The sequence below is a fragment of the Pantoea sp. ME81 genome (genome assembly GCF_903970985.1).
GTDB classification, from domain to species: domain Bacteria; phylum Pseudomonadota; class Gammaproteobacteria; order Enterobacterales; family Enterobacteriaceae; genus Pantoea; species Pantoea communis.
The window spans coordinates 1-45,313 of record NZ_CAJCKS010000024.1; the positions used below are offsets into that span (position 1 = coordinate 1).

Consider the following 45,313-nt stretch of genomic DNA (forward strand, 5'->3'; position numbering starts at 1 on the left):
ATCCGGAGTGGCACTCCGATCACGACCCGGTTTCGCAACGCTTGTTTGCGGCTTTTATCCACGCGGCTCTCTGTTATCACAAGGAAAAACAGCCATGAATGATGCCACTCTGGCGCCTGGGCGACGTTTATCGCAAATCCGGCAGGAGATGGGATTGTCTCAGCGTCGCGTCGCCGAGTTGTCAGGACTCACACACAGTGCTATCAGCACCATTGAGCAGGACAAAGTCAGTCCAGCGCTGAGTACCTTGCAGAAATTGCTGAAGGTGTACGGCTTGTCGTTGTCAGAGTTTTTCTCGGAGCCAAAGGTAAACAGCACGCCGCGCGTGATCGTACGTCCGGAAGAGTGCGTGGAGATCGGCAGCCTCGGCGTGTCGTTGCGTTTGGTGGAGAACGGCGCTGAAAAACGTGCGCTGGCGATGTTGATTGAACGCTACGAACCGGGTTCCAGCACCGGAGAGAAACTGCGTCATCCTGGTGAAGAGACCGGAACGGTGCTGGAAGGAGAAATCACGCTGGTGGTCAATGGTCAGAGTTATCACCTTTATTGTGGCGAGAGTTACGTGATCGATACCGGCTTGCCGCACAGTTTTACCAATACGTCTGAGCTGCCGTGTCGCATCGTCAGTGCGCACACCCCAGCGAATTTCTGAGTTCACGCGCTAAAGGAGGATGTGATGCAACATGTGGGAAGTTATTACGCAGCAACCGCGAATGCGCATGAGCCGTGGCCCGAACTGCAGGAATCGGTGCAGTGTGATGTCTGTATTATTGGCGGCGGATTTACCGGCCTCTCCTCGGCGCTGTTTTTGACCGAAGCCGGTTATGACGTGGTGCTACTCGAAGCGGCGAAGATTGGTTTCGGAGCCAGCGGTCGTAACGGCGGCCAGGTGGTGAATTCTTACAGCCGCGATGTGGATGTAATTGAACAACGCTACGGCAAAGACGTGGCGAAGATGCTGGGCAATATGATGTTTGAGGGCGCGGAGATTATTCGCGATCGCATCGACCGTTATGCTATCGCCTGTGATTACCGTCCTGGCGGCATTTTTGCCGCGTTGAATCAGCGTCAGATGGGCCACTTGCGCAGCCAAAAAGCCAACTGGGAGCGCTATGGTAACCATAATCTGGAGCTGCTGGATGAGCGCGCGATTCGTCGCGAAGTGGCGACCGATCGCTATGTCGGCGGCTTGCTGGATAAGCGCGGCGGGCATCTGCATCCGCTTAATCTGGCGCTGGGTGAAGCAGAGGCGATTCGTCGTCACGGCGGACGCATCTATGAACAATCCGCGGCGCTGAAAGTGAAGTACGGCGAACCGCATCGGGTGAAAACCGCCAAAGGTGAAGTCACTGCCACCTTTGTGATATTTGCCGGTAATGCTTATCTCCCCTCACAACTGGAGCCGCGCCTGAGCCGTAAAAGCATGCCGTGTGGCTCGCAAATCCTCACCACCGAGCCATTAAGCCGCGACCAGGCGTTGGGTTTATTGCCGAACAATCACTGCGTCGAAGATTGTAATTATCTGCTGGATTACTTCCGCCTCACCGCCGATAACCGCCTGCTGTACGGCGGCGGTGTGGTGTATGGCGCACGTGAGCCGGATGATATAGAAGCACTGATCCGCCCTAAGTTGTTACGCACTTTCCCGCAGCTTAAGGAGGTGAAATTTAGCCACCGCTGGAGCGGTAACTTCCTGCTGACGCTGTCACGTATGCCGCAGTTTGGGCAAATCGAGAAGAATGCGTTCTTTATGCAAGGGGATAGCGGACATGGCGTGACCTGTACCCACTTGTCGGGAAGGCTGATTGCCGAGGTGCTGCGCGGACAGGCAGAAAGGTTTGATGCGTTTGCCAAATTGCCGCATTTACCGTTTCCTGGCGGCAGGCGGTTTAAAGTGCCACTGACGGCAATGGGCGCGGTGTGGTATGCGTTGCGGGATCGGTTGGGGGTTTAGCCGCAACGCATTGTTGCGGCGCAATTTATTGCGAGTGTTATTTAAAACCCGCGATAAATCGCGCCGCTAGCGAAATAGTGCAGAAGTCTGCACTCGCACGTCAATCTCACTCCAGTGGCATCTTCATCGGGTCATCGTAGCTGTACTCAAATCCCAGCTCGTTGCAGATCTTCGAGCCATCGACCACCTTCCCCGCCGAACGCACGGGCTCGGCAGCAAAGGTCGGTGCCACCAACCCCAACTGCTTCGAAACAAACGGATAAAAATCATCGCGCGCGGGATGTTTCGACGCGCACAGGTTGTAGACACGTCCACCTTTTGGCGTTTGCAGCAACAGTACAATCGCATCCACCACATCATCGAGATGCACCAGATTCACCGCGTGACCACCATTCTCCAGTCCAGTTTTACCCGCCAGGAATCGACCCGGATGACGATTGGGCCCGACCAGTCCCGCCAAACGCACAATATCCACGCTGGTGCCCGGCAGATCGTGCAGCCAGTTTTCCAGCTCCACCAGTGTCTTACCCGCCACACTCTCTGGCTGCAGTGCACTGCTCTCCTTCATTACGCCCGAACCGGTGCCATAGACTGATGACGAGCTAGTGAAGATAATGCGCGGAACCTTGTGCGCCAATGCGGTATCCACCACATTTTGCACTGCTTGCATATAGTCTTCGCCACCCTGCACGGTGCGGCTGGCAGGCAAAGTCACCACCAGCGCTTCCACCGCCATCAGCGTGGCTAATTCATCGGCTTCACACTCAATTTCCGGGGTGAGCACCAGTTGAAACGCCTCAATACCGCAACGGCGCGCGGCATCGACACCATCGGGAGAGGTTTTGCTGCCGGTCACTTGCCAGCCGCGTGCCGTCAGCGCCATCGCCAGCGGCATACCCAGCCATCCCAGACCTACAATCGCGACTTTTTTCATACCGACTCCTGCTTTCCAGCGCTAAGACACTTCATCTTAATCCCAGCGATTATGGCAAACCAGCGCAAACTGTTGCGGAAGGTTCCGAGAACTGACGTTAAAAAAGGGTTGCCAAGCGCCGCCATCTTCGTTAGGTTAATCAGCACGCAAATGAATACTCATTCAGCAACGGAATTTACTATGACACGCGTTCAGTTCAACCACCATCATCACCATCATCCTGACTAGTCTTTCAGGCGATGTGTGCTGGGAGACGATTAGGATCTTCCAGTGGTGCGAACGCAAAGAGAGCCCCCGGAAGATCATCTTCCGGGGGTTTTTTTATGGGCGAACGCAACCCCACTGAGTTCAGACAGGATTGAATAAGAGGACAGGAACCATGTTAGATAACACCCGTATTCGCATAGCTATGCAGAAATCTGGCCGTTTAAGTGATGAATCACGCGAACTGTTGGCCCGCTGCGGTATCAAAATCAACCTTCAGCAGCAGCGTCTGATTGCGTTTGCGGAGAACATGCCTATCGATATCCTGCGTGTACGTGATGACGATATCCCTGGCCTGGTGATGGATGGCGTGGTGGATCTCGGCATCGTCGGTGAAAACGTGCTGGAAGAAGAGCTGCTGGACCGCCGCGCACAAGGCGAAGACCCGCGCTACTTCACCCTGCGTCGTCTCGATTTCGGCGGTTGCCGCCTGTCGCTGGCGATGCCAGTGGATGCGGAATATACCGGCCCGCAGTGCCTGCAGAACTCACGTATTGCCACCTCTTATCCGCACCTGCTGAAGAAATATCTCGATAAGCAAGGCGTCTCCTTTAAGTCTTGCCTGCTGAACGGTTCGGTGGAAGTCGCGCCACGCGCGGGTTTGGCCGATGCCATTTGCGACCTGGTATCGACCGGTGCCACCCTTGAAGCCAACGGCCTGCGTGAAGTGGAAGTCATCTACCGCTCTAAAGCGGTACTGATTCAACGCGACGGCGAGCTGCCAGCAGCCAAGCAAGAACTGATCGACAAAATGATGACGCGCATTCAGGGCGTGATCAAAGCGCGTGAATCCAAATACATCATGCTGCACGCGCCAAGCGAGCGCCTGGAAGAAGTGATCGCCCTGCTGCCAGGTGCCGAGCGCCCAACCGTATTGCCACTGGCAGGCGAAGTGAGCCGCGTGGCGATGCACATGGTGAGCAGTGAAACCCTGTTCTGGGAAACCATGGAAAAACTGAAAGCGCTGGGTGCCAGCTCGATCCTCGTACTGCCAATCGAAAAAATGTTGGAGTAACAGCATGAGCACAATCATGACCCCGATTGACTGGCAACAGTGTGATGAACAACAGCAGCAAGCGCTGCTGATGCGCCCGGCAATTTCTGCTTCGGCGAGCATCAGCGAAATCGTGCGCGATGTGCTGACGCAAGTAAAAGAACAAGGCGATGATGCGCTGCGCGAGTTCAGCGCACGCTTCGACAAAGCGCAGGTGGAAAACCTGCGCGTCACGCCTGAAGAGATGCAAGCCGCCAGCGATCGTCTGAGCGACAAGTTGAAGCAGGCGATGGCAGTGGCCGTCGGCAATATCGAAACTTTCCATAACGCGCAGATTCTGCCCGCGGTGGATATTGAGACCCAGCCGGGTGTGCGCTGCCAGCAGATCACCCGTCCGGTACAATCGGTTGGGTTGTATATTCCTGGCGGATCTGCTCCGCTGTTCTCCACGGTATTAATGCTGGCAACCCCAGCACGTATTGCCGGTTGTGGTCGTGTGGTGCTCTGTTCGCCCCCGCCGATTGCCGATGAAATTCTTTATGCAGCGCAACTGTGCGGCGTAAAAGAGGTGTTTCAGGTAGGCGGTGCGCAAGCGATTGCTGCGCTAGCCTTCGGCACCGAAACTGTACCAAAAGTGGACAAGATCTTTGGCCCAGGCAACGCCTACGTCACCGAGGCCAAACGTCAGGTGAGCCAGCGTTTAGATGGCGCTGCTATTGATATGCCTGCTGGCCCATCAGAGGTTTTGGTGATTGCTGATGAAGGTGCCACACCGGCATTTGTCGCTTCTGATCTGCTATCACAAGCAGAGCACGGCCCGGATTCACAGGTTATCTTGCTGACCCCTTCGCTGAAACTGGCAGAAGGCGTGGCTCAGGCGGTGGAAGAACAGCTCGCGCAGTTGCCACGTGCGGCCACCGCACGTCAGGCGCTGGAGAGTAGCCGTCTGATAGTGCTGCGCGATCTGGCGCAGTGTGTGGAGATCTCCAACCTGTACGGTCCTGAGCACCTGATTATTCAGACGCGCCAGCCACGTGATCTGGTGGATGCGATCACCAGCGCCGGTTCGGTATTCCTTGGCGACTGGTCACCGGAATCAGCGGGTGATTACGCCTCCGGGACGAACCATGTATTACCGACTTACGGTTATACCGCCACCTGTTCAAGTCTGGGATTAGCCGATTTCCAGAAGCGTATGACGGTGCAAGAGCTGACGCCACAAGGCTTCCTCAATCTGGCTTCAACCATTGAAACCTTAGCCGCCGCTGAGCAGCTGGAAGCCCATAAAAACGCCGTTACCCTGCGTGTTGCCGCGCTGAAGGAGCAAGCATGAGCATTGAAGATTTAGCCCGCGCCAATGTGCGCGCGTTGACGCCGTATCAATCTGCGCGTCGTTTGGGGGGTAACGGTGATGTGTGGCTGAATGCCAACGAATTCCCGCTGCCGGTGCCCTTTGAGCTGTCTCAGCAAACGCTGAACCGCTATCCGGAATGCCAGCCGAAGTTGGTGATTGAGCGCTATGCGGCTTTTGCCGGTTTATCGCCGGAGCAAGTGATTGTCAGTCGTGGTGCTGATGAAGGCATTGAGCTGTTAATGCGCGCCTTCTGTGAGCCGGGCAAAGATGCGATTCTGTTCTGCCCGCCGACATACGGCATGTACAGCGTGAGCGCGGAAACCATCGGCATCGAGTATCGCACCGTGGCAGCATTGGATGACTGGCAGCTGAATCTGCCCGCCATTGCCGAACAGTTAGACGGCGTGAAAGTGGTCTACATGTGCAGCCCGAACAATCCGACCGGCAACCTGATCAATCAAGACGATATCCGTAAACTGCTGGAGATGACCGCCGGTAAAGCACTGCTGGTCGCCGATGAAGCCTATATCGAGTTTTGCCCAGAGGCGACTCTCGCAGGTTGGTTGAAAGAATATCCACATCTGGTGATCCTGCGCACGCTATCAAAAGCCTTTGCGCTGGCTGGCCTGCGCTGTGGCTTTACGCTGGCCAACAAGCCCGTGATCGACCTGTTGATGAAAGTGATCGCGCCTTACCCGCTGGCGACCCCGGTTGCTGATGTCGCGGGACAGGCGCTGAGCGAAGAAGGCATTGCGCTGATGCGTAAGCATGTCGCCGAACTCAACGCCAATCGTGCATGGCTGTTTGAACAACTGCCACAGCTGAACGTGGTGCAGCAGGTGTTCCCGAGCGAAACCAACTACATTCTGGCGCGCTTCACTGATTCGCCAAAAGTGTTTAAAACGCTGTGGGATCAAGGCATTATTCTGCGCGACCAAAACAAAAACCCCGGCCTTGCGGGATGCCTGCGCATCTCCATCGGCACCCGTGAAGAGTGCGAGCGCCTGATCGCCGCGCTGCAAGCCTTATCAGTGGAGCAAGCATGAGTCAGAAGACCCTTTTTATCGACCGCGACGGTACCATCATCTCTGAGCCGCCAACGGATTTTCAGGTTGATCGCATGGAGAAACTGGCGTTTGAAAAGAACGCCATCCCTGCGCTGCTGGCCCTGCAAAATGCCGGCTATCAGCTGGTGATGATCACCAATCAGGATGGCCTGGGCACCGACAGCTTCCCACAGGCTGATTTTGATGGCCCACACAACCTGATGATGCAGATTCTGACTTCACAGGGTGTGAAGTTCAGCGACATCCTGATCTGCCCGCATAAACCGGAAGATAACTGCGATTGCCGTAAGCCGAAAACCAAAATGGTGGAAGCCTGGCTGGCACAAGGCGCACTGGATACCGCAAACAGCTACGTCATTGGCGATCGCCTGACTGATATCCAGCTGGCTGAGAACATGGGCATTCAGGGCCTGCGTTACGGTGCAGAAGGTATTGACTGGGACGCGATCCAGGCACGCCTGACCAAGCGTGACCGCCATGCGCTGGTGCAACGCAACACCAAAGAGACGCAGATCAAGGTGGAAGTGTGGCTGGACCGCGAAGGCGGTAGCAAAATCAATACTGGCGTCGGCTTCTTTGACCACATGTTGGATCAGATTGCCGTACACGGCGGCTTCCGCATGAACATCGACGTGAAAGGCGATCTCTATATTGACGATCACCACACCGTGGAAGATACCGGTCTGGCGCTGGGTGAAGCGCTGCTGAAAGCGCTGGGCGACAAGCGAGGCATCGGCCGTTTCGGCTTCGTGCTGCCGATGGATGAGTGCCTGGCGCGCTGTGCACTGGATATCTCTGGTCGTCCGCATATCGAGTTTAAAGCCGAGTTCAGCTATCAGCGTGTCGGCGATCTCAGCACCGAGATGGTTGAGCACTTCTTCAGCTCCCTCTCCTACGCCATGATGAGCACTCTGCACCTGAAAACCAAAGGCAAGAACGATCATCATCGTGTGGAAAGCCTGTTTAAAGCCTTTGGCCGCACCCTGCGCCAGGCAATTCGCGTGGATGGCAACACCCTGCCGAGTTCGAAAGGAGTGCTGTGATGAACGTGGTGATTCTCGATACCGGGTGCGCCAACCTTTCCTCCGTGAAGTGGGCGATTGAGCGCCTCGGCTACACGCCAGAGGTGAGCCGCGATCCGGATGTGGTGCTGCGTGCCGACAAGCTGTTGTTGCCAGGCGTGGGCACCGCGCAAGCCGCCATGAACCAGTTGCAGGAGCGTGACCTGATCGATCTGATCAAAGCCTGTACCCAACCGGTACTCGGCATTTGTCTTGGCATGCAGTTGCTGGGCCGCGGCAGCGATGAGAATGGCAGCGTGACCACGCTGGGTTTGGTGGATGAACCCGTCTCGCTGATGGATACCCAGGGTTTGCCCTTGCCACATATGGGCTGGAACCAGATCACTTCGCAAGCTGGCAACCACCTGTTCCGTAATATCCCGGACGGCAGCTACTTCTATTTTGTGCACAGCTACGCCATGCCAGTGAATGCCGCCACCATCGCCCAGTGCGATTACGGCCATCCGTTCACCGCTGCTCTGCAGAAAGATAACTTCTTCGGCGTGCAGTTCCACCCGGAGCGTTCTGGCAAAGCAGGCGCGCAGTTGCTGAAAAATTTCCTGGAGATGTGATGATTATCCCCGCATTAGATTTAATCGACGGCAAAGTGGTGCGTCTGCATCAGGGCGACTACGGTCAGCAGCGCGACTACGGTAGCGATCCGCTGCCGCGTCTGCAGGATTACGAACGTCAGGGCGCGGAAGTGCTGCACCTGGTGGATCTCACTGGCGCCAAAGATCCGGCTAAACGCCAAATCCCTCTGCTCACTACCTTGCTGCGCGGCGTGAATGTACCGGTGCAGGTCGGTGGCGGCATCCGCAATCGTGAAGACGTTGCAGCCTTGCTGGCAGCCGGCGCGACTCGCGTGGTGGTGGGCTCCACGGCAGTGAAACAGCCAGAGGAAGTGAAAAGCTGGTTCAACGAGTTCGGCGCGGATGCCATTGTACTGGCGCTGGATGTGCGCATTGACGCCAACAATCGCAAAGAAGTGGCAATCAGTGGCTGGCAGGAAGCGGCTGGCGTAACGCTGGAAGAAGTGATTGGCTGGTATCAACCAGTTGGCCTGAAGCACGTGCTGTGCACCGATATCTCCCGCGATGGCACGTTAAGTGGTTCCAACGTGGCGCTGTATAAAGAAGTGTCTGATGCCTTCCCGGACATCGCATTTCAGAGTTCAGGCGGCATTGGATCGCTGGATGACATCGCGGCTTTACGTGGCAGTGGCGCACAGGGCGTGATTGTCGGTCGTGCTTTACTGGAAGATAAATTCACCGTAGCGGAGGCGATTGCATGCTGGCAAAACGGATAATTCCTTGTCTCGATGTCCGTGACGGACAAGTGGTGAAAGGCGTGCAGTTCCGCAACCACGAAATTATTGGCGATATCGTGCCACTGGCGCAGCGCTATGCGCAGGAAGGCGCTGACGAGCTGGTGTTCTATGATATCACCGCCTCTTCTGATGGCCGTGTGGTGGATAAAAGCTGGGTGTCACGTGTCGCAGAAGTGATTGATATTCCATTCTGCGTGGCGGGCGGTATCAAGAGTGAGGAGGATGCCGCGCGCATTCTGCAGTTCGGTGCGGATAAGATCTCCATCAACTCTCCGGCGCTGGCTGACCCGACGCTGATCACGCGTCTGGCGGATCGCTTTGGTGTGCAGTGCATCGTGGTGGGGATTGATACCTGGTTTGATGAAGCCACTGGCAAGTATCACGTCAATCAATATACCGGCGATGAATCACGTACCCGTGTCACCACCTGGGAAACCCTGGATTGGGTACAGGAAGTGCAGAAGCTAGGCGCGGGCGAAATCGTGCTGAACATGATGAACCAGGATGGCGTACGTAATGGTTACGATCTGGTGCAGCTGAAGAAAGTGCGTGAGGTATGTAAAGTGCCCCTTATCGCTTCTGGCGGAGCAGGCACCATGCCGCACTTCCTCGAAGCCTTTGAACAGGCAAACGTCGATGGTGCGCTGGCCGCTTCAGTGTTTCACAAACAAATTATCAATATCGGCGAGTTGAAAAACTTCCTGATCGACAACGGTGTGGAGATTCGCGCGTGTTAACTGCAGAACAACTGGCCAAACTGGATTGGGCCAAAACCGCGGGCATGATGCCCGTCATCGTCCAGCATAACGTTTCTGGCGAAGTGCTGATGCACGGTTATATGAATGAGGAAGCGCTGCAAAAGACGCTGGCGGAAGGCAACGTCACCTTCTTCTCTCGCACCAAAAACCGCTTGTGGACCAAGGGGGAAACCTCCGGTCACTTTCTGCAGGTGGCGAGCATCACCCCGGATTGTGATAACGACACCCTGCTAGTGCTGGCAAACCCGATTGGGCCAACCTGCCACCTCGGCACCTCAAGCTGCTTCTCACCGGCTGCGCCAGATTGGGCGTTCCTCTATCAGCTGGAGCAGCTGCTGGCTTCGCGTAAGAGCGCCGATCCTGAGAGTTCTTACACCGCGAAACTGTATGCCAGCGGCACCAAGCGTATCGCGCAGAAAGTCGGTGAAGAAGGCGTGGAAACCGCACTGGCAGCCACAGTGAACGATCGCCACGAACTGACCAACGAAGCGTCTGATCTGCTGTATCATCTGATGGTGCTGCTGCAGGATCAGGAGCTGGATTTGAGCACGATTATTAATAATCTGCGGGCGCGTCATAAGTAACAGATTGTGCAATAAGCTGCTCAAAATTGACATTTCAAAACTATTTTGAGCAGCATACTTCTCAAAAAAAGCAAAGCTAGTTAAAATTGAGCAATATACTGCTCATTGGAGGTTAGCATGCTTATCCTACAGCTCTACCTTGATGGAAACTGGCACGACGTTGCCGAGCTTGATGTTAAAGAGCCTTCTAAAGGTCGTGAAAGCGCAGCACTTCTTGCTTATGACTTCAATTATGCAGCTGAACATCTCGACCGAAACGATATCGCTAGCTGTAGTTTGAATTATCCCGTAATGCTGATAGGCAGCCATTTTGCGCAGCCTTGGTTTGGTTTCCTCGACGATATTGTCCCAGCGGGAGCAAGCCGACGTTATTGGATTCAGCATCTTGGTTTACAGGGTAAATCTTCAGCTGAGCAAGATTATGCGCTATTGAAAGCCGGCACCATTGCGCCTGTTGGAAATTTACGTATCAAAGATTCCCTACCCCAACTCCCTGAAAATAGCCAACTCAAGACTCGCCGTTTTCCTGCCGAATGGGCGATTGAGAGAGACAGTGATTTTCTTGAATATGCGCAACAAATGGGAGCCGCCAGCGGCGGCGCAACAGGTGCGGGAGGGGAAGCGCCAAAACTGCTGCTACGACGAAATACAAACAGCGAAGTGTGGATTGATACCTGGCAAGATGATCAACAGAACCGGGATATCCCTTATCTGGTCAAATATCCGCGTGGATCACGAAGCCCAATCGACTGCGACATCCTGCGCGCAGAATATCATTTCTATCATGAGTTACAGGCCATGGGTGTAGAGACGATTGACACGCAGGAGATGTTGCTATGCGAAGGTGAACGATACCCCTCGCTTTGGCTACCACGCTTTGATATTGCGTTTGTTGAAAACAGAAAAGTCATGTACGGGCTTGAATCCATCTATTCGTTAATGAAAAAACCACCGGGTAGTTATCTCAATCATTTTGAGGTCATTCGCTGCCTGGTTGAGCGATTAGCTTTAACAGGTGAAGATCGCGAAAAGTTGGTCAGTGAATGGGTTAAACGTGACATGCTCAATGTAGCATTTGGTAATTCAGATAATCATGGGCGCAATAGTGCCATTCTAAAAAAACCATCAGGGATGTGGCTTGCACCGGTATATGACTTCGCACCGATGAAAGCCGATCCAGAAGGCGTGGTGCGAACAACCCAATGGGGTTCACCTTACGAAGAGGGTGGCCATTACAATTGGCAGTTGATTGCTCAACAGCTCAACGAGTTTATCCCTGAAGCGTCATTACTCAATTCGTTGCGTGAGTTAACCCGCAAGCTCGCTGGATTAAAATCCCGACTTGCCGCTCGGGGTGTACCGCATTCAATTCTGGAGATGCCAGGCATTGGTTTTAACTATCTCGAAGAACGCATCGCTGGGTGGCAAATATGAAGAATACGATGACGCCTTTTGAGCGAGAAGCGATGCTGCTAGGCCTTCTTCAACAATTTATTGAGGAGAAGTTAACTCATGGCCAACTCTTAATGCAGCTTCGTAAAAAGGTGCTGGGGTTTTCACAGGAACGCTATGCCAGCTTAGCGGGCATCAGTCGTCGCACGTTATCTGACGTTGAGCTGGACAAAGAAAGTATCACGCTGACTACGTTGAATCGCGTATTTAAACCTCTTGGATTGAAACTGGGCTTGCTGCCACGCCAAAAACATATGATGCAGGAATTACTCAGCAATCTTACTCAACAGGGAGCCCCTGATGACCACTCATGAGAAACTGATCGCCCTTCTCAACCAGCACAACGCGCGCTATCGCGTGGTCGAGCATCCCGCGACTGGCAAATGTGAAGCTGTTGCTGAGATTCGCGGGACTGAAGTGGGACAAGGCGCCAAAGCATTGGTGTGCCATGTCAAAGGTAACGGTATCAAACAGCATGTGTTGGCGGTTCTGCCGGCTGATCAACAGGCGGATTTGAGCAAAGTGGCTGAATCGGTGGGTGGGCGTCGCGCTTCTTTGGCTTCTCCAGCAGAGGTGGACGCATTAACGGGCTGTGTGTTCGGTGCGATTCCGCCCTTCAGTTTTCATCCCGACCTGCGGTTGGTGGTAGACCCGCTGCTGTTTGAACGTTACGACGAAATTGCCTTTAACGCGGGTCTGCTCGAGAAATCAGTGGTGATGAGTGTGGCGGATTATCGCACGATGCATAATGGTAACGTCATGAAAATAATCTGCTAATTGCCATGGCGGACAGTGATCGGTACTCTGCGTTATTCCACATCACGAAAAAAGAAGACCGAAATTATGGCAAGTTCTCGTTTTACTGCCCGCCTGCGTCAGACGCTGGCGCTGGCTGTGCTGGCAGGTTGCGCATTTGGCGCACAGGCAAAGATTGAACAAGTACGCTTCGCGGTTGATCCAACCTACCCTCCTTTCGAATCCAAAACCCCGCAGGGCAAACTGGTGGGTTTTGATATCGACCTGGGCAACGCGCTGTGCGAGCAGATGCAAGCCAAATGCGTGTGGGTTGAGAGCCAGTTCGACGGCATGATTCCAGCGCTGAAAGCCCGCAAGTTTGATGCCATCCTGTCGGATATGGGTATCACTGAAGAGCGTCTGAAACAGATCGACTTCACTGTGCCGCTCTATGATACGCACACCCAATTGATTGCACGCAAAGGCTCTGGCCTGCTGCCAACGGCTGAATCGCTGAAAGGCAAAACGGTTGGTGTTGAGCAGGGAACCGTGCAGGAGCGCTATGCACTGGCAAAATGGCAGCCACACGGCGTGAACGTGGTGCCTTACGGCGATCAGGCGCAGGTTGAAAGTGATTTGATCTCTGGTCGTCTGGATGTGGTGTTCACCGATGCGGCGCAGGCGGCAAACGGCTTCCTGAAACACCCACAGGGCAAAGATTTTGAACTGGCTGGCCCGATTGTGGAAGACCCGATTATCGGTCCTGGCACGGCGATTGGTCTGCGTAAAGGCGACGAAGAGCTGAAAACGGCTCTCGATAACGCTTTCGCTGAGATTAAGAAAAACGGCACTTTTGACAAGATCCAGAAGAAGTACTTCGCCACCGATATCTCGATCCAGCATTAATCAATGCAGGGGCGGTCTTCAGGCCGCCCTGTTCGCGCGGCTAACATGAGCAAGCGCAAATTTAGCGGCTTCATACCCGCTCATTTTCACAGCAGCACTATAATTCCAGTCAATAAAATTAATCAGGCACGACGTTCAGCGTGCCGTAGATACAGGACATCGACCGCGCCATGCAACAACAACATCATCCCTTGTTAAGTGCTTCCCTCGGTACACAGCGCGAAATCGTCAGCTTTCATTTCGGTACCGATTCCCAGCAGCGCGTCTACATTCAGGCGGCACTGCACGGTGATGAACTGCCGGGTATGGCGGTGGCGTGGTATCTGAAACACAAGCTTCTGGCGCTGGAATCGGCCGGGCAGCTCAAATCCAAAATTACGCTGGTGCCGGTGGCAAATCCGCTGGCGATGGGGCAACACTGGCACGGCAGCCATTTGGGCCGATTCCATACGCTTTCAGGTCAGGATTTCAATCGCCGTTTCCCGGCGTTAGGCGATACCCTGGCTGAAGAGTTGGCCGGTTCGTTGACGCAAAGCGAGTATGAAAACAAGCGGCTGATCCGTGATGCCATTGATCGCCATTATCGCGATCGCATTGCTAAAACCGAACTGGATGCGCAGCGCTTCACGTTGATGCGTATGGCCAGTCAGGCTGATTTGATGATTGACCTGCACTGCGACTGGGACGCATTGCCGCATCTCTACACGACCCCGCATGCGTGGCAGGATATCGAGCCTTTAGCGCGTTGGTTAGGTAGCGAAGTACAGCTTCTGGCCCAAATCTCTGGTGGCGAGCCGTTTGATGAAGCCTGCTGCGAGCCATGGTTAACGCTGGCCGAACGGTTTGGTAGTGAGTATCCGATGCCACGGGGTTTGTTGCCAGTGACGTTAGAATTACGTGGGGTTGCTGATGTTTCGCCAGAACAGGCGGAGAAGGATGCGGATGCGATTATTAATGCCTTGATTGAGGGTGGCTACATTGCGGGTGACGTGGTTGAGTCCCCTGCTCTGATCAACCCTGCAACGCCGCTGGCAGGTTGTGAGTATATCCATGCGCCGCATTCAGGGCTGTTGTTGAATCGCCGTGAGTTGGGCGAATGGATCAAGCCGGGTGAAGTGGTGGCCGAGATTGTGGACCCAATTACCGACCAGGTGACGCCGCTGGTGGCGGAGTTTGGTGGGGTGCTGTACGCGAGGAACCTGATGAAGTTTGCTACGGCGGGAATGCTGGTGGTGCGTTTGGCTGGGGAAAATGCGGGACGTGAGGGCGAATTATTGGTGGTTTAACAAAACAACAAAAAATCACTATAAAAATGATTTTTTTTTCGTAAAATAAACTCCTGTTTTATGGAGTTCATAACTGGTAATTACATGCTTAAAGATATACAAGCGTTAAGGTTTTTCGCAATATCATTTGTTGTATTCCTTCACCTGCCAATTATTCTTCCTAACAATCACACCTATAACGAATTGCGCAATTTCACTAATACAGATAGTGGTGTTGAACTTTTTTTTGTAATAGCAGGTTATTTTTTATCACTTACACTGGATAAATCTTCTAACCACATTAATTCAACGCCTGATAAAATAGTGTATTTGATAAAGATTTACATAAAAAAGATAAAAAGATTATCTCCTCCGGTATATTTCTGGATTGCTATTCCAATGTTATTCTCGTTAATCACTAAGAACTCAGAATTGTGGTTACCTTATAACTTGATGATGGAGAAATTCTTTGCCTCTTTTGTATGGCTTAGAAATTTTGAAGAGATTGGTACCGAAGGTGATTTTGGTTACATGTGGGCACTTTCTTTAGAAATGCAATTCTTCATAATTTACCCTCTTGTATACTTAACTTTTGGTCGCAAGAAAACCATCATTACTTCCGTCGTAATCTGTGTATTTATGATGTTTTATCGGCCTGGCGGTGGTCCTGCCTGGATGTTTAGATTTGATCCTCTTTTGTACGGCACACTACTTTATTACATCGTTAGTTCAATTGATTTAACTAAACTTTCATTGCAAGAGATTAATCTTAGTCCATTAAAAAAATCTGCTATTGGGCTTATGATGATCATTTCTTTAGCTGTTGTTCCACAGGCACTAATTCACTTATGGACATTTAGATTTAGCGCAGCCGCTATGATTTCAACGGTGTGTGTTTTCTTAGCTGTCATGAATACAGGTTTTTTTACCAGTTTCCCATCAATCTTAAACAAAATTGTATCTTATATTGGAGGCCGGTCATTTTCATTATTTTGTTGCCACATTCCAGTATGGTTTATAATTTTCCAACTAACTCATGGTCACAATATTTCAGATTCAGGCAGGATAGCATTGCAAATATTATCTATGTTCATTGCAACAGAATTAACGTATCAGATTTTAGAAAAACCATTTATTAAAAAAAATAATTAACGCCCAACTTTTGACATAAGAAACCCCAACAATATGATAAGTTGGGGTTTTTTTTAAGAATAAAAAATTTTCAAACTAAAATCGTGTTACAAAATGAAAACACGATGTGTTAACTTTCGAGCCACTCCGTATGGAATACACCTTCTTTATCGATACGCTTATAAGTGTGCGCACCGAAGTAGTCACGCTGAGCCTGAATCAGGTTAGCAGGCAGTACTTCTGAACGGTAGCTGTCGTAATAGGCAATTGCAGCAGAGAAGGTCGGAGTTGGGATACCATTCTGAATTGCATAAGACACAACATCACGAAGTGCCTGCTGATATTCATCGGCAATGTTTTTGAAATATGGATCCAGCAGCAGGTTAGCAATATCAGCATTGCTCGCATAAGCATCAGTGATTTTCTGCAAGAACTGAGCACGGATGATGCAGCCAGCACGGAAGATCTTAGCGATTTCACCGTAGTGCAGATCCCAGTTGTTCTCTTCTGAAGCTGCACGCAGCTGAGAGAAGCCCTGAGCATAAGAAACAATTTTGCCCAGATACAGAGCACGACGCACTTTCTCAACAAACTCAGCTTTGTCACCGGTGAAAGCTTTAGCCTGAGGACCGCTCAGCACCTTAGAGGCTGCAACACGCTGCGATTTCAATGAGGACAGGTAACGAGCGAAAACTGATTCGGTGATCAGCGACAGCGGCTCGCCAAGATCAAGAGAACTCTGACTGGTCCACTTACCGGTACCTTTGTTAGCAGCTTCATCAAGAATCACATCCACCAGATATTTACCGTCTTCGTCTTTCTTGGTGAAGATATCTTTGGTGATGTCGATCAGGTAGCTGCTCAGCTCGCCGTTGTTCCAATCAGTGAAAGTCTTAGCCAATTCTTCGTTGTTCAGACCCAATGCACCTTTCAACAGTGCATAAGCTTCAGCAATCAACTGCATGTCGCCATATTCGATGCCGTTATGGACCATCTTCACATAGTGACCGGCGCCGTTTGGACCGATGTAAGCAACACAAGCTTCACCGTCTTCAGCACGCGCAGCGATTTTGTCCAGAATTGGCGCAACCAGTTCGTACGCTTCTTTCTGACCACCAGGCATGATGGAAGGACCTTTCAATGCACCCTCTTCACCGCCGGAGACGCCGGTACCAATGAAGTTGAAGCCTTGGTCTGACAGTTCTTTGTTACGACGGATGGTGTCTTTATAGAAGGTGTTACCGCCATCAATAAGGATGTCACCTTTGTCTAGGTGAGGAGTTAGAGAAGCAATAGTTTTATCAGTCGCTTCACCCGCCTGCACCATCAGCAGGATACGGCGAGGTTTTTCCAGCGATTCAACGAACTCTTCAACGGTGTAGAACGGAGCAAGTTTTTTGCCATGATTCTCTGCGATAACTTCATCAGTCTTTTCGCGCGAACGGTTGAAGATAGAAACAGTGTAACCGCGGCTCTCAATGTTAAGAGCCAAGTTACGGCCCATAACTGCCATACCTACAACGCCGATCTGTTGCTTGGACATTACATACTCCTGTCTGTGGTCGCTTATAGTGTTACTGGTAACACTATTCTATAAGTGATCGATATGTTAACTCAACCGTCACTAAGTTAGGTAGAAATTGATGCTTAAATGGTGTCACTTTTTTAGTGACAGCAGCCTACTCTTTGATTTGAGCTTTACATATCTTAGAACAGTCAAGTGACTGAAATCTAAATTCATAAATCGTGAATATCAAAATATTAAAAACCACTTAAACTACTCATATCATGTTATAATGGCAGTAAATAACATAAATTAATAACTGAGAGTATCAATATGTAATTCTATAACTACTATTTTTGACAGCTAACTAGGTTGTGAGATTAGAGATTCAATGGAAAGCACTGAAAAAATTATACGTTGATTATTCATTAGCTTTATGGTTAATTCAAATAAGGATTTAAAATTGATAAACCTTAAAACCCTCATCCTATTTTTTAGATACTACATGCTTTCAGCATTTACATTTAGCCGAAAGATAACAACAATCCATACAATAACTTTCCGTGTGTTTTCTCCCGAAGGAGGCAGGGGTGGAGGTTCTGCAGTACAGACTTGTCAACAAATATTAATGCAGGATCGTCTTAAAGATTTAAATCTTAAATATACTTATTTCGAGGAAAATGAATTTTCAAAAAACTGGCAAAGTAGGTTAGCCGATCTTTTTGGCGCGATTCAGTTTGTGATTTTAAAAACAAAAGATGAAAAAAACTGCGCCTATATAACTCATGATTATGGAACCGCTTTCGGTCTAGGATTACTTCGCAAGAAATATGTGTATATTTCACACCTTCAAGGCCCTAGAGTGGAAGAGAAGTATAACTATGGTGAAATATTCACAAAAACTGATGAATGGATTGTGAAATTTTGCGAACGGTTTGCATTTAAAAAAGCATTCTATGTCTGCTTTCCCAGCAAAGGAGCCCAAGAATATTATTTTCAGAGTAAATACCGTTCAATTAATAAAGGCCAAGCTAGAGTTGGGCCTGTGCTATACAATACAATTTTTGCAAATCCTGAACCAGAATCTATTAGCAATATTACTAAAGATGATGAGTTTGTTACCATATTATCAGTAGGGTCCCTTCTACCAGCTAAGGGATTAGATCTTGCACCAGGATATTTAGAGAAAAAAATTTCAAATAGCGAAAAAAAAGTTCGATGGATTTTAGTAGGTTCAGGTCATCTTAAAGATAAGATCATCGAACAGGCTAGGGAGTTAGAGAAAAAGCATGAAAAATTCAATTTTATTTTTCATGAAAACTTGACCTATCCACAGATAAGATTTTTAAATTCAATCTGCGACATATATCTTATGCCGCATAGAGTTTCTATTTTCGACCTCGCTACTTTAGAAGCTATGAAAGAAGGCAAGATGGTTATCCTTTCACCTCGAGGTGGAAACTTCGATTTTAATAAAGATGGCAATATAATTTTCACAGATAATGAAAGCATCAATATCTTTAATGAAAAAACCATAAAAAAATTTGGGGATAAAAATAGAGAGGTTTATCAAAACTACTTTTCAACAACTAAGTTTAAAGAAAACTATTGTCGTATTATAAGTGACCTTACGAAATAACAATATGTAGGTGAGCCAATATTTTTGGTTCACCTACATTAGCAATAATCCGAAACTAACCATTTGACTGCCCCTGTAAAAGACAGTGAGATTGAGCTAATCAACTCATTAGTAATGACTGCACCGCTCTTAATTTCACCTGTCGTTCAGAAAGATATCCTGAGTCAAAGACCACAGCTGGAATACCACATACTGTCTCTGAATTAACCAACAAAGTTGAATAAACACCTGCAATCACTCTAATCTTCTGAATGTTTTTTAAAATAAAAAGATCAGATATTGGGGCTGCATGTTCAATATAGGTGAAATTAGTTTCCACGCTATTTTCCAACTCATCAATCAATTTTTTTTCCGCAGGGAGTCTTGTATGACCTAATAATATAATATTAAAACCTAGCCGTGACTGTTCTTTGATAAATTTAACATACTCACCCCTAATTAAAGAATTCTTATTCTCATCAGGAAAACCACCTTGGCCAATAACAATAATATTATTATTATTTTCAATAAGCGGTACTCGATAGCATCTGTCTAAAGATCTCAATTTCTCCCGAGTTTTAGGAATTGATATTGGTAAGCTAATTAATGAATCTAAATCATTAAACACATGAGGATGCAAACAATAAAACTTAAAGTTTTCATCGTATGAACCTTCAAGAAACTGCAGATAGCTTGTTAATCCCTCTTCATAAAAAGAATATTTCTTACTAGGAAACGCTTCCGTTATTACCAATATCATTTCTGGAAATGGAGAATATACTTCATCAAACCAATCAATAGAGTGCCTGTAATTTATTCTCTCAATGTAATAATCAGTGTGATCAATTGTTTCGACCGTTTTCCATGAATGCAATCTATGTGCCCATAGCACATTCGAATTTGAAGATTGCCTATCCATTGTTATTAATAAGTGATCTTCGTAAATCTCTTCGGACATTTCAGCAACAACCGAAGCTATCAATGTTGAATAGAAGCCAGTTGAAATAAATAGCCTTTTCATAACCATCACCCGAATTTAACTTTTATTTTATTTACAATTAATAATGCTAGTTTAAAAGACTTTATGATGAGAGTTTTGAAAAAAAGATTATAGTTAGTTTTATTTATAACTTTAGCTTTAGCTCTATCCTGTTGAGTGATTTTTTCAACATCAAGGACTGACAAGTCGTACTCATAGGTTGGTAGCCTTGATTGTTTTTTTGAGTAATAATTAATCAGATGATATCTATAATTATCGACTTTATTTAAATCCATTATAGGCAAGCGCGGATGACCTGATTCCTTATCAATATTAAACAAATAAGATATACCGCTCAATTTATAAAAATCCATTGCCAAACTCAACTTAATAAAATATTCCCATATAGAAAACTCAGTTACATTCTCGTCAAAGTATCCTATCTCTTTAATAATTGATTTTGGGAAAACAAAACACAGAGAAGCGCAAGTATGACTAACAATCATTTTTTTTGCCAGAAAAAGCTCATCGTTTGATGGATGTTTTCTAGAACCCAGTAATAATGGTCGATTTAAAAAACGTGTACTGTAGTGAATTTTCACTTCTGGATAATATAATTTAACACCTTGATGCCGAAAACTATGGTAAAGCTCTTCAAAAAAGCAATAGTCAATTCCATCATTTTGGTCAACTATAATAAGATACTCTCCCGACGCACTCCTTATGCCTATATTAATAGCTTTAGCATAATTATTATTGGCATCAAAGGATACAACTTTTATCTTTCGAACAGTTTCTTCATCGAAGGCGTTTATTACAGATGAAATTGCCTCTCGCTCCTCTTCGAGACAGATGATGATCAATTCCCAATAAGTAAATGATTGTCTATTTAGCGTAGAGATAATCGGTTCAACTGAGGAGGAAGTTACCGCGGTAATTGCAGAAATGAAAGGATTTTTTGTTTCACACATAGTTAGAAACTCAAAGCGGCGCAAATGCGCCGTCTTATTAAAAGTTAATTTTGAATGCTCGCAATAATTTTCCGATTATAGCTTTATTTAGCTTAAACTCAATTCCAAAAACCTTAGTGAGAATAAAGCCACCACTTATCCGGTAAGAAATTTTACCTGCATAACGCTCAATGAGTTTATCTTGTTCAGACATCGGTGCATGTGGATTTTTCTTTCGGTATTTCCAGTAAAAATCCTTGAGTGGATGGACACAAGTCAGAGTCCATGGTTTACGACGATCAGTGTAATGTAAAATACCAATATCAAGTAACGTTTCCGATTCTTGCTGCATACTGTATTTACGTTCAAGATCGTTAGCTGTAAACATACGACTGTTTACATTCCATTTCAAAGGTAAAATTTTAGCTTCATTCTTAAAAGTAATATTTAAAATGTCTTGGTCCTGAAGACTAATTTCTCGGTTATTAACATAGAAATTAATCATATAGTCATTAAATACATCTTCATATTTTTCTCTAATAACTTTCAGGTCAAAAACTATCATGCCTGCATTAAAATAATTATTATCAGCTCCCAGGATAAGGCGCCTGGTTTGAAGCAGACCACCTTCATCAAGCGATGCACCGATACATTTTCCATCAAGAGGTTCTAACCAAAGTTTAGCAATATCATCTAGACAAATCATATCTGAATCTAGATAAATTATTTTATCTACATCTTGAAGAACCTTATGAATAACTAAGCGGTAATAGGTATTCAAAGATATGTAGGACCTATTCAATGGCAATGAAATAAATAAATCAGGGTCAATTTCAACAAATTTAATCTGTACATTGCTCTTTAATTCTAATAATAGTAAATCTCTCTTTTCGTTTGAGAGGTTTTTATCACACAAAATATGGAAATTTATTCTTTGGTTTTCATTTGAGTTATCAAGGATTGATTCTATCGTTGCACTTGCATGAGGATAATATTTGTCATCAAACGACATGCAAATATTAATTGTTTCATCAAGAAGGATTTTCTCCTCTTTCTTCTTATCACTAATACCCTTTAAAATTAATTCTTTATCAATTACAGGAGCTTCCGCCAAATACATCAATCCAGCAGTGCTTATTTTAATTCCTTTATGTTCTCTACGCGCGAATAAAACATATGCATTAACTAATCTTTCAGCTATGAAACCCCAAATTCGCGACTGATATGAGTCGTAAGAGCTAATATCAACCTTACTCTCAGCTTCTTCCAAGACACCGAATAAAAATTCGCAATATTCATGATAATATTCACGTTTCATAATTGCAATATTTGCAAAGAAGCATGAGGTTGAATACATTGACTCCAAGAGCGCCAAATAATATTTTGGATATTTCTCTTTTACAATCTCCACTATAACATCGAGATCTTTTTTATAATGATCCAAAGCATACTGATCATAATTTGACATTACTTTCCATGGAAGTCCGACAGGATGAACATTCCATATCGGCCCCGTAATTATATCTTGGCCTTCACAAATACTTCTGATACTTTCAGGATCCAATTTGTGTTCATTTATAATGTCATCATTCAATCGATTAATCACATTATAGTCACCATGAGATTTAAGTGATAAATATCTCCTATAATGCATCAAACCATAATAATCAGCCTCATCATTTTTCCACGCCCAATATATTGCAGTAAGTTCACACCAAGATTTATTTTTATGAGAAATATTATCTCCAGTGTCATCACCAATGCAATATTCAAGTTCAGTATTAGATAATGCCCGGCCAACTTGAATGGGGATAATACATTCATTTTTAATATAAGGAGATTGTTTGTGATGACAAACATATATTTTAACGTTAGGATTTTTTGCCACGTAAACCTCAAATTTAAATATCAAATAATTTCAAGATAAAGTGATTTAGTCTTTTCATAAACTGATTCAAGACTAAAACGCTCTTCAACAATTCTTCGTCCTTGCAACCCCATTTTAATTCTCAACAGTGGGTTTGAAAACAAACTCAGAAGCTTCTCTTTAAACTCATCCTTGTCCCCTGGTCTAACGACATATCCATTAACACCATCATTAATAATACTGTTACAGCCACCGCTATCGTAGACTAAGCAGGCACGGCCAGTAGCTGCTCCTTCAATTATTATTCTTGGAACTCCCTCAAAATAAGTGGAGGGCAATGCCACAATATTGCATTCTTCGATCAATTTAGGAATATCACTGCGTTTACCGAGCCAATTAATTAGACCACATCGGTGCCACTCCAAAATTTTTTCTTTAGTAATAGCATCTGAATCACCTTCGATCTCAATTCCTGCAACATTTAGAATAAATGATTCACCTTGCAACTTAAGTTCTTTATTAATGTTAACTAATACCTCAAGGCCTTTAGACTTTAACATTCTTGCTGCAAATAAAACTACCGGTGGGGTATTTTCAACCTCAGGTCGATATTGATATTCAGTTAAATTTATCCCTACCCCATCAATCACAGAGCATTGTTTACATGGCACTTGTATTAAATCAATCAGTAGCCTTAAATCCTTTTCATGCTCGAATGTTAACCTGCTTTTTGGATTTTTGAAAATGAAAGAATAAGTTTTACGAACAAAAATATTTAATAACTTAAATGTTATTGTCTGATTCATGAAAACTCTGCCGAGTCCCACAAAGCTTGAAACAAAAGGTTTCTTTAAAAATCTTGCATATATACCACCAATGATTATTGGCTTTATTGTTATGGCGTGTAGAATGTCTGGATTTAAGGCAGTGAGAAGTTTTATTATATTGATGAAATCTTTTGAAGCTGAAACAAAATTCAATGATCTTTCATTCATGCCAGACTCATGGCAAATAAAACCCTGCGTGTTTAACGTAATTCTTTCATTTTCGCTAAAGTGCGCTATTACATGAACCTCATACCCATCATTCAAGAAAAGCTTAGCTCGATCCAACCAATGAAGTTGGAAATACCAACCAGAATTAATAAAAAAACATATTCTCTTTTTCATTTAGGCACCACTAGTGGTTATAACCACTAATTTTTTTTATTCCGTGAAAAATTCCTTTGATCAAGTAGCCATAATATCTTTTTTTATTTTTGCAAGTTGACCCAACTAAAAAATATTTAATAAGTCTAAACACTTTCGAATTGGATGAAAAATAATCAAAATTATGATATAAATATTTACTTAAAAATAAATTTCTTGATAGATAGTATATTTTCCACTCTTGATTATCCCAATTTGTAAAAGCTTTAACATCATGTATAAATTCAAGTTCTATACGGAAATTGATCTTATAACCCATTAAATTTAAGTATGATGAATAATAAACATCATCATAATATAAAAAAAGTTCTTCTTTAATAAAAGTGTATGTTTCCGACAATAACTTTGCAGGAATAACTGCACCAACAAAAGAAAAGGAAATCACTTCCGATGACAATCCAGGTTCTGCTGTAAACGTAGAAGGGTCTCGCAAATATTTTATGTTTTCGAAAAACGAGGCTGGTTTTAACTTCCACGGGAGATTCATCCTACAAACCTCACCTTCTTTGTTTTTGACTACCGAACAATATATCTCATTAATATTTGGGTTCATTCTTTCGAAACAAACCAAAAAATCTTCACATGGATATGCATCATCATCATAAAATATTACCCAGTCAGTGAGAATACTTTTAGAGATGAATTCTGATCCATAATGAAAACCTCCAGCACCACCATTATTATTATTCTTATGAAGTATGCTTACTCTGGAATCATCTATTGTTTCGAGCCATTCTTTAGTTCCATCACATGACGCGTTATTTACAATAACAATATGCTGAAATGGCAACCTCCTGGTTGCCATTACCGTGTCTTTTAACTTATTTAGTCTGTTAAATGTTACTATTAAAGCAGTTACGTTCATCTAACTGAAACCGAAAATGATGGCATTAGAGATTTTTGTTCAATGCAGTCAAGGTAAACCTTTGCAGTGTTTAATGCTTCAGCAATTGTTACATCCATGTCGAGATAGCGGTAGGTGCCTAACCGCCCCACGAAAGTAACATTTTTCTCTTGTTCAGCTAAGTTAAGATATTTCTCTAACATGTCCATCTCACCAACCTGTCTGATTGGATAATATGGAATATCATTTTCTTCACAGCTACGGCTATATTCCTTATAGCATACCGAACCAGAATGCTTTTCCCACGGAGCGAAATACTTATGCTCAGTAATTCGAGTGTATGGTACTTCCTGCTCACAATAATTCATGACCGCGCAACCTTGGTAATCACCATCATGATAAAACTTTTCAAAATCTAGAGTTCTATAGCCTAAACGGCCGAATTGATGTTCATAATATCCATCAAGAGGACCACTATAGAAAACATGATCAAAGCTATCAGCATCAGTTTTAATAAAATCAGTATTTAACTGAGTTTCAATATTTTCATGATCAAGAATTTTTTCGACAATGACAGTATAGCCATCTTTAGGCATCCCCTGGAATTTATGATTGAAGTAGTTATCATCATAATTAAAACGAACAGGAAGTCTTTTTAAAATTGAAGCGGGTAACTCGGAAGGATGCATACCCCACTGTTTAATTGTATAGCCTTTAAAGAAGGCTTCATAAAGTTCACGCCCGACAAAACGCAAGGCTTGTTCCTCGAAAGTTTGTGGCGACTCAATCGCTGACTCACCTTTCTCTTCTATCAGCTTCTTAGCCTCATCTGGAGATAATGTCAGGTTAAAGAATTGATTTATAGTGTGAAGATTGATTGGCAGTGAGAATACTTTTCCATTAACCGTTGCTTTAACACGGTTAACATATGGCATCATTTCAGTATATTGATTAATATAGTCCCAAACCACTTCATTATCAGTATGAAAAATATGCGGCCCATAGGTATGTATAGTCACTCCAGTGGCATTATCAATTTCACTGTAGCAATTCCCAGCAACATGTTCTCTGGCATCAATTACTTTTATTTTATGGCCTTTATCTGCAAGTTGGCGGGCAATTACAGCACCTGAAAAACCAGCCCCTACAACTAAAATTTTCTTGCTCATCATCACTTGTTCCTTACAAGGTTTTACTGCATAAATTCTTTATAATCAGCAATAACAACCTTGCTGTCACCAATTCTTCTAACTTTATGATTTTCTATCCAAATCACTTTGTTACATACTTTTTCAATATCACTCATACTATGGCTTACAAAAAGAATTGTTACACCTTTGCTTTTAAATTCGTTGATTGTATTAATGCACTTTCGCTGAAAGCTGATATCGCCAACAGCAAGAACTTCATCAATAATTAGGATGTCCGGGTCAACTTGAGTTATAACTGAAAATCCTAATTTTGCAAGCATTCCACTAGAATAGACCCTTATTGGCTCATCTATAAAATCACCCAATTCTGAAAATTCGATAATCTTATCAATTCTCTTATTTAATTCTTTTCTGCGCAATCCTAGCAAAGTCGCGTTTAATCGAATGTTCTCACGTCCAGTCAATTCAGGATGAAATCCTCCACCAAGTTCCAGCATAGATGCCACTCTGCCATGAACCTCAACAGAACCACTCGTTGGTTTAATAACACCAGCAACAAGCGATAAAGATGTACTCTTCCCTGCGCCATTACGACCTATTAATGCTACTGACTCACCTTTTTCTACCTGAAAAGATATATCTTCGATGGCTAAATACGAACGACCAGATAACATTGTCAATGCGCGCTTTGGATTAAAGATTAACTCTTTAATCCCAGACCCAATGTGATGGTATAATGGATAGCGTTTAGTTACGTTTTTAAATTCAATTGCTACTGTCATTACAAAATCTCAGCAAAACGGAATTTCAATTTATTGAACACCCAAACACCAAGCACCATCATTATGATTGCAGATAGATAAATATGCGAAAGTGTGATGTAGTTGATAGTACCGTGCATAAATAAATCACGCCAAGAAACAATCATTAGTGATAATGGGTTGGTGCCGATTATCCACCTATAAGCTTCAGGTATTAAATCAACAGAGTATAGGATGGGTGTACAATAAAACATTAACATTATACCTAAACTAACAAATCTTTCTAAATCTCTAAAAAATAGATTTAACGTTGACAACATCAGTGCTAAGCCATATGTCAACATCATTTGGCCAAATCCAATCAATGGAATTCCCCAAAGCCAAGAGATCGAAGGGCTCATATCGTATATGTAGAGGAAAACAATAATTACCGGGATTGTGCATAAAAAATGAAGGAATTCCATTAAAACATTACTCAATGGAATAACAGATCTTGGAAAGACTGTCTTTTTAATGATTTGAGCGTTAGCAATAAATGAGAAAAGAGAATTATTTGCTGAACTTGCAAACCATTGCCATGGAAATAATCCAGTAATAAGAAAAACTGTATAATTAGGTATTTGAACTCTCATTACCAATTTAAAGATAAAATAATAAATCATTGCAAAAAGCAAAGGATTCGCGATTGACCACAAGTAACCAAGAAAACTACTTTTATAACGAACCTTTAACTCTTTTTCGGTAATAACTGTTATAAGATCAATGAGATAGCCAAAGTTATACTTCATATATGTTGCTCAAATATGCCCTATTGATAAGCGCTTCGCTTAATTCTACAAACCTTCTGCTCAATTTCTTAGCAAATGGAGAATGCTACCGCCCCTGGCTTACAGCTACCAGAGGACTTTAGGTGTAAATCTAACCACTTTGTATTTAAATTCTTTCACCCTACGATATTAATCTAACATGCATAGTGTAATGCTACTTGAGCATAGGATTGAAGCTAGTGAGTGTTAATTTAGCAACTATAAAATTATCGCTACTCTAATGCTTCAAAATTAACCAACACAAATCCTAACATTTTCATGTTCTTTACGAAAGTCACAGCTAATCAACGATGCGTAAAGATTAGACAATTCCGACAAAAGCAAAAAGCCTGTCTATGACAGGCTTTTGGCGTATCTCAAAACATTATGGATTACTTAAACCCTTCCGGGTTCTTACTCTGCCAGTTCCACGTATCACGCATCATCGCGTCAATCCCACGCGTCACACGCCAGTCCAGCTCGGTATTCGCCAGACTTGCATCTGCCCAGAACGCCGGCAGATCGCCATCACGACGCGGCTTAAACTCAAACGGAATCGCCTTACCAGAAGCCTTCTCGAACGCTTTAATCATTTCCAGCACCGAGAACCCTACCCCGCCGCCAAGATTATACGCCTTGTAACCGGTGACTTTCGGCAGATGATCCAGCGCCTTCAGGTGGCCTTCGGCCAAATCCACCACGTGGATATAGTCGCGCTGTGCGGTGCCGTCTGGCGTGTCGTAGTCATCACCAAACACGCCCAGCTTCTCCAGGCGACCAATCGCCACCTGCGCGATATATGGCAGCAGGTTGTTAGGGATGCCGGTTGGGTCTTCACCAATCTCGCCAGACTCATGCGCGCCAACCGGGTTAAAGTAGCGCAGCGCGATGGCTTTGAAATTCGGGTCTGCTTTGGCGAAGTCGCGCATCACGAATTCGATCATCAACTTAGAGGTGCCGTACGGGCTGGTGGTACCACCGATTGGCGTGGTTTCCACATAAGGAACCGGTGCATCGGCGCCATATACCGTCGCTGAAGAGCTGAAAATGAAATTCCACACGCCAGCGGCGCGCATCTCTTCCAGCAACACCACAGTACCTGCCACGTTATTCTCGTAGTATTCCAGTGGCATACGCGTGGATTCGCCCACGGCTTTCAACGCTGCGAAGTGAATCACAGCAGAGATGTCGTTGGCGGCAAACAAGTCACGCAGGCACGCGCGATCGCGGATGTCGCCTTCAACGAACACTGCTTTCTTGCCTGACAGCTTCTCCACGCGATTGACGGCTTCGCGCGAAGCATTGCAAAGGTTATCCAGGACCACAACGTCGTCGCCGCGCTCTAACAGCGCCAGCACCGTATGGGAGCCGATGTACCCTGCTCCGCCCGTTACCAAAATAGCCATGTGTACTCCTTTAAACCGCGCAAGCGGCGCGGCATGAGAATGGATTATTTCGCCAGAATTTTCTGGATAGCTTCGCGGAAATCACGACCCTGTGCGTTGTTACGCAGACCGTAAGAAACGAATGCCTGCATGTAGCCCATTTTTTTACCACAGTCGAAGCTGGTACCGGTCAGCAATTGTGCATCAACCGGTTTCTTCTTGCTGAGTGACGCGATGGCATCGGTCAGCTGGATACGGCCCCATGCACCCGGCTCAGTTTTTTCCAGCTCTTGCCAGATGTCCGCAGACAGCACATAACGACCGACCGCAGTCAGGTCTGAGTCCAGCTGGCCCGCTTCTGGTTTTTCAACAATGTTGGTGATGGTGCTGATGTCGCCTGGGTTATCGATCGGCTGCTCGGTGGTCAGAACACCGTATTCGGTCAGGTCTTCGCCTGGCATGTGTTTCGCCAGTACCTGTGAGTGACCGGTTTCTTCGAAGCGCGCGACCATGGCGGCGAGGTTATAGCGCAGGTGGTCAGCCGTAGAGTCATCCAGCAGCACGTCTGGCAGCACGACGACAAATGGGTTATCACCGATCATTGGACGTGCACACAACACTGAGTGGCCAAGGCCTAACGGGTTCGCCTGACGCACATTCATGATAGTCACGCCAGGAGGGCAAATTGATTGCACTTCGCTCAGCAACTGGCGTTTTACGCGCGCTTCAAGTAACGCTTCCAGCTCATAAGTGGTGTCGAAGTGGTTTTCCACTGCATTTTTGGAAGCATGGGTGACCAGCACAATCTCCTTGATGCCCGCCGCTACGCACTCGTCAACGATGTATTGAATCATCGGTTTGTCGACGATAGGCAGCATCTCTTTCGGGATGGCTTTCGTTGCAGGGAGCATATGCATACCGAGACCCGCAACCGGGATTACTGCTTTAAGCTTGGTCATATTTATTCCATTTCATGAAGTGAATACGTGGGGTCGATTATGCAGGATCGGCCGGTGCAGCAAGTATAATCTTTATCTGAAAATCCGGCACTAACTCTCTGTCACAACATCAAAAATCGCCAAAATGGCGGGCTACCGCTTCGCCTGACACACTGAAAATGAACCGGCTAAACTGCTGAAAAACAGTGAAGGATTCACGATAAAAGCCAGGATGATAAGACCATTGATTTGCAGAATTGATGCAGAGGATTTTGCCCAGGATGCTCGGGTTTGATGACGGCTAATGATGCTTCGCAACGCATAATAGCCAGCAATATCGTCGCGACAGGATTTATCGCACATGCAGACAGTATCACTGCCGCCATAAATGCATCGCTACAGGATCTGAGCGGGTCGTCAGCATAAAGCCCCGCCCGCTCAGATCGCGCCATTGACACAACGTCGTTAGCGCAACGCTTACAGCCAACCCTCAAACCACTCCGGCATCACGAACAGATTGAAGTGATTCACCAGCATCATCAGGCCGACAAACACCACCGACACCGAAACCCACTGGCGGGCATACGGCATAAAGCGGATACCAATCACCGGCTTGATAAAGAACGGATGGGCGAAGGCAGAAATTAGCACCTGCGAGATGGAGAGCGTCAACGCCACATACAGCACGTTCGGCCAGATGTAGGTTGTCGCCAGTACCACAACCACCACCAGACTCGCCACGATATTCCAGTAAAACTCGACGTTAGTCTTGCCGTTCGCCTGGGAAATCGCGCCGGTTAAGCCACCCATCGGACGCAGCATGCCGAACAGCAGCATCAGCGGAATCAGATGGTAAACCTGCTCATGCGATGCGCCATACAGCACGCGTACGATGACCGGAGAGAGAATGCCAATCGCCAGATACATCGCGCTGCTGAACAACATGATGACAAAGGTGCCTTTCAGGAACAGATTTTTCAGCTGCTCCGGATCGTGCTGCTTCTCGGCGAAACGCGGCAGTGCCAGACGGTTGATCACCGGCGAAACCAGTTTCAGCGGCTGCAGAATCAGCTCTTTTGCCAGCGAGTAGATCCCCAGCATCTCGGCGCCCATCACTTTACCGACAATCAGTGCATCCGCTTGGGTACGCAACTGATTGATGGTCTGCGAACCGAGCTGATAGATGCCGTAACGCACCGCGCTGATGAAGGTTGCCCCTTCAAACTCCCACGTTGGACGCCACGACTTCTCACCGAAGTAGATCATGCACAGGATGCGGGTAAAGGCATTGATGAACAGCCCAAGGATCGCCGCCGCCACCGTCAGTGAAGTGAAGTACAGCATCGCCACGGTACAGAGAAACGCGAACAGCTTGGTCGCCATCTCAATCTTCGCCAGCGTCACCATGCGTTTGGACTTCACATAGTGCGCCTGATACTGCGACAGATGTCCCAGCACGAGGAAGTTGAGGCTGGTGAGCATGATCAGCCCGGTCAATTCAGGCAGGTGATAGAACCACGCCACCGGGAAGGCAATTGCCAGCATAATCAAGCCGGTACACAAGCTGAGTGAAACGTTGACCCAATAAATCGTACTCTGCTGGCGGCGGTTGATGTCCTGGCGATGCACGATGTAGCTGCTCATCCCCATATCCTGCAACACCGTCGCCACTGCCAGAATGGCATTGATGATCGCTAATAAACCTAACTCATGTGCTTCCAGCTTACGCGCCAGAACGCTGAGCTGTAACACCTGCAGCAATGCCGCGAAGCAGGTACTGCCAAACAGCCAGACGGCCTGTTTTTTTAATCCGCTCACACCATGCGCTCCAGAATTTTAGCCAGCTCGCCATAAGCGATGTGCTGATTGAACTCGGTTTCCACTTTGTGTCGCGCAGCAGCCACGACCGGCGCGACATCGACATCACCGCGTGACAGACGCAGCAGCGTGTCAGCCAACTCTTCGGCATCGTTTTCGGAGACCAGCCAGCCGCTGACGTTGTTCTGAATCAGCTCCGGGATGCCGCTGTGATAGGTCGAAACCACCGGCAGCCCCACCGCCATCGCTTCCATCAACGCCACCGGAATGCCTTCCATGTCGCCATCGGCTGCGGTTTTCGACGGTAGCAGGAAGATATCAGCATCATTCAACGCCTGACGAATCTCTTCCTGCGGCTTGAAACCTGGCATAGTGACAAAGGCTTCCAGTCCGGCACGCGCGATGTGTTCACGCATCATGCCGTCCTGCTCACCGTTGCCGATGATGGTGAACTCGAACTGCCCACCGTTGTTGCGCAGAATTTCGCTGGCTTTTACCGCCACGTCTAAGCCCTTTTTCTCGGTCAAACGCGCGACCGAAACAATTCGCAGCGGCTGATGAAACGCCTCACGCGGCCTGAAGTTAAACTTCTCAGGCTCGATGCCCATGCGCGTCACGTGCACCTTCTCGCGTGGACAACCCATCTCAATCAGCTTGTTCTCCCACAAATGGCTGATGGGTAACATCAACTCGCTCTGTTTGAACAGGTTGACGTAATCGAGCTTGTGCTCTTCGAGAATGTGACGGCGTGAAATATCCGCGCCGTGGAACACCGTCGCCTGCTTGCCTTTCAGCACGCCGAGCTCACGCAGTTTATTGGCCAGCGCACCGGCATAACCAAAGTGCACCAGAAACACATCCGCGGTGAAGGTTTGCTTCGCGTTAGCAACAATCGCGGGCAGCAGCAGCTTTTTCGCCTGCTGGCCGTAGCGGCCGACGTTGAGTGATTTGATTAACGCCGGCTTCGCGATTTTCGGCAGCATCAAACCAATGCGCTGCGTCAGCTTATCGAGATTCGAAACTTTCTCTTCCGGCAGTAAATAGTGAGTTTTCGCCGACAGATTGTAATCATCGAACGCGGCGTGGCGATTGATCATATCGCCCGGAAACACGGAGATAATCTCCACGTCATAGCCTGCATCGATGAAATGCGTTACCTGATTGAGGACAAACGTCTCAGAGGCAACCGGAAAACGCATGGTGAAAAAGGTCAGCTTCATCACTTACCCCAGCACGTTGAGAATTTCTGCCGTAATGCGGTTACCAATTTCACGCTCCTGCGCCACCGCGGTATCCACTTTGCGCTTCACATTGTCGTAATCGACCAGCACGGTTTGTACTTTGTCGATCAGCGAGCCATCCATCAGGCTTTGCACGTCGGTGGCCATTTGCGGCAGTCCAAGCTGCTTCATCACACCGAGCGATTTGTGCTCATAGTTGATGGCCACGGCTGGGGTACCGAAGTTCATGGAAATGATGGCGGAGTGCAGGCGGGTGCCAATAGTCAGGTGACAATGGCTTAGCAGGATGCCGAGTTCGAGGTCGTTGAACTCGTCCATGATGACATGGTAATGCTCGGGATTTTCGACGTGGTCGCGCAGCGTCAGCGCCACCATCCGGTCATCTTTGGCGTAGCTGTCGATGCCGGTACAGGTAGAGAAAGCCACCACCTGATAGCCTTCAGCAATCATCGCATTGATGACTTTCCCAAAGGCCGCTTCGTACTCTTTCTGCGTCACGCCGAGACGTTTATCGAACGGTGCCAGTTCACGCACGGTGATGGCGATGGTTTTACGCGCGCTGATGATGTTTTTCCAGTGCAGCAGGTTGTGGCTCGGATTCTCCACATCGCGTGCTTTCACCAGGAAGGCGGTATCGACGCCCTTCTTCACGCGGCTGGTGGTGACGCCGTCTTGTTTCAGGCGATCGAAGCTGACCTCTTCACGCAGCACCAGGCTATCGACGCGATCAAACACGAAATTGGCCAGCGCATTCACGCGTGGGTTCTCAAAGGGTCCCACGGAGTGACCGACCATGTGCAGCGGCTTTTTCGCCATCAATGCACAGAGCGCGTGGTCAAACTGCGTCACACCATAAAGATCGACGAAGAACGAACCGCCCACCTGAATGATGGCGTCATACTGTTCCAGACTTTTGGTGAACTGCGCCAGATGGGGCGGCACAGAGAACGATTTGTACAGGCCACCCTTGCCCAGATGCGCCATCATGATTTCGGGCATCAGGCGGTTGGCCACTTTACGTTTAACGCTGCCCACCAGCCCTTTCGCTGATTTGCTGTTATGCAGAAACAAGGAATCCTGCTGGATATCCTGTTGCAATAAGTACCCGGAGCTTGTTGGATAACGACTGATCACATCAATATCGAGGTCGCCACGCGCAGACTGCAAAGAGTCGATCAGTCCACGTAAAATCGCGCCATCCCCACGATTTCCACAGGTATGGTTTCCCACCAATAAAATCTTCATAAACACTCCAGAAAAATTTTTTTAATTTTTTACAAGCCACGTCATTTCCTGCACGGGCAAAGTGAACTCTGTGTTAAAAAACTGCAATGGGAACAATGCCCAAAATAGAAAATCTGTCTTCAAACGGGCGACCTGCAGGCCGCTCCCAACCTTTCCCGGAGAGGGCGCAAACGGCTGCGTCCTCTCCGGTTAGTGCATTACGACTTCACCGCAAAATAGGGTAACGCCACCTGTTCGCCGTTAATCACCACCGAGACAAATCCTTTCGGCTCGCGCGTATCTACCTGCTCCGGTTTCAGCGCGCGCGAGGCCAGCAGCAGATCGCCCTGCTCGTTACCGCCTATACCCGCTTTACCGTTGTGCAGACTGAAGCGCTGCGGTGCTTGCTGGCTGCCGCTGGCAGGACTGCCCTGCGCCATGGTGGCATCCACACGCGCACAGCGTCCGGTGAGGAAGCGGTCCTTGGCGGTGCTTTTAATCAAAATAGCGGTGGTGGGTGTCCAACCAGCCAGCTTGACGAACACTTTCGTGTCCGTCTCTGAGCGCGGTTCAAAGCGGACATCCACCACGGGTGAACTGCCTTCGGCAGACCAGCTGGCTTCCGCATTTTTGGTTTTGCGTTGCAGATGAATAACCGCACGACCGCCGGTGCCTTTACCATCAATGACGTTCATTAAGGGCTGATTAGCCGTGCCATTATTGAATTGCGATTGACCAAACACCTCTATCTCCCAACTGTCTCCCACCGTAGGTGAGTAGAAGTTGCCGAGTTCAAACCAGGTTTCCTGGTTGGTGTTATTCGCCAGGCGGAAGCGTGAAGTGATGTAGTTGTATTTCAGGCTGCCATCGATGGCGACACCGTAAGATTCCACGCGCGTGGACCCCATCTCCCAGATGTTGAGCCAACGCTCGCCTTCCATCGAGTTGTCGATCCAACTCCCCGCCTGCAGGTTGGTCTGGCGCATGTTCAATCGCGAGTTGTGCGCAATCAGCGGATTTTTACAGTCTTCAATGCTGAGCGCATCGATAATCCACTGCCCATTGGAAATGTCACCGGGAAACTCACTGTGCTCGATCCAGCCGTTATGAATGATCGACTGGCTGCAACGTGGCAGATTCAACACCTTACCGCCTTTACAGTGCTGGGCGTTGAAGTTGGAGAGTTCAATCGCCGTGCTGTGATCCCAGGCGCCAGCCTTTTGGCCCGACCAACTGGCTTTAATCACATCACCGGTACAGGCATTGGCGTACCACTGGTCGATTTTACAATCCAGCGTATCCAGTAAGCTCAACGACACCCCGCCAACCTGATTGAGTCGCAAGCAGGCACCACGGAAAAATTGCCCGCCGGGACACGTGTTGCGGAACAGCCCCTGCTTATTCGGTCGCTTGTCGTTTTGACCGTTGAAAATCAGATTCGAGATTTCAGTCCAACGCGCGTTCACCTGGAACAGGAATTCAGAGCGACCGTCTGAAGTCAGCGTGGTCGCCGGGAAATAGCCAAAATTGACCATCGCGCCGGAGATACGGAAGTAGCGTCGTTCTTCATTACCGAAATCGCACTCGGTGACGAAGAAATTGCCTGCCGGGAACTGCACACAGATCTGCTGATTGGCATCAATTGACCATTGATACATGGCTTTTATCGCCGGTGCGGCATCGGTTTTGGCATCGGCAATAGCGCCAAAATCGAACAGCGTCAGGCGGTTAAAATCTTCAACCACGCGACGCCAATAGAAGCCTTTACCACTGAAGATAACGCCGCCATCATCTTTGCCGTCACCAAAAGCGCCAACGAATTCCCCGCCGCCCACTTCTAAGCCTTCATGCCAGCTTTTCAGCTTGATTTTGGCACCCGCGAACAGCGGACGCGTTTTCCTTAACTCCTCAACCGACGGGATTTCGCCAATCAGCTGATAGCCATTCGGCTGCGCCAGACGCTGGCTAAAGTTACTCGGATTGGGTCGTGAAACATCTGCAATCGAAAACAGCGTATTCCCTTGATCGTCTTCCACCACCATGGAGTGAGCAGGATTGGCGATCAACGCTGCATTATCGTGGATGAATTGCGCGAAATTGCCCTTATTTAGCGCAATAGGCTGACTGATTTGTGACACTTTACCGCTGGCATCGCGCAGGAAGACCGGAATCTGATTGCCCGCTTTGCTGGCATCCTGACCGGCCTGCCCGATCCACAATTTGCCCTCAAAGTTCTGCCAGAACTGTGGTGGCATGGTGTAGACGTTTTCTGGCGTTAAAATCGGCACATCGCCCTGCGGTACGCTAGACGGATCGACAGCCTTCAAAGCCGGTTGACCACTTTTTGCCGCATAGCTGGAAAATGCGCTCACTGAGAGCGCGGCAACAATGGAGGAGGCTGCAGTTTGCAAGACTTCTCTTCTTTTCATGCTTTCAATCCCGTGGTCATGGGGCTGCGTAACAGCCATAAATGTGATCCCGGAGGCATTTAGCCGTCATACTTCACGCCACAAGGGCGTTGGCTGCCTGCCTTCGCCCCTGTCACTTACTCAAGTAAGCTCACGGGGACTCAAGCATTTGCCGCCTTCCTGCGGCATGAATTATTTGGCTAAACCAGGGCTAGCCAGCTTTGTTTGATCTGGTTACCGTCAAACTTCAGCGCAGTTTCTTTGGTTTTTTCGCTCATGGCATAGAACAGGCTATCGTCACTCGCCAGCTGTTCCATCCGCGCCAGAAACGTCGATTTGTCATTCATCGGCACCAGGAAACCATCTTCCCCGTGGTTGATGATTTCCTGCGGGCCGGTTGGGCAGTCATAAGCCACCACCGGCAATGACCAGGATTTCGCTTCGAGCAAGACCAGTGGCAAGCCCTCATAACGCGAGGTCATCAGCGCCATGTCGCTGTCACGGTAGTAATCGTTGATGTTGCTGACTTTGCCGACGAAGTTAACGCTATGGGTAATGCCCAACGCGGCAGCCTGATCGTGCAGTTGCTGACGCAGTTCGCCGTCACCGGCAATCACCAGCGTCCACTCAGGATGGGTTTTGCTGAAATCAGCCCAGATATCCAGCAGCAGGTCGAAGCCTTTTTGATTGTCCAGACGCCCCACCGCCAGCGCCTGACGGCTGCGGCTTTGGCGCTGAAAGGCCTTGTACACCACCGGATTGGGGATCTGCTTGCTGGCGATATTCCAGCGGCTGAACACCTGATGATCTTTGTCCGTCAGCACGATGACCTGGTCGTAATAGCGCAGCAGCATCCACTTCAGCGCTTTGATCGGCTTGCTGAAGGAGTTAATCGCGATGTGTTCACAGGCGTAGGCTTTAAAGCGTTTTTTCTTCATCGCCATCAGGTTCCAGAAGGCGAACATTACGCTCAGGCGACCCATGCTGATCAGAAATACGCTGTCGAAGCCTTGCTGATGAATGCTTGCCACAGCGCTTTTAATCGGGTTGCTGTGCCCTTCAAAACTGACGATCTCTTTCACGCGATCGAACGGATAAAAGGTTTTGCCGTGTCCTTCCAGCGAATAAATGGTGACGGCGTGCTGCTCTCCGAGGCACTCCGACATGAAATTACAGATGTTTTCTGTGCCCGCGTAGGAGTAGGCATCCTTAATCACTAAAACGATCTTTTTCATAAAACGCTTTCCACCTCAAAATGTGAACTTAAGACCCAACGCCTTCGTGCTGCTCACGTCGTAACAACACGAGGGATGCCGGGTCTTAACGATGCTTCAGGGTGAAGAGAACGCCGTTCACCATATACCAGCCGTAATAGTAATAGATTTTTAACGGATTGTTTTTATAGATAATTCTTAATAATTCGAGGTGCCATTTCGCCGCTTTATTCTTGTTGCGCGAGAGGGAATCGCCCAGCTCGTAATAGTTGACCAGCGTCTTCTGGATCACCCGAGCTTGCTTGTAGCGGAGGAACAGTTCGTAGAGGAACAGGAAATCTTCATGTCCTTTACGCTGGAAGAAGATGCCCTGAGGGGGACGGCGGAAACACACGGAAGAGAAGCAGACGCGATACTGCTTCTTCACGAAGTTTTCCTGCTGCAGATAGGGTTTGCTGTAGAGAATATCGTGGTCGGCGGTTTTGGTTTTGTAGTGATAATGCGTGATGACAAAATCATCACCCGCCGCGATCGCCGCAGTCTGTTCGGCGAGTTTATCGGCGTGCCATTCATCGTCACTGTCGAGAAACGCGATAATCTCTTGTTGCGCGGCACGCAGACCCACGTTCCGTGTTTCCGCCGCACCGAGGTTGACTTCATTGTTAAGAATGGTGATGCGCGCATCAGTGCAGTGTTCGCGTACATAGGCCAGCGAATCATCGGTGGACTGATCATTTATTAAATAAAGATGCCAGTCGCTATAGGTCTGATTGACGATCGACTCTACCGCACGTAATACCGTTTTACGCGCGTTATACATCGGCATCACGATACCGACGGTGCCAACATGATTTGTCATTTGCATACCCGGAGTGTCAGGAACCAAAAAATTGCTCCCGGTGCGGGAGCAAGTGAAATTTTTATAAGTGAATCAGGAGACGGCTCGCCCGCCAGAGAAGCGAGACTTCACCTTATCGAACAGTCGATTCAGGAAATAAGCCCGGTTATCACGATTGGTCAGGAAGAAGTAGCGCGCGAAACTGAGGCTCGCCTGCAGTGATTTACCATCCATCTTGTAGCGCAGCGGCAGCTTGAACGCCTTATAGGTATGGACGTCACGTGCCGTGAGGTGCGGCTTCATGGTGTCCAGCCAGAAGAAGGAGTACTTCACCGACTCGCCTTTGTGTTTGGAACCAAATTTGGTCACCAGATGGTAGGTGGCGAGCGGCTTATCAATCATCACAAACTCATAGCCCATGCGGTCAGCACGGATGCAGAAATCATAATCCTGATGGCGAATATAACGCGCATCAAAACGGATTTTATCGGCATCTTCGCGCTTCAACACAATGGTGCTGGTTTGAATAAAGCCGTAACAGCCAAACAGATATTCAGCGATGGTTTCATTCTTGCCCGGTGCCTGCATCGGCATCACCTTGAGGAAACGGCCATCCTGATGAATGTTCACCTGGCTGAAAATCAGATAGTTCGACTTACCCTGTGCTTTAAGTCTGGTGATGGTTTCATAAACGGTGAGCAGCTTATCAACGGCCCACTCATCATCTGCATCGAGGAAGCTGATAAAATCGCCCTCAGCCAGTTCGATACCTTTGTTACGAGCGCCGGCACCGTTGAGTTTCACCTCAGACAGCTCAAGTTTGATGTCCAGATCCTGATAACGCTCACTGCGCACCACCTGTGCCAGCTCAGCGGCATCAGCCGATTTGTCATCCACGATGATGACTTCAAAATTGCGATAGGTTTGCGCTTTGACGCAATCCAGCGTCGTTACAATCGACTTCGACGCGTTATACGCGGGAATTACAATTGAGAAACGAATATCCTGCATTGCCAGTACCTCTAAAAACTTCTGGTTAACAGTAATACGAATATTAAGCGAAGGTAATCAGTCAAATTCTTAATTTTCGGCTGCTGCTTTGGTTGCTGCTTTAGACTTACCGCCACTGCTGCCGATAAACGGTTTTTCCACCCAAAGATAGGTCATTTTTGCGACATAAAACGCCGCAACAAAGAACAGTGTAGATAACAGCGTGAACATCCAGTAATTATGCGGATATAACGTCGGTGGGATTTGCTCAATACCGTACAGCACGACGCCATGAATCAAATAGAGGCTATAGCTCACTTCACCAATCGACATCAAGGTCTTATTTTCCAGCAGTCCCATCAGCGAATTACCGCTGCTGACAATAAAGAAGATCACCGTCAGGGATATCAGGAAGAAGACATAGAAGAAGGTATTCGAGGTGAAGAACAGAGAGAATGCTGCCAATCCAAGACTGAGGATTGCCGCACTGCGGGAATGGCGTAAACCAGCAAATCTATCGCGGAATTTATAAGCAAAATATCCCATCGCAAAGCCGAGTACCGGACGCGGATCGGTATAGGTTTTCCCATACAAGCGTAATGCGACGGCAATGATAAAAATAACGCCGATGGACGAGAGGATCAGCAGAGTTTTGTATTTCCCGCGCGTTAATCGATTGAGGAAATAAATCACGGGAATAGACAAATACAGCAACCATTCCAGACGCAGCGTCCACTCCACGCCGGAGTTCACCACCGCCGTAGACATCTCGCCAACGTTGTAGCTGCCAATGAACAATAGCCATAAAACAGCGTCTTTCAGCGCTTGCAACGGCGGCACCAGCGCACCTTGCAGCGCCCCAATGGTAAAGATAACGAAACCTGAGAACCAAAACATCGGGACGATACGTCGAACGCGTGAACGCCAGAGTTTTCCACTCAGCTGTGCAGGGGTGAGCGTATCGTTGTCCAGCCAGCGATAGAATAGGAAAGCCGAAATCATAAAGAACAGCAAGACGCCGAATTTACCCGAATTCACAAAAAAGTTGCCTTCAGAGAACCAGGCAAAATAGTTTTTATCATATATCCACGGTTGATCCAGCCCGTAGATATAATGAACAAAATGAGAAAAGGCGACAATACTGGCAAGAAAAGCACGCAGGCCAGAAATACTCTTCACGCCTTTATCATTATAAATCCCGCGATGATAAGAGCAGGCATGTAAAATGAACAATGCAAGGCAGAACGAAACCACCATAATCATGATGTACATATCAGGATCCCTTATAAAATCGACACAACAAGGTTAGGGGCTTTGCTGCGCAAGACTTTGCTGAACAAGTGGGCTAACAATACTAAAGGTACGATCCGCTTTAGCTTTATACAGTGACTCCAGCGGATGAATACAGTCGTCAGACATCTGTGACTGCCAATCACGATCTTCTTTAATCACGCTATACTGGTGAACCACGGCAACCTGCTGCTGCTTAGCCACCTGGTTAAGTTGCCAGACGTAAGGCCAAACATTCCAACGTTCCGCTTTGCCGCAAATGGGATTCGGCTCCTGCAAAATAACCTGTTTATGGTTCTGCTTCGCCACTTCAACCAGGCGCGTGATAATCCGCCCATACTCTTCAGGGCTTTCAAGGTGCACCTTCTTATCCTTGAAAAAATAGTGTCGGGCATCGTTAATGGCGTAGTTGATCAGAACGATTTTAGCCGGGGAGGTTTTCATTAAGTCCTCCCAATGGCTTTGATCATCGCCGCCATGCGGGTACAACAACTCAGCGGCCTGCGCACCGGGAACGCCGTGGTTTTTCACCACGATGTTGACCCGATCGCCATACTGCTGTTGCAGCATTTGCGTCAATTCACCGATTTCACTGGCTTTGGTGATGCTGCTTTTACGGTCTTTGCTGATGACACCCGCAGTAGTGGAATCACCAAATGCGTCAATCTGCAACGTGCTTAAACCCGGGGCCGCCAGCGCCGCAATCGGTGCCAGCGCGAGGGCTAAAACCATCAATTTTCTCGTCATGTTACCTCTCTGTTACCTAAAAATTTTGAACTCCTGCGCCACCTCGTAGCCGACAACGGCCTGTTTCTGCGAGATGGTGTTGTAGTAGAGGTAATAAACAAGAAAGAAACTGAACATCGCGAACATCGCCGGCTTGAGTAATTGCCGTGATTGATAGATCAACGAGGTCAGTAGAATAGGCTCAACTTGCAACAGGTAGTTGGAAAGCCTTGCCCCGGATGAATAGTTATAGAAGAAGATCCTGATTGCCCCGCCCAGCGCGAAGGTCACAATCATCAGATAGTTAAATCGCCACTGCTCAGCGTTGTTGCGTTTCAATTCATCGCTGAGCATGAAGTAGACAAACATACACACCAGCATGATGTTTTTAAGGTTAGAAACCGAGAAGATGCTGCCATCCGCGGTATTCGATGCTTCAGCACTGTAGCCTTCCGCCCTCTCCCCCATCGCGCCCATATGCGCACTGATCAAGCTGATAAAGTTTGTCCCGCCGAACTTCGACATCGGGATACTCAGAAAGATAATCAGCACCGGCCAATAGCGCCATTGACGGATAAACAAGAATGGCAAGACCGTAACCACCATAATTGCGGTATTGTGGCTGAAGAAAGAGAGCAGGAAAAAGCCGAACGCTCCCCAGTAACGCTTCAGATACAAACACCAGAGCACACCCAAAAACAGCGCAGAACTGAGACCAAAGCGAATCTGGTTCATGTCTTTGTTGATATAGATATGGGCGGAATAGAGTGCCAGCGCGAGGATCGGGTACGGTGACATTTTGCGGAAGAACACCGCATTAGTCACCACCGCCAGAATGCTGAATACAAATAAGAAGGTGTCAGCATTACTGGATATCAGACTGGTTAGCCAGGCGATGGCAAAAATCAGCGGCTCATAACGGAAAAGCTCGACGGTGGCGCTAAAGCCATTGATCTGCAGACTTTGAATGAAGCCGGTATAAAATGTCCGATACTGCAGGTCATCCATGCCGGTACCCAAACCGCGAATCCCGGCAAACACAATCAGGATAGCGGTGGCAATACACAGCAGGTAGAGCATCAGACCCGAAGTGCGCTCATCTTTTTTGACAATAAGCTCACTCAATGAAATCAGAAGCAACAATCCGGATATAACCCAATAGGGTGCCATGGTGTCATTCCTTACGCAAAAAGAGGCGGCAGATGCCGCCTCTAAGTCAATAACAGGGTGCGTTACACTTTCTGTTTATATTCGTAGTTGTAATAGTCGTAACCATAACCGTAGGAGTTCGCCGCTTTACGCACCACGGCGTTCAGGATGACACCCTTAATCTCAATACCGTTCTGCGCGAAGCGCTTGTAGCTGACATCCAACTCTTTAGTGGTGTTGGTTTCGAAACGCGCCACCATCAGCGACGTACCGGCCAACTTACCGATGATGGAAGCATCGGTCACCGCCAGAATCGGTGGGGTATCAATCAACACCAGGTCGTAGTTCTTGCTCGCCCAATCCAGTAACTCACTCATGCGACGATGCATCAGCAGTTCAGACGGGTTCGGTGGTACCTGACCGCGTGGCAGGAAGTCAAAACCGTACACGCCTTTCTGAATCATGGCCGGTGAGAACTCACTCTTGCCGGACAACACATTGGAGAGACCCATTTTGTTTTCCGAACCAAGCAGCTCATGGGTATAACCACGGCGCATATCACCATCGATGAACAGCACACGCTGGCCTGCTTTCGATACCAGGGTCGCCAGGTTGGCACAGATAAAGGTTTTACCAATACCCGGGCTGGCACCGGTAATCATCAGAATGTTGTTTTTGGCTTCCATCATCGCGAAGTGCAGGCTGGTACGCAGGCTGCGAATCGCTTCGATGGAGAGGTCGGTCGGATTACCCAACGCCAGCAGCGTATTATGTGGGTCACTCTTCTCTTTGTGACCACGACGCGCCAGGGCTTCGGTATCTTTCTTACGTTGCCACTCTGACAGCGGTACGCTGGCATAGACGTTCATGCCCAGCTCTTCCAGCTGCTCAGGATTCTCAATACCGTGATGGAACAGCGCTTTCAGCAGCACCAGACCCACAGAGAGAATCAGACCCAGAATAAAGCTGGCGGCAATAATCAACAGTTTCTTCGGTGCCACCGGGCTACCGGCGGTTTCCGCACGGTCTATGATGCGCACATCACCCACGGTACTGGCTTTACTGATTCCCAGCTCTTGCTGGCGATTCAGCAACTGCATGTAGATTTCCTGACCTGACTGCACATCACGTGTCAGACGCAGTATTTCCTGTTGGGTTTGCGGCATACCGGCAATTTTCTTGTTCAGTTTTGCCTGCTCGTCTTCCAGGGTTTTGCGTTTTTCCAGCAGCGCGCGGTAAGTCGGGTGATCTTTGGTGTAGAGCTGTGACACTTCAGCTTCTTTGAAGGTCAGTTCGTTCAACTGGCTCTGCACGCTAACGGATGAGTCGAGAGCCGATTTCGCTTCCAGCGACATATCCACCGATTCATTCTGGCGGCGATAGGCGTTGAGTTTGTTCTCCGCATCATCCAGACTGCTACGCACTTGTGGCAGCTGGTTGCGCAGGAACTCCAGGCTCTTCTCAGCCTGCTCAGATTTGCGGTCAACGTTCTGCAGCAGATAGTTATTCACGATCTGATTCAGTACCTGGCTGGCACGCACCGGATCTTCATCCTGATATTCCAGACCCAGCACACCGGTCGTTTTGCCTTTATCGGCGACGGTAAGTGCGTTTAACACCGCTCTGATGGCTTGCAAGTCAGTGAGTTTGGTGACGTTGAAACTGGTCCCTTCATCAGCCTGGATACCGCTGACCAGCATAGTGACTTCACCATGCTGCTCCAGCTGACCCACGCGGCCTTTGAACAGCTCATCACCCTCGCTGGTCACGGTATAAGTCTGTGGACCTGTCACTTCCAACTGCACCGTACGCTTATCGATAGTGCGCGGAATTTCCAGGCGAGAAATGGCGATTTCAGACGGCTTGTTGCCCATCAGGCGCGACAGACCTTTACCAATCACCGGGAAGTAGTTCTGCTCCACCACGGTATCCAGACCTAAGTCATTAACCGTTTTGCCCAACACCATACGGGATTCGAGAATTTGAATCTCAGTGTCAGAAGCGGGTGTCGTTGGAATCACATCCTGCAATTCATTCAGAACAGAAGCCGTGTTTTTCTGCTCTACCTGGACCATGGCATCGGCGCTGTAAATAGGCGTTGCAAACAGTGTGTAGAGCGTTCCTGCCAACATGAAGAAGGCGGTAACGGCCACGATGATCCAGCGATGATCAATTAGCTGTCCCACAAGATGCGCCAGATCCCATCCACTCGAATCTTCTTTTGGCGCGGTCATAACCTTGTTTTTAATATTCATGGGTATTCCCAACTATCGGCTTAGTACGTTGACCCATTTCTGGGTAGCGTTTTCCAGTAACCCGTAGACCTCTTCGAAGGCCTCGCGACTTTTTTTGTACGGATCCGCAATTTCCTGCTGATTGAGCCAGTGCCCAAGGAGCATGGTTTTTCCGCGTGCGGCTGGGTCGATGCGATTGACCTGCTCAACGTGGCGCTTCTCCATCACCAGAATCAGGTCATAGTCACGGCACATACTGGCCGTTAACTGCTGAGCATGATGGCCTTCCAGCGATACGCCGTGTAATGCGGCAACATCGCTGGCAGTCTGGTCCGCCGGGAACCCCTTCAGAGCGCCTAGCCCTGCAGAAGCCACCCGAGT

General features: G+C 47.9%; 42 protein-coding genes and 1 other annotated feature. Of the genes, 18 read left to right on the top strand and 24 right to left on the bottom strand.

The genetic code is table 11. From position 1 onward, the window contains the following. The first annotated feature begins 94 nt into the window (after positions 1-94). Both puuR and H7A81_RS06650 read left to right on the top strand, forming a co-directional pair. The gene (gene puuR / locus H7A81_RS06645; protein WP_034824711.1) at positions 95-652 is read left to right on the top strand and encodes an HTH-type transcriptional regulator PuuR; all 558 of its coding nucleotides are present in this window, start codon (positions 95-97) and stop codon (positions 650-652) included. 24 nt (positions 653-676) lie between these two features. Next, a complete protein-coding gene (locus H7A81_RS06650; protein WP_304622184.1) occupies positions 677-1,954 on the top strand; it encodes an FAD-binding oxidoreductase in 1,278 nt (425 codons plus the stop codon). 106 nt (positions 1,955-2,060) lie between these two features. On the opposite strand, the gene H7A81_RS06655 is transcribed toward H7A81_RS06650, so the two are convergent. Beyond that, the gene (locus H7A81_RS06655) at positions 2,061-2,888 is read right to left on the bottom strand and encodes an SDR family oxidoreductase (RefSeq protein ID WP_182057051.1); all 828 of its coding nucleotides are present in this window, start codon (positions 2,886-2,888) and stop codon (positions 2,061-2,063) included. A 180-nt stretch (positions 2,889-3,068) separates the two neighbouring features. On the opposite strand from H7A81_RS06655, the gene hisL reads away from it, so the two are divergent. From hisL to H7A81_RS06730, 15 genes are all read left to right on the top strand, one after another. Further along, the gene (gene hisL, locus H7A81_RS06660; RefSeq protein ID WP_100396937.1) at positions 3,069-3,116 is read left to right on the top strand and encodes a his operon leader peptide; all 48 of its coding nucleotides are present in this window, start codon (positions 3,069-3,071) and stop codon (positions 3,114-3,116) included. Then, positions 3,092-3,213, top strand: a sequence feature (His leader region). It overlaps the preceding gene by 25 nt. A gap of 54 nt (positions 3,214-3,267) precedes the next feature. Beyond that, positions 3,268-4,167 (top strand): ATP phosphoribosyltransferase, encoded by a 900-nt coding sequence (hisG, locus tag H7A81_RS06665; RefSeq protein WP_034824735.1) that lies wholly within the window; start codon positions 3,268-3,270, stop codon positions 4,165-4,167. A 4-nt stretch (positions 4,168-4,171) separates the two neighbouring features. Then, positions 4,172-5,479, top strand: a complete 1,308-nt coding sequence (gene hisD / locus H7A81_RS06670; RefSeq protein WP_182057052.1) for a histidinol dehydrogenase — start codon at positions 4,172-4,174, stop codon at positions 5,477-5,479. Further along, positions 5,476-6,546: a histidinol-phosphate transaminase gene (hisC, locus tag H7A81_RS06675; RefSeq protein ID WP_166932086.1), complete on the top strand. Its 1,071-nt coding sequence runs from the start codon at positions 5,476-5,478 to the stop codon at positions 6,544-6,546. The genes hisD and hisC overlap by 4 nt, the downstream gene beginning before the upstream one ends. After that, complete coding sequence (gene hisB / locus H7A81_RS06680) at positions 6,543-7,610, top strand: bifunctional histidinol-phosphatase/imidazoleglycerol-phosphate dehydratase HisB (protein WP_182057053.1); 1,068 nt, start codon at positions 6,543-6,545, stop codon at positions 7,608-7,610. Before hisC ends, hisB begins: the two co-directional genes overlap by 4 nt. Then, positions 7,610-8,200 (top strand): imidazole glycerol phosphate synthase subunit HisH, encoded by a 591-nt coding sequence (hisH, locus tag H7A81_RS06685; protein WP_182057054.1) that lies wholly within the window; start codon positions 7,610-7,612, stop codon positions 8,198-8,200. Before hisB ends, hisH begins: the two co-directional genes overlap by 1 nt. Further along, on the top strand, positions 8,200-8,937 hold the full coding sequence (hisA, locus tag H7A81_RS06690) for a 1-(5-phosphoribosyl)-5-[(5-phosphoribosylamino)methylideneamino]imidazole-4-carboxamide isomerase (RefSeq protein WP_045815223.1): 738 nt from the start codon (positions 8,200-8,202) through the stop codon (positions 8,935-8,937). The genes hisH and hisA overlap by 1 nt, the downstream gene beginning before the upstream one ends. Beyond that, the gene (gene hisF / locus H7A81_RS06695; protein ID WP_058962036.1) at positions 8,919-9,695 is read left to right on the top strand and encodes an imidazole glycerol phosphate synthase subunit HisF; all 777 of its coding nucleotides are present in this window, start codon (positions 8,919-8,921) and stop codon (positions 9,693-9,695) included. The genes hisA and hisF overlap by 19 nt, the downstream gene beginning before the upstream one ends. Beyond that, positions 9,689-10,300, top strand: a complete 612-nt coding sequence (gene hisIE / locus H7A81_RS06700) for a bifunctional phosphoribosyl-AMP cyclohydrolase/phosphoribosyl-ATP diphosphatase HisIE (RefSeq protein ID WP_034824749.1) — start codon at positions 9,689-9,691, stop codon at positions 10,298-10,300. Before hisF ends, hisIE begins: the two co-directional genes overlap by 7 nt. Positions 10,301-10,417: 117 nt before the next feature. After that, the gene (locus H7A81_RS06705) at positions 10,418-11,734 is read left to right on the top strand and encodes a type II toxin-antitoxin system HipA family toxin (protein ID WP_166932085.1); all 1,317 of its coding nucleotides are present in this window, start codon (positions 10,418-10,420) and stop codon (positions 11,732-11,734) included. Then, positions 11,731-12,066, top strand: a complete 336-nt coding sequence (locus tag H7A81_RS06710) for a helix-turn-helix domain-containing protein (protein WP_166932083.1) — start codon at positions 11,731-11,733, stop codon at positions 12,064-12,066. Before H7A81_RS06705 ends, H7A81_RS06710 begins: the two co-directional genes overlap by 4 nt. Then, positions 12,053-12,529, top strand: a complete 477-nt coding sequence (locus H7A81_RS06715) for a YbaK/prolyl-tRNA synthetase associated domain-containing protein (RefSeq protein ID WP_166932082.1) — start codon at positions 12,053-12,055, stop codon at positions 12,527-12,529. The genes H7A81_RS06710 and H7A81_RS06715 overlap by 14 nt, the downstream gene beginning before the upstream one ends. A 66-nt stretch (positions 12,530-12,595) precedes the next feature. Then, a complete protein-coding gene (locus H7A81_RS06720; RefSeq protein ID WP_034825244.1) occupies positions 12,596-13,393 on the top strand; it encodes an ABC transporter substrate-binding protein in 798 nt (265 codons plus the stop codon). A 170-nt stretch (positions 13,394-13,563) separates the two neighbouring features. Next, positions 13,564-14,679 (top strand): succinylglutamate desuccinylase/aspartoacylase family protein, encoded by a 1,116-nt coding sequence (locus H7A81_RS06725; protein ID WP_182057055.1) that lies wholly within the window; start codon positions 13,564-13,566, stop codon positions 14,677-14,679. Positions 14,680-14,763: 84 nt separating this feature from the next. After that, the gene (locus H7A81_RS06730; protein WP_182057056.1) at positions 14,764-15,810 is read left to right on the top strand and encodes an acyltransferase; all 1,047 of its coding nucleotides are present in this window, start codon (positions 14,764-14,766) and stop codon (positions 15,808-15,810) included. 109 nt (positions 15,811-15,919) lie between these two features. Here H7A81_RS06730 and gndA read toward each other — a convergent pair whose 3' ends face one another. Next, entirely contained in the window at positions 15,920-17,332 is a 1,413-nt protein-coding gene (gene gndA, locus H7A81_RS06735; RefSeq protein WP_166932364.1) for an NADP-dependent phosphogluconate dehydrogenase, read from the bottom strand. A gap of 424 nt (positions 17,333-17,756) precedes the next feature. Here gndA and H7A81_RS06740 point away from each other — a divergent pair, with 424 nt between their 5' ends. Next, on the top strand, positions 17,757-18,932 hold the full coding sequence (locus tag H7A81_RS06740) for a glycosyltransferase (RefSeq protein ID WP_166932077.1): 1,176 nt from the start codon (positions 17,757-17,759) through the stop codon (positions 18,930-18,932). Positions 18,933-19,032: 100 nt separating this feature from the next. Here H7A81_RS06740 and H7A81_RS06745 read toward each other — a convergent pair whose 3' ends face one another. The 22 genes from H7A81_RS06745 to H7A81_RS06850 all read right to left on the bottom strand — a co-directional run. Then, the gene (locus H7A81_RS06745) at positions 19,033-19,932 is read right to left on the bottom strand and encodes a polysialyltransferase family glycosyltransferase (RefSeq protein WP_182057057.1); all 900 of its coding nucleotides are present in this window, start codon (positions 19,930-19,932) and stop codon (positions 19,033-19,035) included. 5 nt (positions 19,933-19,937) lie between these two features. Beyond that, on the bottom strand, positions 19,938-20,861 hold the full coding sequence (locus H7A81_RS06750) for a glycosyltransferase (protein ID WP_182057058.1): 924 nt from the start codon (positions 20,859-20,861) through the stop codon (positions 19,938-19,940). A 37-nt stretch (positions 20,862-20,898) separates the two neighbouring features. Then, complete coding sequence (locus H7A81_RS06755) at positions 20,899-22,728, bottom strand: DUF4422 domain-containing protein (RefSeq protein ID WP_166932071.1); 1,830 nt, start codon at positions 22,726-22,728, stop codon at positions 20,899-20,901. A gap of 20 nt (positions 22,729-22,748) precedes the next feature. After that, on the bottom strand, positions 22,749-23,876 hold the full coding sequence (locus H7A81_RS06760) for a glycosyltransferase family 4 protein (protein WP_166932069.1): 1,128 nt from the start codon (positions 23,874-23,876) through the stop codon (positions 22,749-22,751). Positions 23,877-23,886: 10 nt separating this feature from the next. Then, positions 23,887-24,780 carry a glycosyltransferase gene (locus tag H7A81_RS06765; RefSeq protein WP_166932067.1) on the bottom strand — a complete coding sequence of 298 codons (894 nt, stop codon included), beginning with the start codon at positions 24,778-24,780 and terminating at the stop codon, positions 23,887-23,889. Next, positions 24,777-25,928: a UDP-galactopyranose mutase gene (glf, locus tag H7A81_RS06770; protein ID WP_166932065.1), complete on the bottom strand. Its 1,152-nt coding sequence runs from the start codon at positions 25,926-25,928 to the stop codon at positions 24,777-24,779. Before glf ends, H7A81_RS06765 begins: the two co-directional genes overlap by 4 nt. Positions 25,929-25,951: 23 nt before the next feature. Next, a complete protein-coding gene (locus H7A81_RS06775; RefSeq protein ID WP_166932064.1) occupies positions 25,952-26,692 on the bottom strand; it encodes an ABC transporter ATP-binding protein in 741 nt (246 codons plus the stop codon). Then, positions 26,692-27,459, bottom strand: coding sequence for an ABC transporter permease (locus H7A81_RS06780; protein WP_166932062.1), 768 nt, complete (start codon positions 27,457-27,459; stop codon positions 26,692-26,694). Before H7A81_RS06780 ends, H7A81_RS06775 begins: the two co-directional genes overlap by 1 nt. A gap of 410 nt (positions 27,460-27,869) precedes the next feature. Next, entirely contained in the window at positions 27,870-28,883 is a 1,014-nt protein-coding gene (gene galE / locus H7A81_RS06785; RefSeq protein ID WP_166932060.1) for a UDP-glucose 4-epimerase GalE, read from the bottom strand. Between the two features lie 44 nt (positions 28,884-28,927). Continuing rightward, positions 28,928-29,821 (bottom strand): UTP--glucose-1-phosphate uridylyltransferase GalF, encoded by an 894-nt coding sequence (gene galF, locus H7A81_RS06790; protein WP_097116653.1) that lies wholly within the window; start codon positions 29,819-29,821, stop codon positions 28,928-28,930. 456 nt (positions 29,822-30,277) lie between these two features. Beyond that, positions 30,278-31,618: an MOP flippase family protein gene (locus H7A81_RS06795; protein ID WP_034824777.1), complete on the bottom strand. Its 1,341-nt coding sequence runs from the start codon at positions 31,616-31,618 to the stop codon at positions 30,278-30,280. Further along, entirely contained in the window at positions 31,615-32,838 is a 1,224-nt protein-coding gene (locus H7A81_RS06800; protein ID WP_182057060.1) for a glycosyltransferase, read from the bottom strand. Before H7A81_RS06800 ends, H7A81_RS06795 begins: the two co-directional genes overlap by 4 nt. A gap of 3 nt (positions 32,839-32,841) precedes the next feature. Then, the gene (gene wcaK, locus H7A81_RS06805; protein ID WP_182057061.1) at positions 32,842-34,104 is read right to left on the bottom strand and encodes a colanic acid biosynthesis pyruvyl transferase WcaK; all 1,263 of its coding nucleotides are present in this window, start codon (positions 34,102-34,104) and stop codon (positions 32,842-32,844) included. Between the two features lie 197 nt (positions 34,105-34,301). Beyond that, the gene (locus H7A81_RS06810) at positions 34,302-36,512 is read right to left on the bottom strand and encodes a phage tailspike protein (protein WP_034825254.1); all 2,211 of its coding nucleotides are present in this window, start codon (positions 36,510-36,512) and stop codon (positions 34,302-34,304) included. A gap of 179 nt (positions 36,513-36,691) precedes the next feature. Beyond that, positions 36,692-37,726, bottom strand: coding sequence for a glycosyltransferase (locus H7A81_RS06815; RefSeq protein WP_182057062.1), 1,035 nt, complete (start codon positions 37,724-37,726; stop codon positions 36,692-36,694). An 85-nt stretch (positions 37,727-37,811) separates the two neighbouring features. Next, positions 37,812-38,564, bottom strand: coding sequence for a glycosyltransferase family 2 protein (locus H7A81_RS06820; protein WP_034825256.1), 753 nt, complete (start codon positions 38,562-38,564; stop codon positions 37,812-37,814). A 72-nt stretch (positions 38,565-38,636) separates the two neighbouring features. After that, complete coding sequence (locus H7A81_RS06825; protein WP_182057063.1) at positions 38,637-39,554, bottom strand: glycosyltransferase family 2 protein; 918 nt, start codon at positions 39,552-39,554, stop codon at positions 38,637-38,639. Between the two features lie 69 nt (positions 39,555-39,623). Continuing rightward, positions 39,624-40,712, bottom strand: a complete 1,089-nt coding sequence (locus H7A81_RS06830; protein ID WP_236699772.1) for an acyltransferase — start codon at positions 40,710-40,712, stop codon at positions 39,624-39,626. Positions 40,713-40,838: 126 nt separating this feature from the next. Then, positions 40,839-41,570 (bottom strand): SGNH/GDSL hydrolase family protein, encoded by a 732-nt coding sequence (locus H7A81_RS06835; protein ID WP_058961393.1) that lies wholly within the window; start codon positions 41,568-41,570, stop codon positions 40,839-40,841. A gap of 12 nt (positions 41,571-41,582) precedes the next feature. Further along, on the bottom strand, positions 41,583-42,719 hold the full coding sequence (locus H7A81_RS06840) for an EpsG family protein (protein ID WP_182057065.1): 1,137 nt from the start codon (positions 42,717-42,719) through the stop codon (positions 41,583-41,585). A gap of 62 nt (positions 42,720-42,781) precedes the next feature. Further along, a complete protein-coding gene (wzc, locus tag H7A81_RS06845) occupies positions 42,782-44,953 on the bottom strand; it encodes a tyrosine-protein kinase Wzc (protein ID WP_034824794.1) in 2,172 nt (723 codons plus the stop codon). Between the two features lie 12 nt (positions 44,954-44,965). Continuing rightward, positions 44,966-45,313: protein tyrosine phosphatase (locus H7A81_RS06850; protein WP_182057066.1), on the bottom strand; the 348-nt coding region annotated here is incomplete at its 5' end.

Bases quoted from the DNA above. Each gene is read 5' to 3' on its own strand.
- puuR (WP_034824711.1), top strand. From the start codon at position 95: ATGAATGATGCCACTCTGGCGCCTGGGCGACGTTTATCGCAAATCCGG.
- H7A81_RS06650 (WP_304622184.1), top strand. From the start codon at position 677: ATGCAACATGTGGGAAGTTATTACGCAGCAACCGCGAATGCGCATGAG.
- H7A81_RS06655 (WP_182057051.1), bottom strand. From the start codon at position 2,888: ATGAAAAAAGTCGCGATTGTAGGTCTGGGATGGCTGGGTATGCCGCTG.
- hisG (WP_034824735.1), top strand. From the start codon at position 3,268: ATGTTAGATAACACCCGTATTCGCATAGCTATGCAGAAATCTGGCCGT.
- hisD (WP_182057052.1), top strand. From the start codon at position 4,172: ATGAGCACAATCATGACCCCGATTGACTGGCAACAGTGTGATGAACAA.
- hisC (WP_166932086.1), top strand. From the start codon at position 5,476: ATGAGCATTGAAGATTTAGCCCGCGCCAATGTGCGCGCGTTGACGCCG.
- hisB (WP_182057053.1), top strand. From the start codon at position 6,543: ATGAGTCAGAAGACCCTTTTTATCGACCGCGACGGTACCATCATCTCT.
- hisH (WP_182057054.1), top strand. From the start codon at position 7,610: ATGAACGTGGTGATTCTCGATACCGGGTGCGCCAACCTTTCCTCCGTG.
- hisA (WP_045815223.1), top strand. From the start codon at position 8,200: ATGATTATCCCCGCATTAGATTTAATCGACGGCAAAGTGGTGCGTCTG.
- hisF (WP_058962036.1), top strand. From the start codon at position 8,919: ATGCTGGCAAAACGGATAATTCCTTGTCTCGATGTCCGTGACGGACAA.
- H7A81_RS06705 (WP_166932085.1), top strand. From the start codon at position 10,418: ATGCTTATCCTACAGCTCTACCTTGATGGAAACTGGCACGACGTTGCC.
- H7A81_RS06710 (WP_166932083.1), top strand. From the start codon at position 11,731: ATGAAGAATACGATGACGCCTTTTGAGCGAGAAGCGATGCTGCTAGGC.
- H7A81_RS06715 (WP_166932082.1), top strand. From the start codon at position 12,053: ATGACCACTCATGAGAAACTGATCGCCCTTCTCAACCAGCACAACGCG.
- H7A81_RS06720 (WP_034825244.1), top strand. From the start codon at position 12,596: ATGGCAAGTTCTCGTTTTACTGCCCGCCTGCGTCAGACGCTGGCGCTG.
- H7A81_RS06725 (WP_182057055.1), top strand. From the start codon at position 13,564: ATGCAACAACAACATCATCCCTTGTTAAGTGCTTCCCTCGGTACACAG.
- H7A81_RS06730 (WP_182057056.1), top strand. From the start codon at position 14,764: ATGCTTAAAGATATACAAGCGTTAAGGTTTTTCGCAATATCATTTGTT.
- gndA (WP_166932364.1), bottom strand. From the start codon at position 17,332: ATGTCCAAGCAACAGATCGGCGTTGTAGGTATGGCAGTTATGGGCCGT.
- H7A81_RS06745 (WP_182057057.1), bottom strand. From the start codon at position 19,932: ATGAAAAGGCTATTTATTTCAACTGGCTTCTATTCAACATTGATAGCT.
- H7A81_RS06750 (WP_182057058.1), bottom strand. From the start codon at position 20,861: ATGTGTGAAACAAAAAATCCTTTCATTTCTGCAATTACCGCGGTAACT.
- H7A81_RS06760 (WP_166932069.1), bottom strand. From the start codon at position 23,876: ATGAAAAAGAGAATATGTTTTTTTATTAATTCTGGTTGGTATTTCCAA.
- H7A81_RS06765 (WP_166932067.1), bottom strand. From the start codon at position 24,780: ATGAACGTAACTGCTTTAATAGTAACATTTAACAGACTAAATAAGTTA.
- glf (WP_166932065.1), bottom strand. From the start codon at position 25,928: ATGAGCAAGAAAATTTTAGTTGTAGGGGCTGGTTTTTCAGGTGCTGTA.
- H7A81_RS06775 (WP_166932064.1), bottom strand. From the start codon at position 26,692: ATGACAGTAGCAATTGAATTTAAAAACGTAACTAAACGCTATCCATTA.
- H7A81_RS06780 (WP_166932062.1), bottom strand. From the start codon at position 27,459: ATGAAGTATAACTTTGGCTATCTCATTGATCTTATAACAGTTATTACC.
- galE (WP_166932060.1), bottom strand. From the start codon at position 28,883: ATGGCTATTTTGGTAACGGGCGGAGCAGGGTACATCGGCTCCCATACG.
- galF (WP_097116653.1), bottom strand. From the start codon at position 29,821: ATGACCAAGCTTAAAGCAGTAATCCCGGTTGCGGGTCTCGGTATGCAT.
- H7A81_RS06800 (WP_182057060.1), bottom strand. From the start codon at position 32,838: ATGAAGCTGACCTTTTTCACCATGCGTTTTCCGGTTGCCTCTGAGACG.
- wcaK (WP_182057061.1), bottom strand. From the start codon at position 34,104: ATGAAGATTTTATTGGTGGGAAACCATACCTGTGGAAATCGTGGGGAT.
- H7A81_RS06810 (WP_034825254.1), bottom strand. From the start codon at position 36,512: ATGAAAAGAAGAGAAGTCTTGCAAACTGCAGCCTCCTCCATTGTTGCC.
- H7A81_RS06815 (WP_182057062.1), bottom strand. From the start codon at position 37,726: ATGAAAAAGATCGTTTTAGTGATTAAGGATGCCTACTCCTACGCGGGC.
- H7A81_RS06820 (WP_034825256.1), bottom strand. From the start codon at position 38,564: ATGACAAATCATGTTGGCACCGTCGGTATCGTGATGCCGATGTATAAC.
- H7A81_RS06825 (WP_182057063.1), bottom strand. From the start codon at position 39,554: ATGCAGGATATTCGTTTCTCAATTGTAATTCCCGCGTATAACGCGTCG.
- H7A81_RS06835 (WP_058961393.1), bottom strand. From the start codon at position 41,570: ATGACGAGAAAATTGATGGTTTTAGCCCTCGCGCTGGCACCGATTGCG.
- H7A81_RS06840 (WP_182057065.1), bottom strand. From the start codon at position 42,719: ATGGCACCCTATTGGGTTATATCCGGATTGTTGCTTCTGATTTCATTG.
- wzc (WP_034824794.1), bottom strand. From the start codon at position 44,953: ATGAATATTAAAAACAAGGTTATGACCGCGCCAAAAGAAGATTCGAGT.